Origin of the sequence: Brevibacillus ruminantium (genome assembly GCF_023746555.1) — a bacterium.
In the GTDB taxonomy this organism is placed as follows: domain Bacteria; phylum Bacillota; class Bacilli; order Brevibacillales; family Brevibacillaceae; genus Brevibacillus; species Brevibacillus ruminantium.
This window is the reverse complement of sequence record NZ_CP098755.1, coordinates 1,108,872-1,165,427: the sequence shown is the minus strand read 5'-3', so window position 1 is coordinate 1,165,427 and position 56,556 is coordinate 1,108,872. Positions and strand designations below refer to the sequence as shown.

At 49.9% G+C, this 56,556-nt stretch carries 60 protein-coding genes and 1 riboswitch (2 of these 61 running past the window's edge); of the genes, 11 read left to right on the top strand and 49 right to left on the bottom strand.

The genetic code is table 11. The annotated features are described in order from the left end of the window. Together NDK47_RS05660 and NDK47_RS05655 are read right to left on the bottom strand one after the other, a co-directional pair. Window positions 1-709, bottom strand: the 5' portion of a protein-coding gene (locus NDK47_RS05660; RefSeq protein WP_251873890.1) for a CaiB/BaiF CoA transferase family protein. The gene continues 494 nt to the left of window position 1, outside the view; 709 of the gene's 1,203 nt are visible here — the first part of the coding sequence; its start codon is at window positions 707-709; the stop codon falls past the left edge of the window. Window positions 710-719: 10 nt separating this feature from the next. Next, window positions 720-1,385, bottom strand: a complete 666-nt coding sequence (locus NDK47_RS05655; protein WP_251873889.1) for a GntR family transcriptional regulator — start codon at window positions 1,383-1,385, stop codon at window positions 720-722. A gap of 204 nt (window positions 1,386-1,589) precedes the next feature. Here NDK47_RS05655 and NDK47_RS05650 point away from each other — a divergent pair, with 204 nt between their 5' ends. Both NDK47_RS05650 and NDK47_RS05645 read left to right on the top strand, forming a co-directional pair. Then, complete coding sequence (locus NDK47_RS05650; protein ID WP_251873888.1) at window positions 1,590-2,087, top strand: cysteine dioxygenase; 498 nt, start codon at window positions 1,590-1,592, stop codon at window positions 2,085-2,087. A gap of 148 nt (window positions 2,088-2,235) precedes the next feature. Further along, window positions 2,236-2,733 carry a Crp/Fnr family transcriptional regulator gene (locus tag NDK47_RS05645; protein ID WP_251873887.1) on the top strand — a complete coding sequence of 166 codons (498 nt, stop codon included), beginning with the start codon at window positions 2,236-2,238 and terminating at the stop codon, window positions 2,731-2,733. Window positions 2,734-2,781: 48 nt separating this feature from the next. On the opposite strand, the gene NDK47_RS05640 is transcribed toward NDK47_RS05645, so the two are convergent. Then, window positions 2,782-4,095, bottom strand: a complete 1,314-nt coding sequence (locus NDK47_RS05640; RefSeq protein ID WP_251873886.1) for a globin-coupled sensor protein — start codon at window positions 4,093-4,095, stop codon at window positions 2,782-2,784. 215 nt (window positions 4,096-4,310) lie between these two features. Between NDK47_RS05640 and NDK47_RS05635 the strand changes: the two genes are divergently transcribed. Both NDK47_RS05635 and corA read left to right on the top strand, forming a co-directional pair. Further along, complete coding sequence (locus tag NDK47_RS05635) at window positions 4,311-4,475, top strand: hypothetical protein (RefSeq protein WP_251873885.1); 165 nt, start codon at window positions 4,311-4,313, stop codon at window positions 4,473-4,475. After that, window positions 4,472-5,407: a magnesium/cobalt transporter CorA gene (gene corA, locus NDK47_RS05630; protein WP_251873884.1), complete on the top strand. Its 936-nt coding sequence runs from the start codon at window positions 4,472-4,474 to the stop codon at window positions 5,405-5,407. The genes NDK47_RS05635 and corA overlap by 4 nt, the downstream gene beginning before the upstream one ends. Window positions 5,408-5,423: 16 nt before the next feature. Here corA and NDK47_RS05625 read toward each other — a convergent pair whose 3' ends face one another. The 6 genes from NDK47_RS05625 to NDK47_RS05600 form a co-directional block, all read right to left on the bottom strand. Further along, window positions 5,424-6,518 (bottom strand): HD-GYP domain-containing protein, encoded by a 1,095-nt coding sequence (locus tag NDK47_RS05625; RefSeq protein ID WP_251873883.1) that lies wholly within the window; start codon window positions 6,516-6,518, stop codon window positions 5,424-5,426. Between the two features lie 129 nt (window positions 6,519-6,647). Next, window positions 6,648-6,950: a YunC family protein gene (locus NDK47_RS05620; RefSeq protein ID WP_251873882.1), complete on the bottom strand. Its 303-nt coding sequence runs from the start codon at window positions 6,948-6,950 to the stop codon at window positions 6,648-6,650. Window positions 6,951-7,029: 79 nt separating this feature from the next. Beyond that, window positions 7,030-7,269: a DUF6154 family protein gene (locus tag NDK47_RS05615; RefSeq protein ID WP_251873881.1), complete on the bottom strand. Its 240-nt coding sequence runs from the start codon at window positions 7,267-7,269 to the stop codon at window positions 7,030-7,032. Window positions 7,270-7,322: 53 nt separating this feature from the next. Further along, a complete protein-coding gene (locus NDK47_RS05610) occupies window positions 7,323-8,759 on the bottom strand; it encodes a bifunctional metallophosphatase/5'-nucleotidase (RefSeq protein WP_251873880.1) in 1,437 nt (478 codons plus the stop codon). Window positions 8,760-8,829: 70 nt separating this feature from the next. Beyond that, on the bottom strand, window positions 8,830-9,654 hold the full coding sequence (locus NDK47_RS05605) for a sulfite exporter TauE/SafE family protein (protein ID WP_251873879.1): 825 nt from the start codon (window positions 9,652-9,654) through the stop codon (window positions 8,830-8,832). Window positions 9,655-9,702: 48 nt separating this feature from the next. Next, window positions 9,703-10,554: a DUF72 domain-containing protein gene (locus NDK47_RS05600; RefSeq protein ID WP_251873878.1), complete on the bottom strand. Its 852-nt coding sequence runs from the start codon at window positions 10,552-10,554 to the stop codon at window positions 9,703-9,705. Window positions 10,555-10,585: 31 nt separating this feature from the next. Here NDK47_RS05600 and NDK47_RS05595 point away from each other — a divergent pair, with 31 nt between their 5' ends. Continuing rightward, on the top strand, window positions 10,586-11,041 hold the full coding sequence (locus NDK47_RS05595) for a M67 family metallopeptidase (protein ID WP_251873877.1): 456 nt from the start codon (window positions 10,586-10,588) through the stop codon (window positions 11,039-11,041). A 67-nt stretch (window positions 11,042-11,108) separates the two neighbouring features. On the opposite strand, the gene NDK47_RS05590 is transcribed toward NDK47_RS05595, so the two are convergent. The 4 genes from NDK47_RS05590 to NDK47_RS05575 form a co-directional block, all read right to left on the bottom strand. Then, on the bottom strand, window positions 11,109-12,725 hold the full coding sequence (locus NDK47_RS05590; protein ID WP_251873876.1) for a flotillin lipid rafts scaffold protein FloT: 1,617 nt from the start codon (window positions 12,723-12,725) through the stop codon (window positions 11,109-11,111). Continuing rightward, window positions 12,725-13,261: an NfeD family membrane protein gene (locus NDK47_RS05585; protein WP_251873875.1), complete on the bottom strand. Its 537-nt coding sequence runs from the start codon at window positions 13,259-13,261 to the stop codon at window positions 12,725-12,727. The genes NDK47_RS05590 and NDK47_RS05585 overlap by 1 nt, the downstream gene beginning before the upstream one ends. A gap of 91 nt (window positions 13,262-13,352) precedes the next feature. Further along, window positions 13,353-13,916 (bottom strand): transposase, encoded by a 564-nt coding sequence (locus NDK47_RS05580; protein ID WP_171506468.1) that lies wholly within the window; start codon window positions 13,914-13,916, stop codon window positions 13,353-13,355. A 1-nt stretch (window position 13,917) separates the two neighbouring features. Continuing rightward, entirely contained in the window at window positions 13,918-14,712 is a 795-nt protein-coding gene (locus tag NDK47_RS05575; protein WP_251873633.1) for a transposase, read from the bottom strand. 452 nt (window positions 14,713-15,164) lie between these two features. On the opposite strand from NDK47_RS05575, the gene NDK47_RS05570 reads away from it, so the two are divergent. Both NDK47_RS05570 and NDK47_RS05565 read left to right on the top strand, forming a co-directional pair. Continuing rightward, the gene (locus NDK47_RS05570) at window positions 15,165-16,907 is read left to right on the top strand and encodes a SulP family inorganic anion transporter (RefSeq protein ID WP_251873874.1); all 1,743 of its coding nucleotides are present in this window, start codon (window positions 15,165-15,167) and stop codon (window positions 16,905-16,907) included. Between the two features lie 15 nt (window positions 16,908-16,922). Continuing rightward, on the top strand, window positions 16,923-17,249 hold the full coding sequence (locus NDK47_RS05565) for an ArsR/SmtB family transcription factor (protein WP_251873873.1): 327 nt from the start codon (window positions 16,923-16,925) through the stop codon (window positions 17,247-17,249). Window positions 17,250-17,363: 114 nt separating this feature from the next. Here the strand turns inward: NDK47_RS05565 and NDK47_RS05560 are convergent, their stop codons facing one another. Together NDK47_RS05560 and NDK47_RS05555 are read right to left on the bottom strand one after the other, a co-directional pair. After that, window positions 17,364-17,819 (bottom strand): NUDIX domain-containing protein, encoded by a 456-nt coding sequence (locus NDK47_RS05560; protein WP_251873872.1) that lies wholly within the window; start codon window positions 17,817-17,819, stop codon window positions 17,364-17,366. A gap of 14 nt (window positions 17,820-17,833) precedes the next feature. Then, entirely contained in the window at window positions 17,834-18,370 is a 537-nt protein-coding gene (locus NDK47_RS05555) for a suppressor of fused domain protein (protein WP_251873871.1), read from the bottom strand. Window positions 18,371-18,646: 276 nt separating this feature from the next. On the opposite strand from NDK47_RS05555, the gene NDK47_RS05550 reads away from it, so the two are divergent. After that, on the top strand, window positions 18,647-19,288 hold the full coding sequence (locus NDK47_RS05550) for a tropomyosin (protein WP_251873870.1): 642 nt from the start codon (window positions 18,647-18,649) through the stop codon (window positions 19,286-19,288). A gap of 131 nt (window positions 19,289-19,419) precedes the next feature. Here the strand turns inward: NDK47_RS05550 and NDK47_RS05545 are convergent, their stop codons facing one another. The 14 genes from NDK47_RS05545 to NDK47_RS05480 all read right to left on the bottom strand — a co-directional run bounded on the left by NDK47_RS05545 (window position 19,420) and on the right by NDK47_RS05480 (window position 34,110). Continuing rightward, window positions 19,420-20,787 carry an Nramp family divalent metal transporter gene (locus NDK47_RS05545; RefSeq protein ID WP_251873869.1) on the bottom strand — a complete coding sequence of 456 codons (1,368 nt, stop codon included), beginning with the start codon at window positions 20,785-20,787 and terminating at the stop codon, window positions 19,420-19,422. A gap of 105 nt (window positions 20,788-20,892) precedes the next feature. After that, window positions 20,893-21,084: a hypothetical protein gene (locus NDK47_RS05540; protein WP_251873868.1), complete on the bottom strand. Its 192-nt coding sequence runs from the start codon at window positions 21,082-21,084 to the stop codon at window positions 20,893-20,895. A 155-nt stretch (window positions 21,085-21,239) separates the two neighbouring features. After that, window positions 21,240-22,991, bottom strand: coding sequence for a hypothetical protein (locus tag NDK47_RS05535; RefSeq protein ID WP_251873867.1), 1,752 nt, complete (start codon window positions 22,989-22,991; stop codon window positions 21,240-21,242). Between the two features lie 602 nt (window positions 22,992-23,593). Next, complete coding sequence (gene sufB / locus NDK47_RS05530; RefSeq protein ID WP_251873866.1) at window positions 23,594-24,991, bottom strand: Fe-S cluster assembly protein SufB; 1,398 nt, start codon at window positions 24,989-24,991, stop codon at window positions 23,594-23,596. Window positions 24,992-25,013: 22 nt separating this feature from the next. Continuing rightward, window positions 25,014-25,448: a Fe-S cluster assembly sulfur transfer protein SufU gene (sufU, locus tag NDK47_RS05525; protein ID WP_251873865.1), complete on the bottom strand. Its 435-nt coding sequence runs from the start codon at window positions 25,446-25,448 to the stop codon at window positions 25,014-25,016. After that, the gene (locus tag NDK47_RS05520; RefSeq protein WP_251873864.1) at window positions 25,435-26,661 is read right to left on the bottom strand and encodes a cysteine desulfurase; all 1,227 of its coding nucleotides are present in this window, start codon (window positions 26,659-26,661) and stop codon (window positions 25,435-25,437) included. Before NDK47_RS05520 ends, sufU begins: the two co-directional genes overlap by 14 nt. A 1-nt stretch (window position 26,662) precedes the next feature. Then, window positions 26,663-27,961, bottom strand: a complete 1,299-nt coding sequence (sufD, locus tag NDK47_RS05515) for a Fe-S cluster assembly protein SufD (protein WP_251873863.1) — start codon at window positions 27,959-27,961, stop codon at window positions 26,663-26,665. A gap of 20 nt (window positions 27,962-27,981) precedes the next feature. Next, window positions 27,982-28,770 (bottom strand): Fe-S cluster assembly ATPase SufC, encoded by a 789-nt coding sequence (gene sufC, locus NDK47_RS05510; RefSeq protein WP_251873862.1) that lies wholly within the window; start codon window positions 28,768-28,770, stop codon window positions 27,982-27,984. Between the two features lie 273 nt (window positions 28,771-29,043). Then, the gene (gene pckA / locus NDK47_RS05505) at window positions 29,044-30,624 is read right to left on the bottom strand and encodes a phosphoenolpyruvate carboxykinase (ATP) (RefSeq protein ID WP_251873861.1); all 1,581 of its coding nucleotides are present in this window, start codon (window positions 30,622-30,624) and stop codon (window positions 29,044-29,046) included. Window positions 30,625-30,804: 180 nt separating this feature from the next. Further along, window positions 30,805-31,548 carry a metallophosphoesterase family protein gene (locus NDK47_RS05500; protein ID WP_251873860.1) on the bottom strand — a complete coding sequence of 248 codons (744 nt, stop codon included), beginning with the start codon at window positions 31,546-31,548 and terminating at the stop codon, window positions 30,805-30,807. A 14-nt stretch (window positions 31,549-31,562) separates the two neighbouring features. Next, window positions 31,563-32,582: an aldo/keto reductase gene (locus tag NDK47_RS05495; protein ID WP_251873859.1), complete on the bottom strand. Its 1,020-nt coding sequence runs from the start codon at window positions 32,580-32,582 to the stop codon at window positions 31,563-31,565. A gap of 101 nt (window positions 32,583-32,683) precedes the next feature. Beyond that, window positions 32,684-33,025, bottom strand: a complete 342-nt coding sequence (locus NDK47_RS05490; protein WP_251873858.1) for an SCP-2 sterol transfer family protein — start codon at window positions 33,023-33,025, stop codon at window positions 32,684-32,686. 224 nt (window positions 33,026-33,249) lie between these two features. Then, window positions 33,250-33,648, bottom strand: coding sequence for a VOC family protein (locus tag NDK47_RS05485; RefSeq protein WP_251873857.1), 399 nt, complete (start codon window positions 33,646-33,648; stop codon window positions 33,250-33,252). Window positions 33,649-33,675: 27 nt separating this feature from the next. Next, entirely contained in the window at window positions 33,676-34,110 is a 435-nt protein-coding gene (locus tag NDK47_RS05480) for a hypothetical protein (protein ID WP_251873856.1), read from the bottom strand. A 489-nt stretch (window positions 34,111-34,599) separates the two neighbouring features. Here NDK47_RS05480 and NDK47_RS05475 point away from each other — a divergent pair, with 489 nt between their 5' ends. Then, window positions 34,600-35,148 (top strand): hypothetical protein, encoded by a 549-nt coding sequence (locus NDK47_RS05475; protein WP_251873855.1) that lies wholly within the window; start codon window positions 34,600-34,602, stop codon window positions 35,146-35,148. Window positions 35,149-35,254: 106 nt separating this feature from the next. On the opposite strand, the gene gcvH is transcribed toward NDK47_RS05475, so the two are convergent. The 10 genes from gcvH to NDK47_RS05425 all read right to left on the bottom strand — a co-directional run bounded on the left by gcvH (window position 35,255) and on the right by NDK47_RS05425 (window position 42,394). After that, window positions 35,255-35,635, bottom strand: a complete 381-nt coding sequence (gcvH, locus tag NDK47_RS05470; protein WP_251873854.1) for a glycine cleavage system protein GcvH — start codon at window positions 35,633-35,635, stop codon at window positions 35,255-35,257. Between the two features lie 59 nt (window positions 35,636-35,694). Next, window positions 35,695-36,147: a redoxin domain-containing protein gene (locus NDK47_RS05465; RefSeq protein WP_251873853.1), complete on the bottom strand. Its 453-nt coding sequence runs from the start codon at window positions 36,145-36,147 to the stop codon at window positions 35,695-35,697. Window positions 36,148-36,265: 118 nt separating this feature from the next. Continuing rightward, window positions 36,266-36,814, bottom strand: a complete 549-nt coding sequence (locus NDK47_RS05460; protein ID WP_251873852.1) for a peroxiredoxin — start codon at window positions 36,812-36,814, stop codon at window positions 36,266-36,268. A 145-nt stretch (window positions 36,815-36,959) separates the two neighbouring features. Continuing rightward, complete coding sequence (locus NDK47_RS05455; RefSeq protein ID WP_251876007.1) at window positions 36,960-38,168, bottom strand: aminotransferase class I/II-fold pyridoxal phosphate-dependent enzyme; 1,209 nt, start codon at window positions 38,166-38,168, stop codon at window positions 36,960-36,962. 1 nt (window position 38,169) lies between these two features. Further along, complete coding sequence (locus tag NDK47_RS05450; protein WP_251873851.1) at window positions 38,170-38,532, bottom strand: arsenate reductase family protein; 363 nt, start codon at window positions 38,530-38,532, stop codon at window positions 38,170-38,172. Window positions 38,533-38,595: 63 nt separating this feature from the next. Beyond that, window positions 38,596-39,585, bottom strand: a complete 990-nt coding sequence (locus NDK47_RS05445; RefSeq protein WP_251873850.1) for a hypothetical protein — start codon at window positions 39,583-39,585, stop codon at window positions 38,596-38,598. 37 nt (window positions 39,586-39,622) lie between these two features. Then, window positions 39,623-40,168 carry a DUF4309 domain-containing protein gene (locus NDK47_RS05440; RefSeq protein ID WP_251873849.1) on the bottom strand — a complete coding sequence of 182 codons (546 nt, stop codon included), beginning with the start codon at window positions 40,166-40,168 and terminating at the stop codon, window positions 39,623-39,625. A 207-nt stretch (window positions 40,169-40,375) separates the two neighbouring features. Then, entirely contained in the window at window positions 40,376-40,849 is a 474-nt protein-coding gene (locus NDK47_RS05435; RefSeq protein ID WP_251873848.1) for a hypothetical protein, read from the bottom strand. 448 nt (window positions 40,850-41,297) lie between these two features. After that, window positions 41,298-41,525: a hypothetical protein gene (locus tag NDK47_RS05430; protein ID WP_251873847.1), complete on the bottom strand. Its 228-nt coding sequence runs from the start codon at window positions 41,523-41,525 to the stop codon at window positions 41,298-41,300. Window positions 41,526-41,587: 62 nt separating this feature from the next. Then, window positions 41,588-42,394 carry a DUF2797 domain-containing protein gene (locus tag NDK47_RS05425; RefSeq protein WP_251873846.1) on the bottom strand — a complete coding sequence of 269 codons (807 nt, stop codon included), beginning with the start codon at window positions 42,392-42,394 and terminating at the stop codon, window positions 41,588-41,590. Window positions 42,395-42,532: 138 nt separating this feature from the next. Between NDK47_RS05425 and NDK47_RS05420 the strand changes: the two genes are divergently transcribed. Further along, a complete protein-coding gene (locus tag NDK47_RS05420) occupies window positions 42,533-43,240 on the top strand; it encodes a polysaccharide deacetylase family protein (RefSeq protein ID WP_407653383.1) in 708 nt (235 codons plus the stop codon). Between the two features lie 52 nt (window positions 43,241-43,292). Here the strand turns inward: NDK47_RS05420 and NDK47_RS05415 are convergent, their stop codons facing one another. The 3 genes from NDK47_RS05415 to NDK47_RS05405 form a co-directional block, all read right to left on the bottom strand. Beyond that, window positions 43,293-44,177 (bottom strand): IS3 family transposase, encoded by an 885-nt coding sequence (locus NDK47_RS05415; protein WP_251873845.1) that lies wholly within the window; start codon window positions 44,175-44,177, stop codon window positions 43,293-43,295. Then, window positions 44,126-44,362: a hypothetical protein gene (locus NDK47_RS05410; protein WP_251873844.1), complete on the bottom strand. Its 237-nt coding sequence runs from the start codon at window positions 44,360-44,362 to the stop codon at window positions 44,126-44,128. The genes NDK47_RS05415 and NDK47_RS05410 overlap by 52 nt, the downstream gene beginning before the upstream one ends. Window positions 44,363-44,536: 174 nt before the next feature. Beyond that, window positions 44,537-45,265, bottom strand: a complete 729-nt coding sequence (locus NDK47_RS05405) for an amino acid ABC transporter ATP-binding protein (RefSeq protein WP_305883374.1) — start codon at window positions 45,263-45,265, stop codon at window positions 44,537-44,539. A gap of 764 nt (window positions 45,266-46,029) precedes the next feature. Here NDK47_RS05405 and NDK47_RS05400 point away from each other — a divergent pair. After that, entirely contained in the window at window positions 46,030-47,514 is a 1,485-nt protein-coding gene (locus NDK47_RS05400) for an Lsa family ABC-F type ribosomal protection protein (protein ID WP_251873843.1), read from the top strand. A gap of 320 nt (window positions 47,515-47,834) precedes the next feature. On the opposite strand, the gene NDK47_RS05395 is transcribed toward NDK47_RS05400, so the two are convergent. The 7 genes from NDK47_RS05395 to NDK47_RS05365 all read right to left on the bottom strand — a co-directional run. Beyond that, entirely contained in the window at window positions 47,835-49,007 is a 1,173-nt protein-coding gene (locus NDK47_RS05395; RefSeq protein WP_251873842.1) for an MFS transporter, read from the bottom strand. Between the two features lie 96 nt (window positions 49,008-49,103). Next, a complete protein-coding gene (locus tag NDK47_RS05390; protein WP_251873841.1) occupies window positions 49,104-51,194 on the bottom strand; it encodes an ABC transporter ATP-binding protein in 2,091 nt (696 codons plus the stop codon). Window positions 51,195-51,224: 30 nt separating this feature from the next. Then, window positions 51,225-52,967, bottom strand: coding sequence for an ABC transporter ATP-binding protein (locus tag NDK47_RS05385; RefSeq protein WP_251873840.1), 1,743 nt, complete (start codon window positions 52,965-52,967; stop codon window positions 51,225-51,227). A gap of 137 nt (window positions 52,968-53,104) precedes the next feature. Then, complete coding sequence (locus NDK47_RS05380) at window positions 53,105-53,647, bottom strand: GNAT family N-acetyltransferase (protein ID WP_251873839.1); 543 nt, start codon at window positions 53,645-53,647, stop codon at window positions 53,105-53,107. A gap of 186 nt (window positions 53,648-53,833) precedes the next feature. Then, window positions 53,834-54,877: an S-methyl-5-thioribose-1-phosphate isomerase gene (gene mtnA / locus NDK47_RS05375; RefSeq protein ID WP_251873838.1), complete on the bottom strand. Its 1,044-nt coding sequence runs from the start codon at window positions 54,875-54,877 to the stop codon at window positions 53,834-53,836. Continuing rightward, window positions 54,874-56,103: an S-methyl-5-thioribose kinase gene (mtnK, locus tag NDK47_RS05370; protein ID WP_251873837.1), complete on the bottom strand. Its 1,230-nt coding sequence runs from the start codon at window positions 56,101-56,103 to the stop codon at window positions 54,874-54,876. The genes mtnA and mtnK overlap by 4 nt, the downstream gene beginning before the upstream one ends. A 157-nt stretch (window positions 56,104-56,260) precedes the next feature. Continuing rightward, a riboswitch (SAM riboswitch) is annotated at window positions 56,261-56,406 on the bottom strand. 135 nt (window positions 56,407-56,541) lie between these two features. Continuing rightward, on the bottom strand, window positions 56,542-56,556 hold the 3' portion of the coding sequence (locus tag NDK47_RS05365; protein ID WP_251873836.1) for an anti-sigma factor. Its footprint extends 1,179 nt past the window's final position; the window shows 15 of its 1,194 coding nt (coding positions 1,180-1,194); the start codon falls outside the window, past its right edge; its stop codon occupies window positions 56,542-56,544.

Genomic DNA, 56,556 nt, shown 5'->3' with positions numbered 1-56,556 from the left:
GCGCGATACCCGGCAGTGTGCTGCCTGTCCGCTCACGCACCAACCCCTTCAGGTCGTACTCCGGCAGAACGCCCTCCAGCAGACTGAATACGGCTTCATACAGTGCGACATCGACCATTTGTCCTTTTTTCTCCGGTGACTTGTCACGCGCCTGCAAAGCCATCATACCGCCGATAACTGCATACAATCCGGCTGTCAGATCGCCGATGGCGACACCGACCCGGACTGGCGGCAGATCAGGATAACCCGTCAAATAGCGAAGTCCCCCGATCGCCTCGGCCACGCTGCCAAATCCCGGTTTATTGCGATAAGGACCCGTTTGTCCATAGCCCGAAATACGCACCATAATCAAGCCGGGATTCAGCTTGGAGAGCACATCATAGCCAATTCCCCACTTTTCCAGTGTGCCTGGACGGAAGTTCTCGATGACGATGTCCACTTCTTTTGCCAGAGAGCGGATCAGATCCTGCCCCTCTTCCTTCCGCATGTCAACGGTGATTGATTTTTTGTTGCGTGATTGTACATACCACCAAACGGATGTGTCATCATGCATAGCCCGCCAGTTGCGCAAGGGGTCACCAGTTTCCGGTGCTTCCACCTTGATAACCTCCGCACCAAATTCTGCAAAAATCTTGCCTGCAAACGGTGCTGCTACGAGCGTACCCAGCTCCAGCACGCGCACGCCTTGCAGCGGCTTTCTTGTCGTCATTGGCCCCTCCTTATTGGTCGTCTTGTTGTTTTCGATTGGCGTCCATACAAAGCTCAAAATCGCGCGAGATGTGTACTTCCATGCTCGCCTTTGCTTGGGCGCCATCCTGATTGCGGATGGCCTCCAGGATCGCCTCATGCTCCGAAATCACAGTCTCCGGCCGACGCGGATGAACCTCCAAAATGGCATTTCGGTAAAACGAAATCAACACTTTCAATTCATTCATGATCTTGGTCAGGTATGGATTGCGACTCGCTTCCGAAATTCGCTGATGAAACGTAAAATTCAGTTCATGGGTGCGGCGCGGATCACTCGGATACTGCAGCGTCTTCATTTGATGCAACAGTTCTTCCAACTCGCGCAGCTCGCCTTCAGACCTGCGTTCGGCAGCGAATTTGGCTGCGGCCGGCTCCAGGTTGAGACGGCATTCAAACAAATAGGTGAAATCTTCAAGAGTAGGCTGATAGACCGTCACACCACCCTGTGCCTGTACGACAACAAGACCGTCCTTTTCCAGACGGCGCAAAGCCTCGCGAATCGGGCTCCGGCTGACACCAGTCTCCTCAGAGATGCGTTCTTCAATAAGACGCTGACCTGGAGAAAGACCGCCAAACAGGATCTGTTCCCGAATGTATTCATACACCTGAGTTTGAAGTGTCTCGCTACGCTTGATCATTTTGGCCATAGCCTCATACCCTTCCAAGAATGAATACCGTATGCTGTATACAAAGCATTTTCCAAATAGTAACATAATTTTAAAAAGAGCGTCAACTATGTTCGCTCGTCATATGACTGCAGTTTTTAAGAATGAGATAGATAGGCACCCTCCCCCCTCCCCCTGCATACAGTTAGCGAAAGAACTATGCTTTGGAGGAGACCCATGATCCTAGAGGAACTTGAAAAAACGTTCACTAAGCTTTCTGCCCCCACCGCCTGTATGGTCAAAGAGGCACTGGCACACCTGTCCATTCATCCTGCTGATCTGGAATCCCACATTCCCGCTCCGGACGGCCTTCCCTATGGCAGGAAAGTCCTCTTTCGCACGGAAGCAATTGAAATCGTTCTTATCTGTTTACCCCCCTATCAAGAGTCAGCTCCGCACGACCACGGCGCTTCATGGGGTTTGGAGCTGGTTCTGCAAGGAGTTTTAACGAACGTCATCCACTGTGTCTTTCCCGATTCCCCTCATTCCTCCTGTCACGTTAAAGAGACGGCTGCTACGCACGTCCCGGCGGGTGATATCTTTTTTATCCCCTGCGGAGAGGTCCATTCCATCCGCAATCAAGGAGACATACCAGTCATCTCCTTAAATTTTTACTGTCCACCACTGTCCGGCTGTCGGGAGTACAGCTTGCCTCCTGTTCGCGATCACGCATGATGCCGGCTATGTCAAAGACTGCTCCCTTCCCTGAAAGGGGGCTGTTTGTTGTTAAGTTAACAGAAGAGGCCTGCGCACCGTACTGCTCTTGGGAAATCATTTGCACATCAGTCTTTTTTGATGGTATGGTGAAAAGGGAGGGATTCACGTGCGTCTGAACAAAGGGGATATTCTGTTTCGTCAAGGGGAGAGTGGTCCTCTTTACCATATCCGTACAGGCCTGTTGAAAGTGGTTCGCTTGCAGGAGGACGGCTCTCCGTTTTTGTTCAACCTGTTGCTTCCCGGTGAAATGATCCCACATCATTCTCTATTGACGGCCAAGGAATATCACGGTACGGCCATCGCCTTGATGAGCTGCGAGGTTGATGTGATTCCCTCCGCAGAATGGTACCGTTCGCTGGAGGAAAACCCTTACCGCTACCGGGAGATCGCTCTCTTGCTTCAGTCAAAATTGCGGTTTACCCAGCAGCGCATGGATCAGCTCACCGCTTCCTCGCCTTCGGAAAAGTGGACGCTGATGCAGGAATGGTTTGCGAAATACGTGGGGGACTACCCATTGACAGAGCTCTTGACTCAGGAGGAAATTGGACAATTCCTCGGGTTGCGCCGGGAAACGGTAAATCGATTGCTGCGAAAACAAATATAAGCACATTTCGTAAAAAGTCGAAATGTGCTTTTTCTATGAGTGCTTCGTTTATAAATTTTCTGTAATTTCCGATAGCTGATCTGCCGAAATGGCTACCTGCGATACCGCGTGATTCATCTCTCCCATGACATGGAAGAAGTTTTCCAGCTCCTTCTGAATGCGGCTGCTCTGATCCTGACTGTCCGTCACAGCACTGCGAATCTCGTCAAAAAACCGGTTGGTCTCACTGGTCATGGTAGAGCTGGACGAAACCAGTTTTTGTACTTCTGCCACAACGACAGAGAGGCTGGCCGTTTGCGTGTTCGTCTTTTCGATCAGCTCAGTGACACCCGCTACAGACTGCTTCGTCTGTTCTGCCAGCTTGCGCACCTCACCGGCTACCACTGCAAAGCCTCGTCCTTGCTCTCCCGCGCGTGCCGCCTCAATCGCCGCGTTCAGCGCCAGCAGATTGGTCTGCTCGGCGATCGCCGTCACCACATCCACGATCCCGCGAATCTTTTCAGAGATTTCCTCCAGCGTCCGCATCTCAAGCGCAATGCGATCTGCACTCCGCTCAATCAAGCCCATCTGCTGCTGCTGGTTCTCCAGCTTCTCCTTGCCTTCATCTGAAAGCGCCTGCGCTTTGTTCGTATACCCGGTCCCTTTCTCCACATACCGTAAAATCTCACGGGACTGCTCTGTCAACTGGTGGACAGAAGCACTCGTCTCTTCTGAAACCGCTGCCAATTCATGAGCCGAGTTGGAAAGGACCACACGCAGTTCATCCTTTTTCTTCTGTGCTTCCTGTCGGAGGCGTTCATGCTGGTTCTCATACTCCTCCAACACGATTTGCTGCTCGATGTTCAGGATTTTGGTCGTAACGGCAACGGCACGTTTGAACTCCTGCTTGTCGTCGATATGCCTGTCCAACAAGTCAATCAAGGAGATCAGCAGGTTTTGAAAGGCGCACATGTACCACTTTGGTTCCAGTCCGATTTTCAGATGTTTGATCGCAATTCGGCTTCGCTGTTCGATATATTGTCGGTCGATCCTCCCGCTAAACATCTCCGTAATATGGCCAGTCAACGTCTGCTTCAGTCTTACGATCGTACTGTTCTTGTCGATAATTTCCATCAAAGTCGCTTCTGTTTCGAGATTGGCATAAAAGAAATCAACAATTTCTGCAATATTTTGAACAACAAGCGGTTGAAGCATTTTGGCCACAGCCAAATCCTCTACGGTAAGGTTGATCAGGGATAATTGTTTCACAAGCTCGGACTTTTGTTCTACGACCATTTCTCCTCTTTCCGCTCTGTTGTGGAAATAGGATTCTTTCTGCTTGCTTTTAAGGCCAAACCAACTGGAAAACGGACACTTGCTCATGGATTGGTCTCCTTTTATTTATCTCGTTTTTCACCTTATTTACATTAACTATACAATAATCTTATCTGGTTGGGTATGCCTCTTCTAGATAAACTTGCCCAGGACCAAAGGGAAGGTAAAAATATGAAACAAATCGTGAAAATGAGGCACACTACTAAGGGACAAACAGTTCCTCATACCTTGGTGATAACGCTATGGTTGAGGAGGAGAACTGCTTGAAAGCCAATCCGAATGACACCACCCGCCGCTCTCCCAGTGAATCCGCCCTGCAAGCAGCCTGCGACTACATCATCCAGACCATTCTCCCCCGGGTGAGCGAGCAGGCACAAGCGGCCCCGGAGCGCACTGAAACAACCTCAAAGCAGGAGTATGAAAGATGAAGATTCGTCTGGTCCAAAATGGAATGATCACCCTGATTGATGATATTGAAGAGACACAGGTCCCGCCGGAGAATGGCTTTTACTGGATTGAAGCTTCTCTCTTTGATCTGGATGTACTGCAATCCCTTTTCGGGCTGGATGATTTAGCCATCGAGGACTGCATCGACGAAGAAGAGCAGCGACCCAAGCTGGAGCTTTATGAAGATCACTGCTTCATCGTCATCAACAGTATCGAATTTGACAACCAGGATATCTTTTTACGTGAAGTGAATCTTTTTCTCGGCAGCCATTATATCATCACAGTAACCAAGTACGACATTGGATTGTCTCCCCGCATGCTGCAACTGATCCGGGAAGAGGAAATCAACAATGCCGACTTTTTTCTTTATCATTTGATTGACATGATCGCTCACCGTTACTTTGTGGTCATCGAAAAAATAGAAGAGCTGATTGAACAGCTGGAAGAAGAAATCCTGATCCATACCCACAAATCACAGCTCCAACAGATTATCGGACTTCGGAGTGAAATCCTGTACGCGCGAAAAATGCTCATGCCGCAGCGTGATTTGATCGATGCTCTGCACAAAAAGGATCTCCCGCTTATCGACCGGCGTCTCCGCAAATATTTTGGCGACATCCTGGAGGATTCAGTAAAAATTGTGGAGAGCTTTGAAACCTTTCGCGAGTTAATCAGCAACCTGCGCGAGGCCTATCATTCTGCAGTAGCCGGCCGCACCAATGATATCATGCGAATCTTTACCGCATTGACCACAATTTTTATGCCGCTTACCATCGTAACCGGCATCTACGGTATGAACTTCGAGTTCATGCCCGAACTCAAAACCCGCTTTGGCTACTATTTCGTCCTGGCCTTTATGGCTTCTCTGGGATTCGGCATGTACCTGATATTCAAAAAAAAAGAGTGGCTGTAGCCTGGCAGCCAACCTCTTAGAATAACTCGTCACAGGAGACAATCATCAGATGAAGCCGCTTCGACAAATCATACTCATAGGGATGTTCCACAGGTTGTCCGTTTTCATCATACAGGATGCGGACAACAGGGCGGCTGGGCGTGCCTTTGTTGTAATCGACAACTACGCCTGACTCCTTCGTATTTAAAACCACGGACAGCCCCAGCGGATAAAGAGCGATCGTATCGCGAAAACGTTCTACATATTCTTTGTCGTACAAAATGTCTGCACCGGTGTACAGCAACTCCATCGCATCATGCGGCAGCATGGGCGGACGATAGACGCGATGTGTGGTCAAGGCGTCAAAAACATCACAAACCGCCATCAATTTGGCATACGGATGTATCTCATCGCCTTTCAAGCGTCGAGGATACCCTGTCCCGTCCAGCCGTTCATGATGCTGAAAAGCACAGTGGGCGGCCAGAAGCGGGATATCCTCCTGGCGCCGGAGCATTTCAAAACCGATTTCAGTATGCCTCTTCATTACAACAAATTCTTCATCAGTCAGTCGGCCGGGTTTTTTCAGGATCGTATCCGGGATCGACATTTTGCCAATGTCGTGGAGCATGGCGCCGATGCCAATCTCCAGCACTTCCTTCTCACCAAAGTCGGACTTGAGAGCAAGCGCAGTCGAATACAGCATCACATTAAAGGAATGAGCAAAAATATAATGGTCAAACGCACAGGCATCTGCCAGCAGATTCATAGCCGAGTGCTTTCCCTTCAGTTCATCGGCCACCGTTGACAGCACCTGTCTGATTTGCCGTCCAAACTGCTTGTCGGAAAACATCTGCTGCCATTTTTGCGGGCTTTGGCTGGAGGAGCGGAACGCCTCGTTAATCAAGCCCATCGCTTCTCGCCGCGTTGCTTCTGATACCGTCGCTTCCACCTGGATATCTTCTGTCCGGTTATCTTGTATGTATAGATTGGTCACGTTCATTCTGATCAATCGGTCAATCATGCGCTGCGTGAGTTCGACACCTGACCCTACCAGGATGGTGCCGTTCTCGGCGTAGACAGAGCGGGCAAGTGTTTGACCAGGCTTGCATTTTTGAATCGAGCGTAATCTCATTTCCGTTCTTCGCCTTTCATTCAGGTTGCCCTTATTATACCGTTATTCGTGTTTGTTCTACATTTCTTTTTCACGAACTGTAGATAAATGTCGAAAACGCCTCGTCACAAGGACGAAGGCGTTCTCCCTTTAAAACATTTTCCGAATGGCGTCTCTCCCGATTTCTCCCACCGTGATGCCCAGCGCCTCCGCCGTATGCGTGATCGACTCCAGGGGAGCATCCAGCAACTCCTCGATAGTTTTTACACCCACCGCCCGGCCGGCGACAATCTCCCGGCTGGCCAGCTTTTCATTTAACAGCCCTACATCCAGGGCTCCGCACATGATATATCCCTTATCGGTCGTGACCGCGAGCAGTGTCGTCTTCGGCAGGCGAACGGTTACGGCGATGGCAGTTCCTTCAGAAAAGTGGATTGGCTGTACCTCGATCATTTTGAGATTCCTCCTTCTTTTCAGCTATACATCGGCGCGCTACCATCGTATGTAATCCGCCCGCAAGTGGTGTCAGTTGTCAGTGTGTGAGTGTAGCAGGCGGACGCTCATCATCCATGGCGACCTTGCGCTTCATGACTTCAACCATGTACGTGGCCAACATGTGAAAAAGCTCTTCCTCATCCATCTCCGCCACCAGCTTCAGCAGATCTTGATGGGATTGCTCCTCCAGAATGCCAACGATAATCGCGACGATATCTTCCTCGTCCCCATTGAAGTGTCCTTTGTATAACCGGTAAATTTCGTCTACAAACCGCATGGCTGCCTCCTCCTTTTCCAGTTAGCATGCCCCAAATGGGCGGATGTGCTTCGTCAGGAGCGGGCGAGATTGAGCCAGCGCGGCTTTTGCGCCGCCGTCAGCAGCGCCTCGTCATTTAGCGTCTGGGCGAGGATTTCGCGCAGCAATTCGGGCAGGTAGTAATGGATCTGCGTCCCTTCCGCCAGATCAGGGAACAGTCGATTAAACATAAACATATCGATCGTGCCGACCCGGTAGCAGCGCTGACTGTCGATCAGCTCTCCATTTACTTCAATTCTGGCAATCCGCGGTTGCTCCCCCGCTTCGTACCATACCTGCAAACCATCAATACCCATCCAGCCTGTCACTTTGCCGCGGAATCCAAAACCGCGCAATTCACGCTGGATCACCTGGGGCTGGATGGATTGCATGAGCACCCGGGAGAGCTGTTCACCTGTCAACGAAACCGCGCAGGGATTGATCGGATGAGGCAGACAGCGAAGCAAATCCCCGTAGCTTACTTCTCCGCTCAGCGGCGTGAGCAGCAGTCCGTTATTGGCCAATCCCACCTCCGCCTGGGTCCACTGGCGCAGCGAAGCAGCCAATGCTGATCCAAAAGAGGTCTCCTCCGTCCAGGAATTGCTCAGCTCTACAGACAGGCGAACGGCAGTCCGCTCCAACAGCCTCTCTGTGTTTTTCTGCTCCTGGGCCAAATAGGCGGACAAATCCGGGTCAGCCGGATACTCCGTGGATGGAAATAATTCTGCGGATGCTTCTTGTACCTTGTGTGCCTCTCGATCCCAGACCAGGCGGATGTGGCCGACATTGGTGCCGAGCATGCCCGTCTGCGCGATGAGCGTTTCCTTTACCCGTTCCCCATGTGCCAGCTGATGGTGGGTGTGGGCGCCCAAAATGATGTCGACACCTTCTATTTCCTGGGCCAGTCGGCAATCCTCCGGGTAACCGAGATGCGACAACAGGATGACAAGATCGACGGAAGAACGAAGTGCGGCGATCTGCTCGCGCAGCAATTCAAAGGGGGCTTTCGTTTCCCAGCCCAGAAGCTGATAAAACTGGACAAAGGGGGCGGTTACCCCGAGAATCCCCACACGCAGATCCTCCCATTCGTGAATGGCCTGTGTCACTGCCCAGCGCGGCACCTTACCCGTATCAGCATCCACCATGTTTCCCAGAACAACGGTAAAGCCTGCCCGCTCGTACAGTGCATCCAATCTCGCTTTGGGAAGGGTGATGCCTTCGTTGTTGCCAATCGTGACATACTGATAACCGCTCCGATTGAGCACCTCGACGTTGAGCTGGCCCCAGGTCGCTTCTGTTCTTACGTCCATCCGGTCAGCATGATCGCCTATATCCACGGTCAATACATGCTCACCCAGCGCCTCCCAGCGATCGCGGTGCTGCCTGAGACATGAGGCGATATGCGGCATACTGCTAAAGCGGCTGTGCACATCATTGGTGTGCAAAATATGCAAGGTACAGGTGTCTGCCACGACTCTCCCTCCCTAATTCTCCCGAAACTCCCTGTTCCTCACGCCACTGCATGTCTCGGGTTCCTCTCCTTTATTTGACGACGGACTCGCCAATCATTTGGATGGCCATACCCAAAATCAATACCCGCAGGATGAGGACAACTGTCTGGCCTTTCATCCGGCTTGCGATCACCGCTCCCCATTTTCCGCCTAGCCACGCTCCTGGCGCCAGCATGGCTGCATAAAACCAGTTCACATGATCATGCCAAATATTCGTGACAGACCCGACCATAGCGGAGAAGAAAATGACCAGCATGGAGGTAGCCGCGGCGATGTGTGGCGGAAAGCGAAACAGGATCATCATCATCGGAACCATCAAGATTCCGCCGCCGACACCAAACAGCGAGGATGTAATGCCCACCAGAAAAGCGATCGCGATGGCGACTCCGCGATTGTATCCATATTCAAACGTGGTTCCCTCAGCGTCAACAAATTGGCGGCGTACGTCCCAGTTAATGCTGCGGGGCTTGATTTTGTCCTTCACCATCATCAATATAAACATGCACAACTGAAACAAGCCAAACAGCAGCGTAAATGCCTTTATTGGTAGTAATGTATTAAGGTACACACCCAAGATAGCACCGGGGGCACTGCCTAAAAAAAAGAGCAACGCGCTTTGGATATCGACTCTCTTCTGTTTCAGATAAGAGATGGAGGAAGATAAGGCGGTGACCCCAATGACGATCAATGACGTTCCCGCGGCAATTTGCGGGCTGACTGACCCCGGAGCATACACATTTCCCAAATACAGCAAGGCGGGGACAAAGAACATCCCTCCGCCCAATCCTGCGATACTGCCAACGACTCCTGCAAACATGCCGATGATCACAAACATGCCTGCCAATGCGTACACCATCTGCTACCCTTCTTTCTGCCGGTGATTGTGGACGCAAAGCTGCTCAGATCAGAACAGCTCCAATTGACGAGGATTCAGCCCCGTCGGATCAATTCCCAGCATCCTCATGAACTGCTTGGCGTTCCCGACTGCGTCTCCACCGGAGTTGTTGTTAAACAAAATACAAACTTCCTCGGCTTCCGCGGCTATTCGTTGAATACGCGGCAGCCACTCAACCAGCTCCTCCTTCGAATACCGGTACAGATAGCGGACATCTCGCCAGTTCTGCCCTTCGCCTGGGTCGCGCCATCCCGAAACATTGCGTCCATGAAAGCGAACGAGCGCTTGCGCAGAATGGGTGACCGCCTCGACTATCGGAACACAGCCCTTTCCCGCTTGAGGTTCATCACACAGGACATGAATGGCGCCAATTGTCTGCAGCAGCTCCAGTGTCTTTTCCCGATAACGGGGTTCGAACCAGCTCTGATGACGAAATTCCACCGCCAGCGGATACGCCTCCATGATCTGGCGGCAGGCACGGATGTATTGCACGTGCTCCCGTGTACAATCAAACCAAGGGGGAAACTGAAACAATAGCATCTTTAGTTTGCCCGCTTCGACCAGCGGCTGAATACTTTCCTCAAACTGGCGAAACAGCTCCCGCCGATCCGTTGGAGCATCACCTCTCTGATGCCCGGTCAGCGCCTGATACGGCTTGACAATAAAGCCAAAGCCCTGTGGCGTCTCGCGCACCCAGGTCTCATAATTGGATTGTGGTAAAATAGCGTAAAAAGAACTGTCTACCTCGACGATAGGAAAATGACTGGCGTAGACGGAGAGCTTGTCCCGATTGCGAACGCCGTGGGTATACAGATCGTAATGATCCCCCCAGCCGCACACACCGACGTGAATCGTATTCATGAATGAGTCAACCTCCAGGAGGAAAATTTCTATGTTTCCCGGTCTTCTCGGCGAACCCTTTGGGTTTAAGCATACCAAAACATGTTTGGACGGAAAAGTAGCGAAACGCCTCCTGGCCGAAGCCAATGAGGCGTTTCCTGTAGAATACTCTGCTCTTTTGGCGGGCCGACATGCGACCATTACGGCATTTGTCCCCATGCTCCACGCGCATTCCACACCCGACACTTTTCGTCTCAGCGGCCCCGATTTTCTGCAGGGGCTGCGACGCATCAACGAGCAGGGGCTGCAGTGGCTGGGGGTGCTCCACAGTCATCCATCCACTCCGGCGATCCCCTCCCTGGCGGATGCGCAGGGGTGGCACTATCCACAGCTTGGCTACTGGATCGTCAGTCTGGCAGACGACGAGCCTCAGCTCAAGCTGTACCAGTGGACCGATGGAGGTTTTGCAGAACGTCCCTATCTGCTAGATGACGCGGGTGCTGACTGACCTGACAGACAAGCAGCAGTCCGAACTTGGTCGTACACGAGCTGCCGGCTCGCCCAGTAGCCATTCCTTATTTCTTGTCGGCGTTCTCGTTACCTGCTTCTGCTGCTGCGGAAGCGGTAGATGCTGCTGCGGTAGAGGTTGCTGCTGCAGCGGCCTCTGAAATCGACGCACCGCTCAGCAGGCTGCTTGCTTGCTGCTTGATCGCTGCAGGATCATTCGGGTCTGCCTTCATAAAACTGGCAATGATTTTGTTCATGTCCACACCGGAAACGTCCTTGACCATTTCCGGCAGTTGGGCCATCAGCTTCGTCACATTGCCGCTCAACCGATTGACTCCGTCTCCTTGGCCGCCGCCTGCGTCCACGATCGTCACCTTGTCGATTGCCTTCATCGGCTCGGCAATCTTCTCTGCAAGCTCTGGCAGCATCTTCGCGATAATATCCAGAACTGCCGCATGACCAAATTTTTCGAATGCTTCGGCGAGCTTCTCTTTCCCCTCGGCTTCGGCTTCCAGCTTCAGGCGGGTAACCTCTGCTTCCGCTGTTCCTCGCGCTTTTTCCGCTTCTGCGATAGCCAAACCTTCGAGGCGCTTTTGCTCGGCCTGTGCTTTTGCCTCTGCCTCGATGCGGTATTTCAGTGCATCGGCTTCGCGGAGTTTCTTTGCCTTCTCCGCCTCTGCCGCTTGTTCCACGGCGTAGCGATCTGCGTCAGCCTTCTTTTTCACCTCTGCGTCGTATTGGCGCTCACGGCGCAGAATTTCTTTCTCTTCCAGTTCAATCTCTTTTTGCTTGCGAACGATTTCGATCTTCATTTCTTCTTCGGTAACCTGCTGCTTGGCCACAGCCTCTTGCAATTTATAGGCTTGGTCAGCAGAGGCCTTCGCTTTATCCTGTTCCTGTTTAAAGGCAGCGATTTTCAGTTCCTTTTCCTTTTCCGACTCGGCGATGTGGGTTTCTTTCAGCAGCTCCGCCTTCCGCGCTTCCTGCTCGGCCTGCGCTTGGCGAATTCGCGCTTCCTTGTCGGCTTCTGCCTGGGAAATCGTGGCGTCTCGCTTCACCGCAGCAATCTGCGGAATTCCCAGCGCGGCGAGATAACCGTTTTTATCCCGGACATCTTTAATCGTGAAGCTGACCACGGAAAGTCCCATCTTCTTCAGGTCCTTGGCAGCCACTGCCTGCACTTCCTGAGCAAAACGCTCCCGGTTTTTGTAGATTTCCTCTACCGTCATGCTGCCCAGTATGGCTCGCAAATACCCTTCCAAGACTTCTTGCGCTTCCTGCTTGAGGGCTTCGTCGGTTTTACCCATGAACTGTTCAGCGGCCGTCGCGATCTCATCGATAGAGCCCCCTACCTTGATAATCGCCGTGCCGTCTGCCATCACGGGCACGCCTTGTTCGGTGTACACCTCAGGCGTAGATACATCCAGCTTGTGGGACATCAGACTGATAAAATTAGCCTGCTGGAAAATCGGCAGGATAAACGTACCTCCGCCTCGGACGATTTTCATCTTACGGCCGGTTTCATCACTCAGTACGTTTTTATTTCCCAGAAAGCTACCCGTAACAATCATTGCCTCGTCTGCGCCTACGGTCTTGTAACGGGCCCAGAATGCGATTCCCAGTACGACAAAAACAGCGATGACAGCGATGACCGGTGCAAAAATAGTGGAGTCATTTAGAAACATCACATACTCTCCTTTTCCCCAGAATTGTGAAAGGGGGTAACGTACAGAACGTGGTCTCGGACATCGACAACAACGACTTTCGTTCCTTCTGGTATCACTTCTCGCTCAAGACTTGCCGCCATATGGTTGGTCCTTCCGCTTACCATCGTGACGATCACTTCTCCCAGACCCTCTGCCGGAACGGTCGTCAGCACTTCCCCGACCATGCCCGAGAGCTGCTGCATCGTGTATCCGATCGAATTTTCTGCATTCTCCATTGGCTTGATCCATGTAAAGTACGCTGTGACCGCAAGTACAAAGCCCACAATAACTGCAAAAGCAAATACCGTCCATGGAGAAAAGGAAGTAAATCGGGTAAACAGGTAGCCGCTCGCTCCGAAGGCTGTCAGCCCGCTGATCAGGAGAAGTGGTTGAAAAACCGGCAGTTCCGTCTGTGCCATCCACTCCGATACAGAGTCCCCGAAAAACAGCGTAAACAAGGTATACACAAGACCTGTAATCATGCACACAAGATAAATGATATCCCACACGCCCATAATGTCACCCCTTTCCAGATATGTCTCTATTTTTCATACGAATCAGAACGAAAAATGTTTCGCAAAAGGGGGCAAATCCTCCGAAAAAAAACTACGACTGACCAATTAACATACAGTAAGCATTTTCGGCCTGTTCCAGGTACACACTTGGATTCGTTCGGAATCGTCTGCGTTTGGTAGCTTCACTCAAACGAGCAGACCAACGCAGGCGTTCATTTTTAAAATCAAGGTAGTTTACAGACTGAAGTCTACTTAACACATTACTCTGGTGAAGTGCGTCATCGACAAATACGACCATTTCACCACTTCGGAGGATATATTCGTTCCAACTTCTCAGACCCGTCATCCGTCGATGCCGGGTCTTCGTCTGGCGGAAGAAACGCTCATGGTCGTTGTTCGTTCGTGGGACATGCGGATGGTCGTAACACGTAAACAGGCCTTTCCAAAACCCTCGGGAGTAGCTTTTCAGATTTGCAACCATTGGCAAGTCGTCTTTGCTGGTGTACGTCTGTTCAACCCAATCTAACAGATGCTGCATATGAAATCGAACCGTTTCACTTCGTTTATCTATGCTTGGATTCAAGATCCCGGCAACGTGGTGAATCGGTTTGGACCAGCGCATCACGGTAGCATATTGCTCTTCAAAATCATCCAATTTATCGAAAATTCTGATTAGGTTTTTGAGCAGAGAGGGCCCCTTTTTTACTCAGGCATCGTTCGAGGGAAGCCTGAATGGCTCTAGCATTTTCATAAACACGTATGCCCGGTAGATCGAGTGGGGGATTGCCGTCTTCGAGGAGCACAGAACGAATGGCCGCCACGTAATCTTTTGCCACCTCTGCTTCTGTAGAGGCATCGTTTTCGATTCGCTTCTCGACTTCGCGAATACCACGGAGGCTCTTCTTGATTCCTGTCTTGAGCTTGCGGTCTAAATCGACAACAGGCTTTGCAATGTCCTTTAGATAGTGGTATTGGCAGTATTGGTACGGCACGTCCGGCAGTAACGATTCCATGGCCATTCGGATGGATTGTTGACCATCCGTAACGATCCCGATGATGGGAAATCCCAGTTCGATAACAGGCAGGATGAGTTTCTTAAGTTCTTCTGCGGAGCTACTCTTTAGATTTTGTGCAGACAGGATCGTTCCGCTGAATACTTCTCGTATGACATAGAGCGTCTCATTGCCTTTCTCGGGCTGAACACCGTCCATGGAAATCATGATACCGCCACGGTCCTGAACAACTTGCTTGAGTGCTTGCTTGACGTGATCCGTCACGCTAGCGCGGAGCAAGGTAAGATAACGTTCGTACAACCGCTGAGAATTGCGTTCTGACGTGGTTACCCCGCGCTGATTCAACGTTTCCGTAATTTCGCCGATTGTCATATGTTGCTTAAACCGAAGCTGACCAACCAACGCTAGCACGTCAAAACCGTAGGAAGTGTGTTTCATGCTGAGAAGCTCAGCTTCAGCGGATTTGTAATAGGTTCTGGGGTATGAGCAATCTGCGTTGCTGCAAGCATAAGCCATACTCCAAGCTTGGATAACACCGGCAAGTGTGATGACATTCTTTTTCCATGCGGTATGATGTCGCCTGAGTTTCGTGCCACAGTGCGGGCAATGCTGTATCTCTGGCCGAAAGTATATTTTCTTTTCAGGAATGACACGATTCTTGGGTAAAGGCATGAGAAGACCTCCGTCAAATAGGCTAATGACTAACTTCGACAGAGGTCTTGGAAATCCTTGTTAGTTAATTGGTCAGTCGTAGAAAAAAAAACGGAATTTGTCGATTCCGGTTACCAGTAGCTTAAATCCGTTGGCCTCTTCGTTGACAGTGATGTACCTCGGTGATATAACTTATGTATATTCAGAAATTCAAATATACAAAATAAGAAGGGATACCAGTGGCACGCATCCTATTGGACAGATTTTCCGGTTACTCTGCCCGCCATTTTCAAAAAGATCTCACTGCGGGTGTGATTGTTGGAGTGATTGCGATTCCCCTAGGGATGGCTTTTTCCATCGCGTCGGGAGTGAAACCGGAGTACGGCATCTACACCACGATTATTGCAGGCATACTCCTCGCCTTTTTTGGCGGCTCCCGCTACCAGATATCCGGACCGACGGGTGCCTTTATCCCGATTCTGTTCGGAATCGTCATGACGTACGGGTATCAGAATCTGTTAATCGCTGGATTTTTGGCCGGTGTTATGTTATTTATAATGGGAATATTGCGGCTTGGATCTTTGATTACGTTTATCCCTCGTCCCGTTACCGTTGGCTTTACCAGCGGCATCGCGGTCGTCATCTTTACCGGTCAGATTGCCAATTTTCTCGGTCTGAGCGGAATACAGCGGCATGAAGATTTTCTGTCCAATGGCAAAGAAATCTTGCTTCATCTTTCTACGGTAAATCTCTACAGTGTGACAGTTGCACTCGTCTCTTTGGTTTCCATCTTGCTGATGCCAAGGCTTTCTTCCAAGCTTCCTGGTGCACTGGTTGGGCTGGTATTATCCAGTTTGCTGGCGGCTGTCCTGTTTCCGGAAAAAACAGCCACGATTGGCTCCACCTTTGGCGAGATTTCCAACTCCCTGCCGAGCCTGAGCCTTCCTGCGCTCAATTGGGAAACCATCTCCCACATGCTCGCCCCCGCCTTTGTCATCGCCATGCTGGGCGGGATTGAATCCCTACTGTCAGCTGTGGTAGCAGACGGCATGACGGGCACAAAGCATAACAGCAATCGAGAATTGATCGGCCAGGGATTGACGAATATGGTCGTTCCTCTGTTTGGCGGAATCCCGGCCACAGGCGCAATCGCTCGTACGGCGACCAACATTCGTAACGGAGCCGCCTCCCCTTTGTCCAGCTTAATTCACGCCTTAGTGGTTCTACTGGTCCTGGTGCTGTTCGCACCATATGCTTCTGCAATACCCTTGGCCAGCATGGCTCCCATCCTGATGGTAGTTGCCTGGAACATGAGCGAACGACATGTTTTTGTCCACATCCTGAAAAGCCGGACCAGCGACTCTCTGGTCATGATCATTACCTTTTTGCTGACGATCTTTGTCAATCTGATGGTAGCGGTTGAGGTGGGGCTGCTTTTGGCGGCCATTCTGTTCATCAAACGGATGAGCGATGTGCACGCTGTGACCAAGGTACTTCCCGACTTTTCCGACAAGCATCAGAAGGTACGCCAGCACGTCGTCACCGAGTGGCGGGATTGTCCGCAAATTAGTCTGTTTACAGTGGAAGGACCGCTCTTCTTTGGTGCCGCCCAATTATTCGAAAAAACCATAATGAGTACCGTGCAAAAAAAACCGCGCGTTCTCATTTTGCGGATGGCCAAGGTTCCCTATCTGGACATTACGGGTGAATACTATCTGCGAAGCATTTCCCATCAGCTTCGGAACCACGGCGGCCTGCTCCTGATCTCAGGACTTCAGGATCAGCCCAAACGCGTCTTGAAGAAGACGGGGCTGGATCAGATAATCGGGGAAGCGCAGTTGTACGTCCGTACTGGTGACGCTATTTCTGCCGCCATCTCCCTGCTCGATGTGGACAAATGTCGGGGTTGCAAGCATTTCGCTTTTCACGAATGTAAAATGCTGTCCGCCTTACCGGAGAAAGAGGTCGCCCATTCCAACTAACAAGGGAGGACTCTCATGAATTTGGAGCTGCAGCGCTTCAAAGCTGATTTTTTTAAAGCACTTGCACACCCACTGCGAATTCGTATTCTAGAATTGCTCGCGGAGGGGGATAAAAACGTAAACGAGCTGCAGACGCTGATCGGTGCAGAAGGCTCTTCTGTATCCCAGCAGCTCAGCATCCTGCGGGCCAAAAATATCGTCTACGGTACCAAAGAGGGCAACCGTGTCCTCTATTCCCTCCGCGATCCCATGATTATCGATCTTTTGCAAATCGCCCGGCAGATTTTTAACAACCATTTGATCGATGCCATTTCGATGTTGGACAAGTTCAACGGCGATTAGGTCCAGGGCCTATTCGTCTATGCAATATAAGCTGACCGCCTGTGGGCGCTCGTTCCCACCTTCGTTTAAAGCCGGCAAAAAAGCGGCCCTGTCTTAGCCACAGGACCGCTTTCGCTATGCGAGTATATTTCCCAGATATCGCGGCATATAGCCGTTTTCTGTTACAGCCTCCAGTACATGCTTACGCCGAGCGGAATTAAACAAGTCCATGCCTCGGAACTCCTCCAGCGGCACCCAGCCCGCCCACTCGATCTCTTCATCCTCCAAACCACCCGGAATCGGCGTCGTCTCTTCGCCCATCAAGCGGGCCAACACGCCAATCCCAATCGTGTGTTTCCCTTTTCCGTTTCCATCGATCCGTTCATCGAGCCACAGCATCCGCTCGAACTCAACCAATAGCCCCGTCTCTTCCCACACTTCTCTGCGCGTAGCATCGGGAATCGTCTCCAAATAATCCACATTACCGCCAGGCAAGTTGTAGCAGGGCTTTCCTGAACATTTCTCCTTGATCACCAGGATCGCTCCTTGATGCTCAACAACGACGGTGACACGCATTCGTATTTCGTCCATTCTCTTCGCTCCCTTTATCTGACAGGGGGACGCGAGACATCCAGAGAATTTACCCCGGCATCCGCAAACTTTTGCTCCAAAGCCTCTAATCCCTCATGCTGTAAAAAATCTGCTTCCGATGCTGAGATGGCATGCAGCATTTTAAACCAGACCGCATCTTGGCCATTGGTATACAAATCAAAGCCTTCTGCTTCAAAATCTGCCGGCATCGCCATCAGCATGCTGAGGCACGAACCTTTGGCGATCGGCTTGGCCAGTGCATACACATCACCGTTCGCCATCCTTCTGCCCTGCTCTTTCCAGCGATGCTTCACCTGCTCCGCGACCTCGCTTAGATGCCGGACAAAGGTACCCTCAAACTGGTAAGAGTAGAGGACACATTCCACTCCTCCACTGCGATGAAGCTCCAGTGTGACATACGTCCACCAGCCCCGTTCACGCGTCGGCGGAAACACAGCCAGCAAACCGTCAGCTGCATCTGTATGATAGAGCTGACCCTCACAGCCAAACAAACGGGCGCAGTGCTCATACAGTTGTTTGATCATGATCATCTATATGTGCGTCCCCGATCTTTACATGGTTACCCATCTGTTCGATTTATGGGTTCGTTGAAACAGCTTATTTCAACTCGTGATACGCTTTGAAAGCCCTGTTCCTGTCCTTTTTCATTGTACACTACCTGGCAACCCCGAGCAAAATGGGACAAAAAGTAAGGAGCATCTGGGTTTCCTGCGACACTGTTGAACGATATAATAGACTCATCTATCATGATCGGCGCAAAATCACTCTATTATGCGAAATATTTATGGAGGGGAGGTTCGAAAACGGTGAGTGAAAAGCTTCTCGAACATATCCTGAGTGAATTACAGAATATGAATGGACGTTTTGATCGCATTGAGTCTCGCTTGGACAGCATCGAATCTCGTATGACGGGTCTTGAAACGCGCATGGATGGCATCGAGACGCGTATGGCCGGACTCGAAACGCGCATGGATGGTCTTGAAACACGCATGACAGGTCTTGAAACGCGCATGGACGGCATGGAAACACGCATGACCGGAATCGAAACGCGCATGGATTGTCTTGAAACGCGCATGACCGGAATCGAAACACGCATGGATGGTCTTGAAACGCGCATGACCGGAATTGAAACGCGCATGGACGGCATTGATTCTCGTGTGAATGGCATGGAATCTCTATTGCAAACCACCCGCTCCGAAATGAACTCTCGTTTCGATACGCTAGAGGCCCGCGTATCCATTCTCGACGACAAAATGTCTGAAACTCAGCAAAACATTGTGGAAATAAAAAGCGGCATCGCCCGTTGGGAGGAAAACGAGCCCTCCGATATTACCGCCATCCTCCAAACACTTTCAAGCAAAATGGATGACCGCGATTCGGAAATCCAGGTATTGAATCGCCGGGTTTTTAAGGTGGAGGCCGTAACTGAGCGTTTAGCCAGTCCATAGGAGAGCAGATCATTTCATAAGGCTGTGCCTGCTGCAACAACAAAGGCGGTCTCCCAAGGGTTATCAACTCCCTGGGGAGACCGCCTTCTTCATTGTGATTTTCGAGATGATCCGGCACCTGCTGACTCCGGTTAGCCTAAATCATGACCCGTTACAATAATGTAAGCAACCAGGAAAACGTTCAGCGCCAGAATGACGATCGTGGACAGCCAGGACAAGACTTTGACCCAGGTTCGGTTTGCAAATTCCCCCATCTTCCTCTTGTCACTGGTGAACAAGACGAGCGGAATCACAGCAAAGGGCAGCTGCAAGCTCAGTACCACTTGACTCCACAGAAGCAAGTCACCCGTTCCCCTCGATCCAGCTATCCACGTAACGATAAAGGCTGGTACGACAGCTATTAAACGCGTGATCAGGCGACGAAGCCACGGAGAAATGCGTAACTGCAAAAATCCTTCCATGACAATTTGCCCCGTTAGCGTACCCGTGATCGTCGAGTTTTGACCGGAGGCAAGCAAAGCAACTGCAAATAATGTGCTTGCGATCCCTACTCCTACTGTTGGACTCAACAACTCATAGGCCGCTTCAATTTCAGAAACATCCAAGCCAGTTCCGTGGAAAGCGGCTGCCCCCAGGATCAAAATGGCAGAATTGATCAGGAAGGCAATCGTCAATGAAATGTTTGAATCCAGAACCGAAAACTTGATCGCTTCCTTACGTCCTTCTCTCGTTCGTTCATATCGTCTGGTTTGCACGATCGAGGAATGCAAATAAAGATTATGCGGCATTACCGTTGCCCCTAAGATTCCTAAGGAAATGAACAACATCTCCGGGTTCGTGACAATTTCCATTTTAGGGACATACCCGCCCAGGAGTGCCGAGACTTCCGGCTTGGAAATGATCACCTCAAAGGCAAACACGAAAAATATCGTAGCCATCAAAACGATGATGATGGATTCGATAATACGGAACCCTTTTTTCTGCAAAAGCAGGAGAAGCAGCACATCAATGGTTGTGATCAAAATCCCCATCAATAACGGGATTCCAAATAAGAGGTTCAGTGCGATGGCGGAACCGATGACCTCGGCCAAATCCGTCGCCACGATGGCAAGCTCTGTCAAAATCCAAAGCACAAAAGCCGTTTTCTTGCCAACAGCATCTCTGGTCGCTTGGGCTAAATCCCGTCCCGTCACAATTCCCAATTTTGCGGCCAAAGACTGAAGAAGCATGGCAATTAAATTAGAAATTAAAATAACGGATAAAAGAGTATAGCCAAAACGCGCTCCCCCCGCGATTGATGTTGCCCAGTTGCCCGGGTCAACATAGCCTACTGCTACCAATGATCCTGGTCCAGCAAAGGCGAAAAATTTCCTCCAAAACTTGGCTTTGCTTGGAATATGAATCGAATTATTTACTTCCTCCAAGCTTACCGTAGAACTGGGGCGCAGCCATGCCGATTCTTCCCTCTCTCGATCCAATTTCTTCGCTTGGGAACTCATTATGTCACCACTCTCTATAAATTGTAAAAATTTGGTTTATTTGTTTCGTCAGGTAAACTCTTTTTGTTATACACAAATTTTATTCTCTTAGGCAATCAATTGCAATCATTTTTTTGTTCCAGCAATCCCTAGTCGGTCCATTTCTGAAGATTCCCAACCAGAAAAACTTTTTGGAGTATCCTTAGTTTCATTTATACTATTTCCCTTTACCGTATTAGCGAAATGCTTTCTGAAAGTAAAACGAATAACCAGACGGCCACTGTCTGGGTTATTATCTACGTAAAATGGCATGCTCATGCCGTCCACTTACGAAGCTTACACACATTTCTTCGGGTGGAAAAGAAATGTTATTGCCTTCGATCCTCATTTTCTCACTTATCGCATTGTCTAAATATCTTTAACGCTAAAGGGAAAAGCCCCACTAAGATGTGGGGCTGTATAATGGGTATTTCTTAATAGTAAATTGTATTCTGATGCAAACAAACAATAAAACTTGGATCATACCCAAGTGATACCCATTTTTTCCAAAATTGTGAAAATGTATTTATCTGGGTACTCACCATTACTTTGTATATGTCTGAGAAAGGCCCACTCATTGTATCCAATCCATCATTTTGGGTATCTATCATATCCCAGAGAGCACCAGCTACTCTACCTTCAACTATGTCACCATGATCCCAATTTGCTGTATAGGCATTTGGAACCTCGAGATCTACTGAACTTCCAGATGCCCAAGTAAATACGGGATTATTATTCACTGCAAGTGCCATGAAATCTGCCCATCCTTCTACCCATCCACATCCTGCATCGTACCCTTTATTTATAGAATGTGGTCTCCCACATTTTGTATCAGGTATACGTTTATATAAATTATCCATATGTGCATGGGCTATTTCATGTACTGGAATATCTTCTGACAAGGGAGAATCCGCATTTAGAAAAATCTCACCCGTATTAGGATCATAAAAGGCTCCAGGATTCTCCCCAATGTTCCATATTATAGTTACCTTCCCAGGGTCTTCTACAGCAACGAGCTTTTCTCTAGTTCTGTACATATCATCTAAAAGCCACGCAGCGTAAAGTTTTGCATCGTTTTTCTGAATAATAGTAGTACCTATAGAGCCACCGTTGGCAATATCGCTAAAATTGATCTCTTCAGAAAAAAATTCATAATATGATTGTCTGCTTTTCATTCTTACAGTTCCCGCTCTATTAATTGATGCAGCTTCGACCCTCAACTTCGTATACTGTCTACTGGTCGGATCAAACGACAATGACCATTTTCCATTTGCGTCTGTTTCCATCGAACCAAGAGTATTCCAATATGTACTTGATTGTGACTGATATCTTACCGTTACATCTGTATATTTAAGTGGAGTTAGCTTTCCATATCGATCATAGAATTTCCAGTAACCAGATATGGTAATTTTATTGGCAGCTAATTTACGGACGGTTGCCTGTTCGTCTTGCTCATCTTCAGTTACCTGCTCATCTTCAGTTACCTGCTCGTCTTCACTTACTAGTTCATCCTCAGTTTCCTGTCTGTCTTCAGGTACCTGCTCGTCTTCACTTACTTGTTCGTCCTCTGTTACCTGCTTGTCCTTAGTTTCCTTCTCGTCTTCGGTTACGTGCTCCTCCTCGTTTACTTGTTCAGATTGATTTTCTTTAGTGTTTCCATCTTTTTCGAATTGGTCAACAATTTCCGCGGTAGGTTGTTCTACCCATCCCTCTATTACTTTATCCTCTCTTACTGTAAAATAAACATTTTGACGTGCACCCCAGGTTTCACCACTATTTATAATTGATGTAGCTTGTAAATCTAATTTATATTGGCCCGCTTTTAAAGAATCGAACAAAAGATTCAGCTTTTTCTCATTCTGAAATTGGCCACGGTAAATCTCTTCTTTTGCAACTTCGTCTATTGTCCCATCGTTATTTAAGATGGATAATAAGTAAGCCAATTTAACATCGCTATTAATTTCTTTATTAAGATTCATTTTTACATTTAGCTCAATATTTCCCTTCTTATTCTTCATTTTCAGTTTTCCAAAATCAGAAGAAATAAATAATTTACTCGGATCGTTGTGAGATTTTATTTCATTATTCTTGACAAATAAACCATTTGCCTTAACGAAACCATCAGTTGAAGAAAGTGGGGATAATGCTAAGAATAAAGCTAGACAACCTGTAAGATATTTTTTCATTTTTACCTCCTGTTTTACAAAATTAGGCAACCTATCATAAAATTATATCAATTTCCCATTTTTGTAAATAAAGAAACGGAGATTTCGAAATAAAAAAGTATTTCGTTAAATTTCGAAATTTATCTAACTAAAGCTAAAGCTGATCTGACTATTTACTTTGGCTTAATTTATACCATCGCTCTCCCTAATACATCTGTTCTCGACTGTCTCGCAGGATCAAAATTATGTGATAAGGGCCGTTTATAGTGATTGGTAATTTCCCCCTAATGGTGAATCAACTGTATTAAAATCCATTCAGTTGAACCTTTTTGTCGATAAATCGTGTAAATACCTATCTTCAGACGGCTGTTTCCTCGGCTTCAGTTGGAACAAAAAGGGTAAACAAGCCGCTAAACAAAGCTCCCAAAAAAATCGAAACCGGTCTAACAGGTATTGTTAGACCGGCTTTTTTAACTGTAATGACATTCCACCCCATGGGATTTCTTCACTTGTACCTTTCGACAAATAAAAATACGTGTCCAAGCGACCAGGCACACATACCTGAGAGTCGCTGCGGACACGTATCTTCATGTTACAAATAGGTTAAGGACGATGCGTTTATCCTATCCAATAGAACCTTCCATCTCAAACTTGATCAGGCGGTTCATTTCTACCGCATATTCCATCGGCAGTTCTTTGGTAAATGGCTCGATAAAGCCCATGACGATCATCTCGGTAGCTTCCGCTTCAGAGAGACCGCGGCTCATCAGGTAGAAGAGCTGGTCTTCCGATACCTTGGAGACAGTTGCTTCGTGCTCCAGCGTGATGTTGTCGTTCATGATCTCGTTGTACGGGATCGTGTCAGACGTAGACAGTTTATCCAGAATCAGCGTATCGCACTTGATGTTGGACTTGGAGCCTTCCGACTTGCGGCCGAATTGGGCCAGTCCGCGGTAGGTTACTTTTCCGCCATCGCGCGAGATCGACTTGGAAATAATGGTCGAGGTGCAATCTGGCGCCAGGTGAATCATTTTTGCACCCGCATCCTGATGCTGGCCTTTCCCTGCTACAGCAATCGAAAGAACGGTACCTTTGGCACGCGGGCCTTTCATAATGACTGCCGGGTATTTCATGGTCAGCTTGGAACCGATGTTGCCATCGATCCACTCCATGTTGGCATCAGCATAGGCAACAGCGCGCTTCGTCACCAGGTTATACACGTTGTTGGACCAGTTTTGGATCGTCGTATAGCGGCAGCGTGCACGCTCCTTGACGATGATTTCCACAACTGCGGAGTGGAGGGAGTCTGTGCTGTAGATCGGCGCTGTACAGCCTTCTACATAGTGTACGAATGCGTCCTCATCCACGATGATCAGCGTACGCTCGAACTGACCCATGTTCTCCGAGTTGATGCGGAAATATGCTTGCAGCGGGGTTTCCACCTTTACGCCTTTTGGCACGTAGATGAAGGAACCGCCCGACCATACGGCCGAGTTCAACGCTGCGAACTTGTTGTCTGCCGGCGGTATTACCGTTGCAAAGTATTCCTTCACGATATCTGGATACAGCTTCACAGCAGAATCCATGTCACAGAAAAGAACACCCAGTTCTTCCAGATCTTCCTGCATGTTGTGATATACCACTTCAGATTCGTACTGAGCGGATACACCCGCGAGGAATTTCTGTTCAGCTTCCGGAATCCCCAGCTTGTCGAAAGTGGCCTTGATCTCTTCCGGCACTTCATCCCAGCTGCGGCCTGCTTTTTCGGACGGCTTCACATAGTAGGTGATATCGTCAAAGTTGAGATCATCCAGATCGCCGCCCCATTTTGGCATCGGCAGCTTTTCAAAGATCTCCAGAGATTTCAGGCGGAATTCCAGCATCCATGCCGGTTCATCCTTGATGCGGGAGATTTCCTCGACGATCTCGCGGGTCAAGCCCTTTTTCGTGCGGAAAATCGAGACGTCCTTGTCGTGGAAACCGTATTGGTATTCCTGTATTTCAGGGGCCTTTTTCGCCATGTCCGTTCACTCCTTACGTTATTTATTGTCCTGCCTGTTTAACACCTTGCTCCAGCGCTTTCCAAGCCAAGGTGGCGCATTTGATGCGTGCGGGAAATTTCGCTACACCAGAGAGCGCTTCGATATCTCCCAAGTCAATCGAATCATCGATTTCTTTTCCTTGCATCAGATCGGAGAAGATTTGAGACAGCTTGAGCGCTTCCTCTACTGGCTTGCCTTTGACCGCTTCCGTCATCATCGAAGCAGATGACATGCTGATCGAGCAGCCCTCTCCGAGAAATTTAGCATCGGTGACCATGCCGTTCTCCACCTTCAAGGAAAGCGAAATGCTGTCCCCGCAAGTCGGGTTGTTCAAATTGACGATGAGTCCTTCTGATTCTTCCAGCTTGCCGCGGTTGCGCGGTTTCTGGTAGTGGTCCATAATCACGCGGCGATACAGATCATCAAGAGAAGACATTGCCGAAATACTCCTTCGTCTTTTTCAACCCTGCCAGAAAGACATCCACTTCTTCTTCTGTGTTGTACAGATAGAAGCTGGCGCGAGCAGTGGCGGACACATTGAGCCAGCGCATCAGCGGCTGCGCGCAGTGATGGCCGGCACGGATGGCAATCCCGTGGCTGTCCAGCACTGTCGCCAGGTCATGTGGATGGACCTGCGCCAGGTTGAAAGTGATTAAACTGCTTCGGTCTTGCTTCGGGCCGTAAATCGTGACCCCTTCCATTTCAAGCATTTGCTCCATGGCGTAAGCGATCAGCTTTTTCTCGTGGCGCTCGATCTCGTCCATGCCGATCTCCTCCAGGAAGTCGATCGCGGCTCCAAGACCGATCGCACCCGCGATGATCGGCGTGCCACCCTCGAATTTCCACGGCAGCTCCTTCCAAGTAGAGTCATACAGCTCCACGAAGTCGATCATTTCGCCGCCGAATTCTACCGGCTCCGTCTTTTCCAGAAGCTCACGCTTGCCGTACAGCACGCCGATACCGGTCGGGCCGCACATTTTATGGCTGGAAAATGTGTAAAAGTCACAATCCAGGTCCTGTACGTCAATCTTTGTGTGCGGAGCGCCTTGTGCCCCGTCCACGAACAGGATGGCCCCGTGCTCATGGGCGATTTTTGCAATCTCCTTGATCGGTGTCGTATCGCCCAGCACATTGGAAATATGGTGAATCGCTACGATTTTGGTATTCGGGGTAATCGTTTCTCTGACAGCGTCCAGTGTGATCGTACCGTCTTCTGCCAGGGGAATGAATTTGAAGGTAGCTCCGGTTGCTTTTGCCGCCTGCTGCCAAGGGATGAAGTTGCTGTGATGCTCCACCAGGGTCGTCACAATTTCATCGCCCGGTTTGAGAAAAGCACGGGCATAGCCATACGCCACTGTATTTACAGCCGTAGTCGTTCCCCGGGTAAATACGATCTCTGCCGCCTCACGGGCATTGATGAAGGCGCGTACCTTTTCGCGTGCCCCTTCGTAACCGTCCGTGGCCTTGCTGCCCAGCGTATGAACACCGCGATGCACGTTGGAGTTGTACTCCTTGTAGTACGCATCCATTGCCTCAATGACTTGAATCGGCTTTTGAGAGGTGGCCCCATTGTCTAGATACACCAGCGGGTGGCCATTTACCTCTTGGTGAAGAATGGGAAAGTATTGCCGAAGCTCCTTAGCATTCATCTTAACCCAACTTCCTTTCGAGCGCCTGGCGCAGCCGGTTGCGAACCTCTTCCACCGGAATCTCGGCAACAACAGGGTCCAGGAAGCCAAGGATGATCAGTCGCTCTGCCTGCTGACGGGAAATTCCGCGGGACATCAGGTAGTAGATGCTTTCTTCGCTGAAACGACCGACAGAAGCGGCGTGGCCAGCTTTTACGTCATCCTCGTCAATCAAGAGGATCGGGTTGGCATCCCCGCGCGCTTTTTCGCTCAGCATCAGAATATTTTCTGCCTGCTCACCGTTTGCCTTTTCGGCGCCTTTTTCGATTTTGGTAATTCCGTTCAAAATGCTGACGGCTTCATCGGTCATCACAGCTTTGCTCACCATTTCCGACTCGGAGTGAGTTCCGATGTGCTGTACCTGAGAAGTCAGGTTTTGACGCTGCGAGCCCGTACCTACCGAGATGCTTTTGGTTTCGGCCAGGGAAGCGGTCCCCTTCAGGATCGTTGTGTTGTTGGCAACGGTATTCCCGTCGTTCATCTCGCCGAGAATCCACTCCATTTTCCCATCGCGATCAACCGTCGCGCGGCGGAACGAATAGTCGTGAACCTCTTCGGACAGAGAGCGGACGGACGCCACCTGCACAGAAGCGCCAGCGCCTACATATACTTCAACAACGCTGTTTGCCACCATGTTCTTGCCTTCGCCAGATACATAGGTGTCCACGTAGGTTACCTTGCTGTTTGTCTCCGCCACGATCAATACATGCGGGCAGACCAGCGCATGCTCACCGGCCACTTCATAGACAGCTTGCAGAGGCACCTTTACTTCTACATTTTTGGGAACGTAGAGGAACAGGCCGCCGTTCACCACCGCAGAATGAAGCGCCGTCAGCTTGTGCTCCTTATAGTCTACGACTGTGTTCAGATATTTTTGCACCAACTCGCCATGTTCTTTCAGAGCGGTTGCCAGATCGGTGAAAATCACACCTTGCTTGGTCAGTTCTTCATCGAGCGACAGAAAAACGGTCGTGGCATTTTTTTGGACCAGCAAAGTCTTTACGCTGTCCACATCCACTTGGGACTTGACCAAATCGTCCAGATCCTGAACCGATGCCACTTTATCTGCGGAGTGGAACGGCTCGAACTGGTCGAAATTCCATTTATCTATTTTCGTTTTCTCCAAAACGGGGAGTTGCAGCTCGCCCGCTGCCTTCAGGCCGGCCAAACGTTTTTCCAGGAACCATGCCGGCTCCGAATGAGCCTTGGAGAACTCGGTGATCGCTTCGGAATTGAAGCGGAGCTGTATATCGACACTCATCTCACTGCTGCCTCCTTCTCTTACACGTTTGCGTTGACGGTTTCATCGACGATGCCCAGTTCTTCCTTGATCCAGTCGTAGCCTTCTGCTTCCAGGCGTTCAGCCAGCTCAGGACCGCCGGATTTCACAATGCGTCCTTGCATCATCACGTGTACGAAGTCAGGCTTCACGTAGTTCAGGAGACGCTGATAGTGGGTAATGATCAGGAAGCCGCGATCAGCAGCGCGCATTTCGTTCACGCCGTTTGCTACCACTTTCAGTGCGTCAATGTCGAGACCGGAGTCGATTTCGTCGAGAATACAGATCCCCGGCTCCAGCATCATCATTTGCAGGATCTCGTTGCGTTTTTTCTCACCGCCGGAGAAGCCCTCGTTCAGATAGCGATGGGCAAAGGATTCGTCCATTTCCAAAGCGCCCATCTTCTTGTCCATCTCGCGGATGAATTTCATCAGGGAGATTTCGTTGCCTTCGCCGCGGCGGGCATTGATCGCCGAACGCAAAAAGTCAGAGTTGGTCACTCCGCTGATTTCGGATGGATATTGCATAGCCAGAAACAGACCAGCACGTGCGCGCTCATCTACAGCCATCTCCAACAGGTCTTCACCGTTCAGGATTACTTCCCCGTCGGTTACTTCGTATTTTGGGTGACCCATCAAGGTAGAAGCCAGGGTGGATTTCCCTGTTCCGTTTGGTCCCATGATCGCGTGAATTTCCCCGCCCTTGATTTCCAGGTTGAGTCCTTTGAGGATTTCCTTGTCCTCAATCTTGGCGCGAAGATTTTTTATCTGCAAATGCGGTGATGCTGTCATTTTCTTTTCCCTCCAGTAACACTCAAAAATGAGTTGACTTATTCTCAATCCATTCTCAATAACCATCTTATAATAAGAATTATTATAAAGCAAGGTATGAAACATATCTGTAATTTTTAAATCATTATATTTAAAAAGTCTCCTTTCAGACCGTAGGCATTTGCTTATTTTGCCTGATTTTCGGGGAAAACATGCCTTTGGCAAACCAAAAAGGGCTGTCTCCAAATCGTCATTGGAGGAACAGCCCCATCTTTTTAGGTGTGAAACGGTTGGTTACTGCACCTTCGGACCTGCCGCAGCGATGTCAGCCGCAGACGGAAACTTCTTCTGGAAATTGTCGATAAAGCGGTTTGCCAGATCGCGTGCCTGAGCGTCGTAGGCAGCCTGATCCACCCACGTATTGCGCGGCAGCAGCACTTCAGACGGGACATTCGGGCAAGAGGTCGGCACCTGCACGCCGAAGATCGGGTCAGCCACATATTCAGCCTTGGCCAGCTCTCCGTTTAAAGCTGCGGTTACCATCGCACGCGTATAGGAGAGCTTCATGCGATTGCCCACCCCTACAGGGCCACCTGTCCATCCGGTGTTGACCAGATACACCTGGACATCGCGCTCATCAATCTTTTTGCCAAGCATTTCGGCATAGACCACTGGATGAAGCGGCAGGAACGGCGAACCGAAGCAGGTCGAGAATTCGGTTTGCGGCGCTGTTACCCCGCGCTCTGTACCGGCCATTTTGCTGGTGTAGCCGGACAGGAAGTGGTACATCGCTTGCTCTTTGGTCAGTTTGGAGATCGGCGGGAGCACTCCAAACGAGTCTGCTGTCAGGAAAATGATCACATTCGGATGGCCGCCCACACCTGGAATCACGGCTCCGGAAATGGCTTCGACCGGATAAGCGGCACGCGTATTTTCCGTGTACTTCTCGCTGTCGTAATCAGCGACACGGCTCTCTGGATCGATGTCTACGTTCTCCAGCACGGTGCCAAACTGAATCGCCTTCCAGATCTGCGGCTCGCCTTCCTCGGAAAGTCGGATGCACTTGGCGTAGCAGCCGCCCTCGATGTTGAATACGCCGTTGTCGGACCAGCCATGCTCATCATCGCCAATCAGGAAGCGATCCGGGTCAGCCGACAAAGTCGTTTTCCCAGTACCGGACAATCCGAAGAAAAGAGCGACATCTCCTTCTTTTCCCACGTTTGCAGAGCAGTGCATGGAAAGCACGTTTTGCTGCGGCAAGAGCATGTTCATGACGCTGAAAATGGATTTCTTCATTTCACCGGCATACTCGGTTCCGCCGATCAGCACGGTTTTTTGCTCAAAGCTGGTGATGATAAAGGTCTCCGAGTTGGTTCCGTGCACTTCGGGATTGGCTTTGAAGGTAGGCGCGTAAACAACGGTGAACTCAGCTTGATGAGCAGCCAGTTCTTCAGCCGACGGACGAATGAAAAGCTGACGTGCAAACAGATTGTGCCACGCATATTCATTCACCACACGGATTGGCAGCCGGTAGGTTTCGTCCGCTCCGGCAAAACCGTCAAAGACAAACAGTTCCTTCGTTTGCAGATATTCCATGACATCCTGATACAAAAGCTGGAACTTTTCCGCTGTAATTGGCTGGTTCACAGGACCCCAGTTCACTTGATCGTGTACAGAAGCTTCGTCCACTACGAATTTATCTTTGGGGGAACGGCCCGTAAACTTACCTGTTAACGCGTTGAGCGCCCCTTTGTCCGTCATGATGCCTTCTCCGCGCTTTACTGCCATCTCAACGAGCTTTGCAACAGGCAGATTGAAGTGTACCTGTTCAGTCGCCAGTACGTCAGTAAGTTTGTGAACCGTTTTGGTTTCCATTTGTGAACGATCTCCTTCCCAATATCTATCCATTAATGTGATTGTAATTATCGGTTGATTTGCAATTAGTATATCACATTTGATCAAATAAGCTACAAGATTTTAATTTTTAGGTGTGAAGAAAATGTGAATGCTCGTCTTTCCGTTTTTCTTGTCTTATAGTATGTAACATTTGCTTGTTTACACACTCACATCGGACAACGCCGGTTTGTTTTTGGTTTGGACGGCATACACCTGGTATCCATCCGGCAGAATTTCCAAGCAATTCAATTGAGAGCCAAAGGTACATCCCCCGTCGATCCCGATTTTCCCCTCGCCAAACCAGATCTCCGGCTTTTCATGCAGGGTGCTGCACGTCGTATGGCCAAACACGACCGTGCGCTTTTCCCTGGTCGGGTGGTGGTAGAAGGGGTCCCGTATCCAGATCATTTCGTAGGGAGGCGTATCCTTCCAGTTCTCGTAGGCCGGATTGACGCCCGCATGCACAAAGATATGTGTCTCCGTTTCATAATAGTAAGGAAGCTGTTGCAAAAATGAGATATCTTCTGCATAATGCTCCCGAATATAGCCCTTCGCACGCTGGATGCTTTCGTCAGTGATTCCTTCAGAAAACCAGTCTTGCCCGCAGTATGCTTCGATCGTCGCCCGGCCCCCGTTGCGAAGGTAACGGTCTGTCTTCTCCTGATCGCTTTGAAGCAAGAAGTCCAGAAACATCTCATCGTGATTTCCTCTGATGGCGACCGCATTATACTGGGTGACCAGCTGCTTCACCTTCTGCACCACTTCCTTGCTCTTGGGACCGCGATCGATGTAGTCCCCGAGCAGAATCAAACGGTCGGTATCCGGTGAAAAAGAAATGAACGCCAGCAGTTCACAAAACTCGTCGTACATTCCGTGAATGTCACTGATGGCCAAAACCCTCATGTGGCAAATCCCCTTTACATCACTTTCTCGTCTATGGCTCTCCTGATTTCTTGCTGTATCGGCAAATGGTACGGACAAGCTTGCTGACACAACGGCTTTTCCCTGCAGGGCTCATAGGTCATACACGCGGCAAAATGATCCGCAGACTTTTGCCAGAGCTCTTCTCCTACCTCTAACAAGCCGAATTTTTCACGATATCTGGAAGGGATCAACGTATCCGGAATCCGTATTCCCAGTGGGCAAGAGCAGTAATTGCAGCGTCTGCAGCCGTGCTCGTCCAGCCCCACTGCCATTTCCTCCAAAGCCATGCGTTCCTCTGCTGCCACTTCCTGTGCCAGTGCTTCTATATTGAAGTCTACTTCTGCGATGCTTTGCATGCCGGAGAGAACGACATGCGCCGATGAAGCAGCGGAATAGCGAAGCGATTCTTTGACCTTTGATAAAAACGGGCCGGAAATCGGCTTCATCGCAATCATGCCGACATCCAGCGATTCAGCCATCGGCATCAGCTCCTGCTTCGCAAAGGGCTGCACCATACTGAGATGAAACAGCACGGTGGCAAACGGATAGTCCTGCAGCCAGCGAGTCAAAAGCTCAGGACGATGGCCGGTGATCCCGATGTGTCCCACATATCCTTTTGCCCTCATCTCTTCGGCTGCGCGCAAGGCGCCATCTGCCTTTTTCACATCTCGATATTCATGCGGATAGTTGACGTAGTGAATTTGCAGGATATCCAAGTAATCTGTCTGCAACCGCCGTAAGCTTTGCTCGATTTCCTGCATGGCTTCCTGATACGTCCGCTTTTGTGTTTTCGTTGCCAGCACGTATTCAGAGCGGCGATGGCTGATGGCCTTCCCCAGCTTCTCTTCACTGTCTCCGTATTCCGCCGCCGTATCCACGTAGGTTATCCCGCGATCCAGCGCATGATTGACCACCCGGTCCGCCTCCGCCTGATCCAAGCCGCGCAATCGCATGGCGCCAAAACCCAGTGCCGAGACAGACAATCCTGTTTTCCCCAGTATTTTTGTTCTCACACTCCCTTACCTCCTGCGGATATTATAACATGACCCTGTCCAGGTCCGCGCATCGGGCAACTCCCCCTGATTGACCGAAAAATGAAAAACGCCGCTTTTCCTCACTGACACGTGAGTCGAAGCAGCGCATCCAGTTTTAGTTGATCGCGTAGAGGGCCTTTAATCGAAACCGACTGTCTGGCGCCCAGGTAAACCAGCTCGTCGCCGCCAAACATGCGCTCTAGATCCTGTCTTTGACCGGATACCAGCACATGAATCGGCTCCAGCCATTCCCTGCAAGCCACCTCTTCTGAGGAAAAGTGCAGGCAGTAGCGCAAACCTTCATCTACTGCTTCGATTCCCACCCGCCTCTCCCATCCTGCCATGATTCCTTTCAAATGGCGTTTGCTGCCCACCTGAACCACCACGCGGTTCAACATGGAATCAAGATGTCCGCTTCCCATACGCCGCCCCCCTTTCCGCTCTTCCAAAGAAGTTCCCGGCCCTCTTGGTCGAATCCTTTGGCGAGACGTAGCAAGGGTTGTCGGGCTCTGTCAAAGCGCCCGTTTTCTTCTCGACATTTCCTGCAAAAAAAAGACATCCTTTATCCGTACGCCCCGAAGCGCTCCAAAAAGATGTCAGGATGATCTATCTGTTCATCAAATTCATTTTATTTGTCCGATTGGTCTTATTCGTCTACATCCAGCTCGTCTTTGTCTAACCGCACTTCCAGATGGTGTCCATCCGGTGTTTCAAAATAAAGATTAAAGCTGGTCGGGCGGGTAATGGGCCCGCGATAACAGATATTTTCCGCTTCCAGCTTGTCGACGAGATAATCAAGTTCAGCACGGCTGGTCAGCGAAAACGCAAGATGATCCACTTGTCCGACGCCATTTTTCCCTTCATCGCCCGTATATGGATGGAGACCAATCCTCGTGTAAGTGCCAATTTGAAAGTAGATAGGCGCCCCTTCTTCGATGTCTTCCTCAGGAATGGATACTTCCAAGATGTCCTTAAAAAAACGAGCGACCTTCACCACATCCCGGCAATTTAATGCGATATGATGCACGCCTTTCAAATGAAACATTTACACTGCCTCCTACGTCAACTCAGGTCAAGCGCTGCGCTTCGACATTTCCTTGCGTCGATTGTAATGCTTTAAGCGTTCACTTAAACGCTTCAGTCTAAACAACAGCGCTTCACGCCATTCATGATCCTTCAGTTCTTTTGCAATCCCCAGCAAATCCAACGAGATGTCAATCTGCTGCTTCAAAACTTCGGAGAAGCTTCCCGCTTCATCCGTCATTGTACAATTCTCAAATAACTCCGATGTATTGTCAACACTTACGAAGTCAGCAAAATCAACTTCAGGTGCTTGATCCCCTTGTGCGTATTCTACAAGAATCTCGTACTCTCCCTCAATGCCAGGATGTACTTCGATTCGATCACAAACCGGACAGAACATGATAGGCACGTTGTGCACCAACGTCTTATAGTGACGAACCGTTCCTATCGACCCGATCATTCCGGCACCACAGCAAAAACTCATGTCTCCCCCTCCTTTTTACCAAACAAAAACACGGATAAAAGTCGTTTTCCTCTCTCTCAAACAAGGACAAAAGTCCCGGATAGAAAGAAATTGCCCTCAGATAGATCCAGCTTTTTGTCTGTACTAGCATTGTAGCTTACGAGATACTGTCGACTCTAGTCGAAAATCATACCAGTTCGCAAAGGATGGAATATATTTTCTATTGTATCGAAAAAAAAATGAAAAGACCATCGTTTTCTGACTACTTGGAACGTTTTACTAGCAATAGGCCATTGATACCATTTTGATTAGGACTAAGGTTTCTATTTTCGCTTGCGAATTTTCACATTCGGCTCGGGGAATATTTCCAGTCTAAACAGAGAACGCCAAGCATGTTTTTTTTGCTACTGATCATGAGGGATGTAACCAGAGTATTGTTGCACGTACCCATTAAATAGCCTATCATGGATAGTAAATATTTGGAAAATGGATTGAATGGAGGACAGTCTATTGAACAAGAATGGAGCCTATACTCTATTCGCACTGGTCGGGTTATGCCTCACTTTATATGGATGCAGCATGACGAGTATAGAGGCTGCGGGGGCGGACGGAGAAAAACAAGCGTTGCTGGAAGAAATCGCACAATTAAAAGACAAAGAAGTTGGCTTACAAAACATGATCAAACAATATGTTGAAGAGACAAATTTCATACTAGACGAGGTATCCCCGTTACTGCCTGTATTTTCGTTCAAAACCGAAGAGGAGAAAATCATTCTGGAGCGAGCCAAAAGCTGGTTACAAGCAACCGACAAACAACGGAAGCCAGACGCCCCCCCTCTCGACAAAAACCTTGTCATTCTCAGCCTGAACGCAAACGGAGTAGGAGATAATGACATGTACATCATCGATGTCATTTTTTATGAAAAGCAAGACCCTGACGAGATTGGCAAAAGCGAATGGCCAAGACCAATCGGAAAAAGTTTCATCGGCTACGGTCAAATCAGACTAAAACAGAAACAAGGAAATTGGGAGGTGGCCGAGTTCATAGACAAGTTCTAGCGCCCCAAATAAAAAACAGCCTTAGTCTAGTTCATTCCTAGACCAAGGCTTTGCCTACAGGACCTGGGATCTCACCCCGGTCTTTTGTTATGCATTCTGGAAAAAACTACTCTTTTACCATCGCTTCGTATTTGTCCGCGTCCATCAGCTTGTCGAGCTCACTTTCATCAGACAGCTCTACCACGATCATCCAGGCTTGCTCGTACGGAGAGGAGTTTACCAGCTCAGGTGCGCTCTCCAGCTCGCCATTTACTTCCACTACTTTTCCGCTGACAGGAGCGTACAGCTCAGAAACCGTTTTTACGGATTCCACGCTGCCAAAAGGTTCGTCTTGTGTAATTGTAGAGCCTACTTCAGGCAATTCAACAAAGACGATGTCGCCCAGCTCGGATTGAGCAAAAGAAGTAATACCAATATGGACCTTGTTTCCATCGACACGAACCCACTCGTGTTCTTCACTGTAACGAAGATGTTTCGGGAATTCCATCGTTCTCGTATCCTCCTATCAGGTTCAATCATGTACCTCATATTAATTGGACATAAGGCCTAGGATTCCTCTTCAATCCCCAAAATTCGGTGAAGACGTTTTTTCACCAGGTTCAGTCCCTTTTCGCCGGCCTGGAAGTGGCGAAGCTGAAGGTTTTCATCGAAGAGATAGAAAGCCGGCACGTATTCGTTCTGGAAAGCGTCTACCGTCTTCATTTCATTATCAATCGCGATGGGATGGGTCAGATTGTGTTCGACGATTGTTTCCTTAATCTTTTGGATATCCGTATCGGATTCAGAGCGAGGCATGTGGATTCCAATGACTTTCAAACCGTTGGCTGCGTATTTGTCACGCCATTCGAGGATTTGCGGCATGGATTCTTTGCACATGTAACAGCTTACGGACCAGAAATGGATCAGAACAGGACTTCCGGCCAAATCAGCCTTGGAGACCTGCCCGTTCACCCACTCGGTAATCCCCGGGAAATCAGGCAATTCTTCACGCAAACGCATCAAGGACAACTCCTTTCAAAACGTCTTGGATTTTTAAAAAAAGGGCCTAACCTCTGTTAGACCCTTTGTAAAACCGGCAAGCCTTTATGGCTGCTCTATCTTGCGTGTTGGTTTATGCTTACTTCGCAGTCAGATGGCCTTGGCCTGGACGCCAGTTGGCTGGGCAGAGACCGCCGGATTGCAGAGCTTGCAGAACACGCAGAGTTTCTTCTACGGAACGGCCGATGTTCAGGTCAGTTACCACTTGGTAACGCAGAACGCCTTCTGGATCGATGATGAACAGACCGCGGAATGCAACGCCGCCCTCTTCATCCAGTACGCCGTAGTCGCGAGCAGTTGTTTTCAGGAAGTCGGAAGCGAGCGGGTAATTCAGGCCGCCCAGACCGTTTTGATCGCGAGAAGTGTTGATCCACGCGCGGTGGGAATGCTTGGAGTCTACGGATACGCCGAGAACTTCTGCATCCAGGTCTTTGAAATCTTCGATGGAATCGCTCATTGCGATGATTTCAGTTGGGCATACGAACGTGAAATCGAGTGGATAGAAGAAAAGTACCAGCCATTTGCCGCGGTAGTCGGAGAGAGATACCTTTCCGAACTCTTGACCGTTGCCCAGTGCTGTTTCCATTGTAAAATCAGGAGCTGGAAGACCTACAAGACGTTGTGCCATATGTAAAACCTCCTTGGAATAAGTTTTTTGCCTACATGTTCCATGATATCAACCATGTTCTTTATAGTCAATACAATATAGGAATTATTTCAACTAATTGTCGTTTTTGCCGCACCAGCTATATCCTTGCCGCTGGGAAAGCCTGTTATTCATCTTTTTTATCGGTTTCGCTTCCGTTCTTGGCAAATAGCAAACCGCATTCCCCGATGCGTTTCGCTGCCTCCCGCAAGAGCCCCGGAGATTGAACCAGAGCGATGCGTACATATCCTTCCCCTTGCTTGCCAAACGCGCTGCCAGGCACCACGACGACGCCCGCCTCCTCCAGGAGGGCAAAGGCAAACTCTCGCGAAGTCCAGCCAGCCGGTATTCTCGCCCAGACAAACATCGTCGCTTTGGGCGGCTCAATGGTCCAGCCGACATCATGCAGCGCTTCGATCAATACGTCACGCCGCTCTTGGTAGATGGTAGCTACGGTGCTCTCTTCCCCCGATTCGCGATCATGGCGCAGGGCAGCGATGGCCATCCTCTGTGTCGGCAGGAACACCCCGTAGTCCACATTGGATTTGACCACGGCCAGCGGTTTGATAATCTCGGCATTTCCGACGACGTAGGCAATCCGGCAGCCCGCCATGTTGAAGCTTTTGGAGAAGGAATTGAATTCAATCCCCACCTCTTTCGCCCCGGCTGCCTGCAGGAAGCTGGGTGGACGGTAGCCGTCAAAAGCCATTTCCGAGTATGCCAGATCGTGGACGACGATCACATCGTACTTTTTGGCAAAAGCCACGACCTCTTCGAAAAAGGAGAGCGTCGCAACGGCAGAAACGGGATTATTGGGATAGTTCAGAATCATAAAGCGGGCACGCTGGGCCACCTCTGCGGGAATCGCCGCAAGATCAGGCAAGAATCCGTTCTCCGCGAGCAACGGCATCGGATAAGGCTCTGCTCCGGCCAAATGGACACCTCCCGCATAAATCGGGTATCCGGGATCGGGAACCAATACCATGTCACCCGGATCGGACCAGGCCAAAGCAAAATGCGCCAGACCATCCTGGGAGCCCATCAGAGAATGGACTTCCTCGCGCGGGTCAAGCTCTACACCAAATCGGTAGTGATACCAGCGGGCCACTTCCTCGCGAAACGCCTGAATTCCTTCGCTCATCGGGTATCCAAAGGCGTCCGGCTCGCGGACCGCCGAGGCCAGTACCTCTACGAGCTCGGGGGAGGGCGGCTGATCTGGACTGCCGATACTCAGGTCGATAACCGGACGCCGCTCGGCCACGATTTTCTTGCGCTGCGCCATCTCTGAAAATATCGCCGATGCCAGATGCTCCAGACGACGGGAGGGGATGCGCATCTCAGCGGTTCCCCCAGGCTTTTTCGTACTCATCTTCCTTAAATCCAACGGTCACGGTTTGACCATCGGAGACAAGCGGCCTTTTGATCAGCTTGCCGTTGGAGGCGAGCAGCTTCAGCATCTCATCTTCGGACATCGCAGGCAGTTTGTCTTTCAAACCCAGCTCGCGGTAAAACTGGCCGCTGGTATTAAAAAATTTATTCAGCGGCAGCCCGCTCGCCCTCCACATGCTGTGCAGCTCGTCTGCTGCAGGCGGTGCATCCACGATTAGAATCTCTTCAAACGAAACACCATTTTGCTGCAGCCATTGCTTCGCTTTTCGGCAGGTGCCGCATTTGTCATAGAGGTAGGCTTTGATTGTCATGCTTGGATTTCCTCACTTTCATCCACTTTTCCATTGTTTGCTTTTATTGTAAAAGAGACAGGCTCAATACACAATTGACAGCGTTTCGTGAAAGGTGACATGCTTTGCGGCTGTACGGGGAATTTCCAGCAGGATATACGGATTCACCAGGGAGTGGTCCCTGCTTTTCGCGTAATCATACGTTTGATAGGAAACGGTAATCTCGTCAATCCACACGCTGACATCTTCAATTTCTACCGAATCCGTCGGAGAGAAATGCGTTTTGATCAGTACATAGGTAGTCTCATTATCTACCAGATACTCCTGCTTCCAGTCCTTGCTCGCCAGCAGCGGCTTCAGCCACTCCTGTACCTTTTCGGGTACCTCTTCATATTTGACAACCTCATATCGCTTTCCTGTCTCCGGCGCCGTTTTGACAAACAGGTCGTTTACTCGCTCCACTGTCCAGATTTGATTGTAGCCCGGCCATTTTTTCATCTCAATTTCATAGGCGGTGTTGTCGGTCGTGGTGACCAGCAAAGTCCGCGGATTCACTGTGCGGCTGGTGGTCTGGAAACTCTCCAATTGCTTGTTCAGGCGATCCTTTACAAAGCGGCGCAGCACCCACTTGTAGTCCCGGCTGCGCGGGTCCGCCATCATTTCCCGTTTCTCCTCTTCCGTGATCAAATAACTTCCGCCTTTATCATCCATGCTTTGGAAGGTATTGATGATGGCATCGCGGTCTGCGAGCAGCGGCTCCTGTGCCTGATGCTGAAGATCCGCTGACTTTTCCCCATGCGCTATTGATTCTCCTGATGGCTCATCCAAAACGGACGAGGGCTGCTGTTGCTCCCCATTTGTTGGAATCCCCCCAATGCTTTTCTCTTCAGTGAGCCTTTTTGCATATTGGCGTTGCTCTTCCATTCTTGTGCGAAGTGATTCATTTTCAGACTGCAGCCTGTTCACCTCAGCTCTTTGCTGCTTGAGCTGAACATCACTTCCCACAATGTACCCTGCCCAGGCACTGGCGCAAATCGTTACTGCACTTGCTGCGGAAATGACCCAGATACGCATGGGTGACCCCTCCTTTCTGGTTCAAAGGAATACACTCTTATCTATCTGCCAGCGCAATACTTACTCTAGTTATCTCTCGATTAACCGAATCTTCCCAGATAACAAAAATCAATTGATAATCTCCTGTCCGATACTTCAGATAATAACCGCCGTACGCTTCATTTTCGTATTCGTCAGATGGCTGACCCAACGCCTTGCGGATATCCTTCTCATGTACCGTGATTTGAAAGAATGAGGGCGAGACCGTTATTTTGTTCATTTGTATATCGTCCGTTATTTGTTCATTTTCCTGACTGCAGGCATCATGCTGGTAAAAAAAGACCGCATCCGTATCTGGATGATCGAAAGAGTATGTCCAGCATTCGTCATTCGAAAAGCTTTTGGGCTTTCCGTAGCGTTCTTGAACCTCCCCGAGAGTTGCCCCTAGCGGAAGATCAATTCCTTTCATCCTTCCGTTCTCCGCTTCGCTCTTCATTTCCTTCAACAATTGATGCAGCGGCTCCAATTCCTCCGATTCAGCAGCCATACACCCAGTTAGCACAGAAAAGATCATAAACACGATTGCAAAGAATCGAAACTTCATTCCGATACCACAGCTCCTTTCCTTTCCCAATAAAAAAGCAGCCGATTCCCTCTGGCTACTCTTTATCAAGACGTATGTGATTTGGATTTTGTTTCCATACCTTCTCCGGGTTCTTTTTCACCCGGAAAACCCGGAACAGCTTCCGTTCCGGGATTGACCTGCCACATCCGGGCAAGCGACGAATATGGAGTGATTGATGGAGCCATGCTAATTGATCGTAGATAGGTCCAAACCAATGATCACATATACAGGAAATTTTTCTTCATTTAGAAATTGAAGTTGGTAATTCTCAGGCGATAAAAGCTCCTTCTCTTCTTCACTTGATAGTTCCTTCTTAAATTTGATTTCTTGGGAAAGAATATACGTTTCTTCTATCATGCTGGACTTAAATTGAATAACAGGTGGAGATTCTATAAGTAGATTCCCTATTTTGTCACTTCCTATCACATCACCAAAAGTATAATAGATGGGACTTTCCGTATTCAGCATTTTTTCTCTCAGCTCAGTAGACAACCATATTTCAATATTAAGATTGGCCGAATTACCGTCCCTGGATATTTCAAGTACGGAATTCTTCATATGTTGCCCCGTGATCTCAGTAGAATATTCCGCAAAAGATTTGTAAGATTTGCTTTCCTTGATCGGTTCCGGTAACGTTTGAATCGAAGTCTCATTGTTCACTGTTAAATTCTCTGTTTGACAGCCACTTAGAATCAATAGCAAAATAAAGCAGGTTTTCCAGATGGTTCGACTTATTCTATTACAAAGGCTTCGCATCCTTCTCAGAGTATTCATCATAAGAGTAGTCAGCATAGACACGAGTTGAACTTACCGCCCTTCCATCTACGTATTTAGTTATATATCCTTTTGTATCAACAGCTCTTGACCCGAACTCAATTGTGGTTACTCTCTTGGCGGGTATGTTCCAAGTGTAGGTTGTAGTTATGGTTGTTTCTGTTCCCAATGAAACTTCTGCGCTAAATCCTACCTTTGCATTTAAGACATTTAACCACATATCCATGATTTTGTAAATATTTGGTTTCGTTTTAATTCATATACTCATTATGCATTTTTTTTCAAAATAAAAAAGCAGCCGATTCACTGGCTGCTCTCTTTTCATAAGACGTATTTATTTGGATTTTGTTACCATACCTTCTCCAGGTTCTGTTTCATCCGAAAAAGCTGGAACCGCTTCCGCACCGGGATTGACCTGCCACATCCGGGCAAGCGGCTCGTAACCAATGCCTAACGGATCAAGCTCGGCAGCTTCCGCCAACGTTCCCGTCAAAGGCTCTGTATATTCGATGCTCTCTTCCATACTTTCTTCCATACTCATTTCCATGCTTTCCTCAGTCATATCGCCCAACCTCCTCCCTGATCACACCTGTGCTTCTTTAGTGTGAAGGGAAAAAAGCAGCTTTATGCGGAGGCCGTCACCTGTACCTGATAACCGGCGTGCTTTCTGGTTTGGAACACACCATTTTCAAAAATCAGGTATTGCGCCTTGGCGCCGATCAGCTTGCCGCTGATACTCTCCTGCTTGTCCAACGACAGGGAGTTGATTTTGTCCAGCGACTCCAGGATGGGGTAGGTGATATCCACCCACTCGTCTTCCCGATAGCGAAACGGCTTGAACTCGTCGGGAAAATGGGCGTACACCTCGTCTCGCAGGCTGAGCAAATCCACCTCGCGGACGTCACCTTTCAGCATTTTGCGCCAATTGGTTTTGTCCGGGAGAAACTGACTGAGATGAAACTCCAGCTCGCCTGCCATGCGGCGCGTTGGCACTTCGGCAATCGGGATTGCACGAATCGCTCCCTGATCGACCCAGCGTTTCAGTTGGTTGTTTTTTCGCGTCAACCCTACCTTGACGTCGCTGGAAACGGCCAAATACACGTAATGGGGAATCATGCAATGGGTTTCTCCGAAGCTGGTATCCCGGCACGTCCCCTGGTCAAAATGGCATTCATGCGGCTTTACGATACAGAGGTCGTTTTCAGGAAGCTTGGTAAAGCAAGGGTAACAATACCCGCTGTTAAAGGTTTTGTTGGTTTTTCGTCCACAGGCGATGCAGTTTTTTTGTCCCAAAAATGAGATCGTCAGCTCACTGCCCAGCCACTCATTTAAAGGCAGTCTTTCTTCGCCCAATTGCAGATAGTAGTCTACAGGCTGCTCCTTCCCATGGTACTCATGGGTCAGCCCGTGCAAAATACCGCGGAGTTCCACGATTTCCTCTCCTCTCCTATGTACGGTGCCTCCATTTTACCATATCCCGCACGCGGGAAGATTCTTGTTTTCTTTTGGCAGCATGTTTTCAATTCCCTGGGCCAAGCTAACAGATAGTAAACGGAAGGAGGGGGAAATTTGCGCTACTCGGCTATCATCCTGACTCTCTTCGCCTGTCTCCTCTTCAGCAGTACGACGACAGGCGCGACCAGCCCGCCTCTCCCCGCCTATGAGCCGATACACCGGATCGATACGACCAACAAAGTAGTCGCCCTGACCTTTGATGACGGTCCCGATCCCAAATACACCCCGATCATCCTGGAGGTTCTTCACCGAAACAAAGTACCCGCTACGTTTTTTGTCCTCGGCTCCCAGGCCGACAAATTCCCCACCATCATGCAATGGATCAAAAAGGCGGGACATGAGATCGGCAATCACGGCTATCATCATGATGACCTGCACAAGCTGACCGAACAGGAGATATACGACGAAATCAAGCTGGGTGAAAAATCGATTCTTCGGACAACCGGCGTGCTCGCCCAGTATTACCGTCCTCCCGGCGGCGTGATGACCCATGATGTCATGAGTGCTGTTCAGTCCAGCGGCTACGATATCATCCACTGGTCGATTGATCCCAGGGACTGGTCGCTTTCCCGCACAGCCTCCCACATCGCCAAAAGCGTAAAGAGCAATGTCGCTCCCGGAGACATCATCCTGTTTCACGACGGGGGATTAAATCAGCGGCAGACCATCGCCGCGCTGCAGGAGCTGATTACGGACTTGCGGGCTCAGGGGTATCGTTTTGTCACCGTCAGTCAATTGCTGGATGTTCAAGGCAAAAAGTAAAACCCCCCTTTTCCTGGTCAAGACCCTATTTAGTAGACAGTTAAAAAAACACCTAAGCTGCAAGCTGGCGTCGGTACTGAACCGGCGTCAGCTTGTTTAATTTCCTTTGTGGTCGATCGTTATTGTAAAAATGGATGAATTCCTCAATTCGTCTTTGTACCTCTTCCATAGTTCGTATATCATATGGATAGAGAGCTTCTGTCTTGAGATGAGAGAAGAAGCTTTCCATAGAGGCGTTGTCATGACAATTGCCTCGACGGGACATGCTGATTTGGGCGCCAACCTTTGGCAGCATGTCGTGATAAGCGTAGGACGTGTATTGGAATCCTTGGTCGCTGTGAACGATCAATCCAGTCACGTCCTTATGTTTTTCAAACGCCTTAAGAAAAGTTTGTATAACGAGATCATTATCGTTACGAAGACTTGTGTGGTATGCCACAATTTCATTGTTAAACAGATCTTTTACAGCTGAAAGGTACAGCCATTTGTCACCTACTCGATACTGCGTCACATCTGTTACCCATTTTTGATTTGGTTGATTTGCATGGAAATATCGTTGCAACCGATTTTCAGCGACACGGTAACTAACAGTTGATTCAGCCATATGCCTTCTCTTCCGACGTATCCGAGAACGAATTCCCATTTCTTGCATCAAACGGAGTACCTTTTTGTGATTCATCAAGACCTGATGGTCTTGGTACAAATGCATTTGAATCTGACGGTAGCCATAAATACCATCATATTTCTTGTAAAGGGAGAGAATGAGTTGCTTCGCTGTCTCATCCTTTTTATTGTTCTTCCGTTTCAAATAGGCGTAGAATCCGCTTCTCGATATCCCAAGCTCCTTACACAAAGCCTGGACGGAGTAACGATCTCTCAGTTCGTTTATGAGTTGATACTTGATTTGTACACCTCCTTCTTCGTAATTTCTAACCACTTTTTTAGGACAGCATTCTCCATCTCTAAACGCTTCATGTAACGATCCTTATCAACGTACTCCTTCCGTCGTCCACGGTGATCCATAAGGCCAAAATCGCCATACAACCGGAATTGCCTCATCCATACTTTCAGACGTTGCACATCCGCTATCCCTAATTCATCGGCCACCTGCTGCTTAGTCATTCCCTGTAACCGCATCTCAATCGCTTTCTTCTTTAACTCAAAACTAAATGATTGGAATTTTTCCCTTTTTAGCCATGAAAAAAGCACCCCCTAAAATAATCATCGGTTTTAACACCAGGGTGTTTTTCCAATGTCTACTTTAAGGGGTGCACTTCATCCAGAGGGGGGCTTTCCCTATGCGGATGTCTTGCGCAAAAACGAACGCAGCCGATCGTTTTTCGGGTCGGTCAGCAGTTCTTCCGGAGGACCTTCCTCCATAATCACTCCCTGATCCATAAAGATGACGCGATCGCTTACCTCCCGGGCAAAGCCCATCTCATGCGTCACGACGATCATCGTCATCCCTTCGCTCGCCAGATTTTTCATGACGGCCAGCACCTCGCCCACCAATTCCGGGTCGAGTGCAGAGGTAGGTTCGTCAAACAGCATCACTTTGGGATTCATGGCCAAAGCCCGGGCAATCGCAACACGCTGCATCTGACCGCCGGAGAGCCGTTCGGGATAGACATCCGCTTTATCCTCCAGCCCAACCTTTCGCAGCAAGGCCAAGCCTTTTGCTCGCGCTTCCTCCTGTGCCATTTTCTTTACCTTGATCGGAGCCAGCGTCACATTATCCAGGACCGTTTTATGCGGGAACAGATTAAAGCGTTGGAATACCATACCCACCTCTTCGCGCACCTTGTTGATATCTACCTTGGGATCGGTCAGATCATGCCCGTCGATCACGATGCGTCCGCCTGACATTTCCTCCAACTGGTTCAGACAGCGCAGAAACGTGCTTTTCCCTGACCCGGAAGGACCGATGACACAGACCACTTCTCTTTCCGCTACCTGAGTGGTAATCCCTTTGAGAACCTGCAGCTTCCCGTAGTTTTTTTTCAAGTCCGTCACTTGGATGATCACGATTCTACCCCCTGTGTATATTCTCTGCATGGATAGCCGTCTTTATTGTATCGCAATTATTAGAAAATTTCTATTACTTAAGTCATGCGATCCTTGAAGCGCTGTGGGGCATGGGGAGCGACCTGACGAACTTTATAGGATGTTGAAAAAGCGGATATGGTGAACTACTCTCCACTTAGGCTAACGCCTTGAAGTGGGAGCTTCTCAAATCCACGACGAAAGTAACCTTTCGTCTCCTCGAGCGTTACTTCGGGTAGTCCCTACCCTAGATGTCCGACGTTTCGGAGTTCTTTTGTTACCTTGGATATTTTACGCATGGAAGGATAAGCTTGGTTTTCGCATTTTGTTTCTCCATGCAACCCCATATATCCAGTTATCAAAGAACATCATAAGTAGATTTTACCAAAGTGTCGGACAACTGAACAGGCAAAAGCCTGTCCTTGTCCAAAGTCGATTGATCCCCCACTTACAACCAAACGCTGTAAGGTTTTAGAAGTGGGAGACTTCTCGACCTATAAGTTAAAATTCCGCTAACACGTAACGATAGGAGATGAAGAGGATAATGTAATATTTCTTGCCCTCGTTTAAAGAATAAACAGTGTTTGTTTTATTCTTTCATGGCAAGAAAGTTACCTTATTCTTTTCACTCAGAAAATATACCCTTTTCATCCCCTGCAATGGGTTTGATTTGCCGTATTTTTTGAGCTACAGGAAAGGTAACTTTCTTGTAGCTCTTTTTTATTTTGACAAAGGAGGTTACCGGCATGTCATTGATCAAGGTAACGAACCTGACGTTTGCCTATGACGGCAGTTACGACAACATCTTTGAGAATGTAAGCTTTCAACTTGATACCGACTGGAAATTGGGCTTTACGGGGAGAAACGGCCGGGGCAAGACCACGTTTCTCAATCTGCTGCTCGGCAAGTACGAATACAGCGGAACGATTTCGGCCAACGTCAGCTTCGAATATTTCCCCTTCCACGTTGAACACAAAGAGAACAATACCGTCGACGTCGTCGCGGACATCTATCCGGACTATGAGCACTGGCAGCTTCTGCGCGAGCTTTCACTGCTAAAGGTGTCGGAGGACGTGTTATACCGACCGTTCGAATCGTTGTCCAACGGAGAACAAACGAAGGTGCTGCTGGCGGCCCTGTTTTTGAAGGAAAACAGTTTTTTGCTCATTGATGAGCCGACCAACCATCTGGACCTGCATGCTCGGAAGCTGGTCAGCGATTATTTGAACGAAAAGAGCGGCTTTATTTTGGTGTCGCACGACCGGGCATTTCTCGACAACTGCGTGGACCACATTCTTTCGATCAACAAGACCAATATCGACATCCAAAAAGGAAATTTTTCCGACTGGTGGGAGAACAAACAACGACAGGACAACTTTGAGATGGCCGAGAACGAAAAGCTGAGGAAGGACATCAAGCGGCTGTCCGAAGCGTCCAAGCGAACGAGCAACTGGTCGCACGAAGTGGAAAAAACCAAAAACGGCACCCGCAACTCCGGCTCCAAGGTCGATAAAGGGTACATCGGTCACAAGGCCGCCAAAATGATGAAGAGGTCCAAGTCGATCGAGCAAAGACAACAATCCGCAATCGAGGAAAGGTCCCAGCTGCTAAAAAACGTCGAAAGCTCGGAAAGCCTGAAAATAACGCAGATGTCGTATCACAAACATCAATTAGTCGAGCTTGACCGCGTTTCGATTCACTATGGCGAGAAGATCGTTTGCCGCGACGTCAGCTTTGCGATCGAGCAAGGGGACCGTATTGCGCTCACCGGTCCGAACGGCTCAGGAAAATCCAGCTTGCTCAAACTGATTTGCGGCGAGGACATTCCTTATGCCGGCGTGCTTCGAAGCGGGAGCCAACTGAAAATTTCCTACGTTTCGCAAGACACCTCGCACTTGCGGGGCGATTTGTCGGAATTCGCCAGAAGCAGCGGGATTGACGAAAGTCTGTTCAAGTCGATTTTACGAAAACTCGATTTCTCGCGATTGCAATTTGAAAAGGACATCGCTTCTTTTAGCGGCGGTCAGAAGAAAAAGGTGCTGATCGCGAAAAGCCTCAGTGAGCGGGTTCATTTGCATGTTTGGGACGAACCGCTCAATTTTGTCGACGTCATTTCCCGGATGCAAATCGAAGAGCTGCTGCTGGAGCATTCTCCGACCATCCTGTTTGTGGAGCATGACAGTGAGTTTTGCAAGCATATCGCGACAAAGATTGTGGAACTGAAAGACTAACCGTGAACCCTTGGCTCCGCACTTTTCTGGCGGAGCCAAGGGTTCACTGCAAAAAAAACCGCCGGTACCTTTCGGACAACGGCGGGATGTGTGGAACAGTACTTTCTATTCATCTTGATTTTGCTGCACGGCTGGCGTCGGCACAGACGGTGTTTCCTCCTGAAAAAAAGGCAAAATGATCAGGCTGAAGACAAAAAACAGAATCCAGATCATTCCCCTTTTAAAAATACAGGGTGTCAGCATGGGACAAGCCCCTTTCTGGAAGATGACTTATCTATACCCTTCCCCTTTTATTCACCATCTTATGCCGAATACAAGCATTATGCTGCTGCTGTTTCCCGCGAGGTACTGGTCGTTCGAAAAAGCAGACAGGCTACCGAAAAACCGACCAGCAACAGACCCATCAGCCAGAAAATGCTCCTTGGGTCCCACACCTGCATCAAGAGGCCATTGACATTGGGGGCGAGTATACTGGCCACTCCAAAATTCATGCTGGCGACAATCCCGGCGGTAGGAACCATCGATGCTGGCAAAATATCGGTCGCAAAAGCCAGCCCCAACGAGTAAAAAGAGCCGACAGCAGCACCGGCGATGCCCAGCAGAAGCATCATCAGCCAGACATTTTCACCGCTCATCGGGAACAGCATGAACGCAATCGCCCCGACCAGCGCACAGCCAAACATGACCCGCTTTCGACCAATCCGGTCGCTCCAGGCACCGAGGGGGATCTGCAAAATGATGCTACCCACGACAAACGAGGGCAATATAACAGATACCCATTCGATGGAAAGGCCAGTTCGCAAGGCATAGACCGGGAAGCTTCCGTTCAAAGAGGTTTCCATATATCCGTACAAAAACGAGGGTATTAACGCCAGCCAGCTCAAACGAAAGACAGTGGCATAACGATTCTGCTGCTTCACAGCGGGAGCTTTTTGGATCGCTTCCGGAAATTCATTGCGAATCCGCGACAGCAAGAGAAAGGCGGCTACATACAAAACAGTTAATGAAGCGAAAGGCACCCAGAAGCCCAGCGGGAGCAGGTTGATCCCGAGCGGCCCCAAGCTGAATCCGATCCCGTATGCAAGTCCGTAGATGGATAAGTCTCGCCCGCGCCTCTTGGGAGCAGCAATTTTGGTTACCCACATTTGGCTGGAGTAGTGAAGGCTCGAGTCACCGATTCCCATCAGCATCCGCAGGGCAAACCAGACGGCCAAATTGGAGAAAAGCGGGATCAGGACCGTCGCTATCGTGACCAAGAGCAGACCCCAAAGAATCGTCGAGCGGTAGCCAATCCGGCGCAGTGGGATTTCCAGCCAGGGCGATATCAGCAATACACCGATATACAAGGCGGCAGCATTCAGTCCATTGGAGACCGATGAAACCCCTTGCTGTTCCAGCATGACGGCCAAAAGAGGAATCGTCATGCCCTGACTGGCACCGGCAATCACTACGACCAATATGAGCACCCAAAACGTAAAACGCGTAGAAGACATGATGTATGTGTACTCCTCTCCTGCTGAAAAACTTACTTTCTCTCTTGTATTGAACCATGAAATTTCAACGCACGCTATTGTGCACGGGTATATCGATTACTGTTCTACTGTAGCAGAAAGATGCCTCTGCTGGAGCTGGTACATTTTTTGATAGAGTCCTTTTTGCTCCATCAGCTCATCATGTGTGCCCCTCTCCACCACTTCTCCGCGCGAGAGGACGAGAATCAGGTCAGCATGCTGAATGGTCGAAAGGCGGTGGGCAATGATAAAGGTTGTGCGTCCCTCGGAAAGAACGTGGAGCGCCTCCTGGATAGACGATTCTGTTTCACTGTCGATACTGGCTGTCGCTTCGTCCAGGATCAGAATCGCCGGATCGGCTGCCAGCGCCCGCGAAAAAGAGAGCAGCTGCCGCTGTCCTGCCGACAACGTCATTCCCCGTTCCACGACAGGCTCATCATAGCCTTGGGGCAGCCCGCTAATAAAGTCGTCTGCCTTCACTGCACGGGCTGCCCGCTGTACTTCCTCAGCGGTAATCTCATCCTTGTACAGCCGGATATTAAAACCGATGCTCCCCGTAAAGAGAAACGGGTCCTGCAGCACCAGGCCGACATGCTTGCGAAGCATCCTGGTGTCCATCTCGCGCATATCCTGGCCATCGATCAGGATGCGCCCTCGAGTCACCGGGTAAAAACCGAGGAGCAGGTTCATCAGCGAGCTTTTGCCTGAACCCGTATGCCCCACCAACGCCACCGTCTGGCCAGGTTTTGCGGTAAAGGAGACGTCCTTCAACACGTATTGCTCGTTTTGATAAGCAAAAGAGACATGCTCAAAAACCACTTCTCCGCGCGGACGCTGCATGTCCTGCCCGTCCCTCTTCTCTTCGGCAGGCGTATCCAGAATATCAAAAACCCTTTGAGAGGAGATTGCTGCCTGTTGCAGCTGGGAGAGACGGTTCATGATCATGTTGATCGGCTCAAAAAAACGACCGATGTAATCGACGAAGGCAAACAGCGCTCCAAACGAAATGACGCTGTGAAAAGAAGCGGAACCAAAATACCAGATGATGACTGTCAAAGCGATCTTCCAGATCAGGTCCACTGCGGGTCTGAGCAGAAGCGACTCCAGGTTGTTTTCTTTGATGCGCGTCTGGAAATACTCCTCGTTTACCTTCTCAAATTCTGCCCGGACGCCAGCCTCCCTGCGAAGCGCCTGAACGATGGTCATATTCTGGATCATTTCATTGATCGTCGCATTCAGATCGCTCAGCCGGCTGCGGATAATCGTATAGTAGCGAGAACTGTAATAGCGATAGGTAATGACCAAACCTATGAGCAGCGGTACACTCAGAAAGCAGAACAGCGCCAGCTGCGGCTGCAGGATAAACAGAGCGATCAAAATCCCGATGAGGTACACGCCGTTCTGCACAAAGGTGGCCAGAACGCTGACGTACAGCTCCCGGATTGCTTCGGTATCATTGCTGACCCGGGAGACGATTTGCCCGACCGGCGTCTTGTCAAAATAGGAGACCGGCAATTTCTGCAGATGGGTAAACAAAATCATCCGCATGCGCTGAATGATGCGCTGCGCGGTTGTTTGCAGTGTTAAGATCTGGATGTAATTGCAAAGAGCACTGAGCAAAATCAGGGCAGCGTAGCCTCCCGCCAGCAGCAGTATCGGAGGAATTTCACTGCTGTACAGAGATTTTACCTCATCTGCTGTCAACCGAATTCCCTGGACCCGGTCAATAACCTGCCCAGAGCGAACCAGCGTCGCCTCCACCCGATCTCTGCCCTCGCTCGCCGACAACGGCTCGATTCGGGGTTCTCCCTCCTCTGTCAGCTCTCGATCCAGCATGTAGTAGCTCGTTCCCTCGGTCACGATCTGGGCCCTGCTGCCCTTTTTCTCCTGGTCAGCAGGCAAAGAGCCCAGCCAGTCCTCCCTGATGTAATAGCGGTCCGCCAGCTGCACGCCGAGCTCGCTTCCTTCGGCAGTAAGCGGTTGTTGTTCAAAGCGATACCAGGTTTTATGAATCGCCAGAATATGATTGTCAATCATGACTTTGGCCAAAAAGGGGCCGGCCAGCTCCGCAGCCGTTCCGAGCAGGAGCAGAAGCAGAGCCCCGACGATCTGTTTGCGAAAAGGCAGCGCATACTCTGCCAGTCGCTTCCATACATTTTGCCCGTTCATTTCACCTTTCACCTTTCCCCTCTCTGCCCTCTAGCCTGCTGCGTCTTGTTCCATCTGCTGGCGGCGGTACTGCTGCGCATACCAGCCGTTTTCCGCCATTAACTGGTCGTGCGTTCCTCGCTCCACCACTTGACCTTCGTCCAGCACCAGAATCAACTGCGCATGCTGGACAGCAGAAAGCCGGTGGGCAGTAATGATCGTTGTTTTTCCATGCCGTTCCTCTCGCAGGTGGCGCAGGATGCTTTCCTCCGTCCGGGCATCCACTGCGGACAGGCAATCGTCCAAAATCAGGATGTCTGGTTCCATGAGAAGCGCCCGGGCAATCGAGATTCGCTGTTTTTGTCCCCCGGAGAGGGTGACGCCTTTTTCTCCCACCATCGTATCAAGACCGGCAGGGAACTGAGTCAGATCTTCTCTCATCTCGGCCAAAGAAAGCGCATGCCATACCTCTTCATTCGTTGCGTCCGGCTTACCGAATGCGACATTGGACGCAATCGTCCGGGAAAACAGCAGATGTTCTTGCGGAACGTAGGCCATTTTTCCACGCAGGGCAGACAGCGATATTTGTTCCAGGGGGTAGCCGCCTACAAGCATGGAGTCTGGAGGAATCGGAAACTGATGCAAGAGAGCGCGGCACAGTGTTGACTTCCCGCTTCCTGTCCGTCCCACGATTCCCAGCGTCTCTCCTTCCCGAAGCAAGAAGCTGATATCGGAGAGGGCGGCCTTCTCTGAACCGGGATAGTGGAAGGTGAAAGACCGTGCCTCTATCGTACTGCTCGACACTGCGTCGATCACTTGTTTCTCCTCTTTCACTTCCGGCTGCTCGGCAAAGAATTCGGACAACCGTTTGAGAGAGGCACTACCGCGCTGGAGAATGTTCATCAGCCAGCCGAAAGCAAACATCGGCCAAATCAACAGTCCGAGATACAGGTTAAAGGCAACCAGATCGCCGAGAGAAATCGCACTGGAGAAGACCAGATAGGTGCCGTATCCCAGCCCGATGAGAAAGCTGAAGCCGATAATAATCCCGATCGTCGGTTCAAACAGAGCGTCGATCCGGGAAACGCTGATATTTCGCTCCATGGTTTTTTCACTGACCCGTCGGAAGGATTCTACATCCTGCTCCTCCTGCACGAAGGCTCGCAGCACACGGACGCCGGATACCGACTGCTGAACATGATCGTTCATTTCGCCGAATGCCTCTTGTGCCAGGTAAAAGCGATCGTGGAGGAGCTTGCCGTAATACGCCGTTGACCACGCCAAAAACGGCATCGGCAAAAGCGCTGCCAGCGTCAGCTTCCAGTCGATGGCGACCATCATCACGGTAAGTGTCAGCACTGTCGCAAACAGGGAATCGACAAGCGTAAGCACGCCCATTCCGGCTGTCTGTTCAATAGCAGGGATATCATTGGTAGCCAGCGCCATGAGATCACCGGAGCGGCGCCGTGAGTAAAACGAAGGGGAGAGGATGGTCAAATGGCCAAACAGACGCTCGCGGAGTGACCGCTCCAGCATCAAGGAGCCGCCAAACAGCAGGTAGCGCCAGAAATAGCGGAGGGCATACAGCGCAAGCCCGATCAGGAGCAAGATAACAACGGTTGTAGTCAAAGCGGACATCGTGAGGGAGCCGTTGCGGATTTGATCGACCGTTTGTCCGATCAGGCGCGGCGGCCAGAGTACAAGCAAATCGATAAGAAAGAGAATAGCAATCCCGACCGCATACCTTTTCCAATATTTTCTGAAAAACCAGGACAATTGTCGCCATATTTTCACGTCGTCTGTCCCTCTCTTCCTTCATAATCGTCCTTTGGAGAAAACATGGCTCCGCCATTCCGATTGGCGGAGCCTGAGACTTCTTGCTTTAGTTTACCCAAATTTTCTTTTCAATCCAAGTTTTTCTTATTGGAGATTTAGCGCCATTCGTTGGACAGCATGCTGTAGACAGCATGGTCCACAAAATGATCGTAGAGAAACTCATTGCTTCTCATGATTCCCTCCAGAGTAAAGCCAAGCCGCTCGGGAATCGCCCTGCTTTTAGCGTTCTCCGTCGCTGCCTGGATGGTTACTCTATGCAGATTCCAGACACCGAAGACGAGGTGATCGAGATAGGCCGATACAGCCTCCGTCATCAATCCGTGACCGGAATACTGCGCGCCCAGCCAATATCCAAGAGAGGTTTTCCGGTTATTCCAGTCAATGTTATGTGCCCCCACAGTCCCAGCCAAGCGTCCGTTGTACCAGATGCCAAAGTGGGTTCCCTGGTTGCGCATATCCTGATCCAATGTGGCGGAAATAAAGCGCCCCGTATCCGCTACCGTTTTGATATGATCCAGCCACGGCAGCCACTGACGCAAATGTGCCCGGTTCGTATCCGTCAGCCAAAACATCTCCTCTGCATCTGTCAGCTCCAGACGTCTCAGAACGGCATACTCTGTCATCGGTATGACCCTCATACTTCGCTTCCCCCTCTTTCTTCATCCTCGCTGCCCTTGCCTTCACCAACTGTCAGCTATCAGCCAGGTAAGGCCTTCGCTGCCTTGTCATAAAATCCTCTTGACATGAAAAATGTTCACCAAAAGCTCCCTATGCTGAAAGTGAAATAGCGCCCCGGTGCAGGGCGCTTCTCTCTCGAACAGATCCTATGGTTTGGCTTTGCCGATTTCCTCTGGTTTGAAAATACCGGTCTCCGTTACAATCGCGGTAATATAGGCCGCTGGCGTCACGTCAAAGGCAGGATTGTACACCTGGATACCATCCGGCGCTACCTGTTTGCCGAGGCCATGTGTAATCTCTTCGGCCGGACGCTCTTCGATCGGAATCTCCGCTCCCGTCGCGGTCTCCAGATCAATCGAAGAAAGCGGAGCGGCTACGTAAAACGGAATCCCGTGAGCCTTGGCTAAAACGGCTACTCCGTAGGTGCCGATTTTATTGGCGACATCTCCGTTTGCCGCTACGCGGTCCGTTCCAACGATGACCGCCTGTACCTTGCCCTGGGCCATGACCATGGCAGCCATGTTGTCGCAAATCAGCGTAACATCAATGCCCGCCTGCTGCAGCTCATAAGCCGTCAGTCTTGCTCCCTGCAGCACCGGTCTTGTTTCATCGGCGTAAACTTTAAGATTCCAGCCGCGTTCTTTGGCCAGATAAAAAGGGGCGGTTGCCGTTCCGTAGGCTGCCGTTGCCAGCGCCCCCGGATTGCAATGCGTCAGGATGCCCATGCCGTCATTGAGCAGAGTGAGCAAATTCTCCCCGATCGTCCGGCAAACCTCTGCATCCTCGCGCTGGATGGCCAGTGCTTCGTCCAGAACTGCCGCTTTCAGGACATCTACCGGCTTTTCGCCTTCTTGGTCAATCCGGGCTTTTACGCGGTCCAGCGCCCAGAACAGATTCACTGCAGTGGGGCGCGCAGTCGCCAGGTAATCTGCTCGCTGGTGCAGCAGCTCCCGAAAGGCTCCTGCATCTGCCGCTTCAAGCTGACGTATACCCAGGTAAAGGCCATATGCTGCCGCCATGCCGATGGCCGGAGCTCCGCGCACTTGCAAATGACGGATCGCCGCCCATACTTCCTCTGCCGTTTCGATGGTAAGCACTATCGTTTCAACAGGTAAACGCGTCTGGTCGAGCAGAAGGAGTGCGTCTCCCTCCCACTTTACCGGTGCAAATACTTCACTTGATGTAGTCATGCCGTTGCTGCCTCCTGATCAAATCGTGTGGTAACATTCCGGACGATATCGGTGATATCGGTCGACTCTTCAATACTGCTGCGCTTCAGAATCAGTTCCTGTCCGATGCGCAGCGCCAGACGCTCGGCTTCCGCACGGGTCTGATCATCCTGAATGCTGTTTAGGTCTGCCACTCCCGCAAGTCCGATCACACGGCGAAGAATTTTACAGCCAGCGAACCCGGCGGTGTCCTGAATCAGCCGGTTTACATAGCTTTGCCAAAGCCCCTCTACGTGGGCGCTGCGCTCCTTCGCCTGCTTATGCCACAGCTGGACAAACTGGGAGACAAATTCATTCCAGACATCCTCCACCGTCGTCAACAGGTATTCGCGGTACTCCTCCCGTTTTCCTCTGTCAGACTGAAGTCCATGCTGACCCGCATAGTTCAGAATCAGGTTGGCGACGACAGCGCCGATATCAAAGCCGATCGGACCATAGTAGGCAAATTCCGGATCGATCACCTTGGTAGATTGCTCGGTGACAAAAATGCTGCCCGTATGAAGATCGCCATGCAGCAGCGCTTCGGCCCGGGTCAGGAAGTCCAGCTTCAGCTTGGCGATTTCCAGCTTAAGCGGCTTATTCTTCCAGATCTCCTCCACTTCTTTTTTGATCAGCGGATTGAAATTGTTGGTCGATGCATTTTCGTACGGATCGGTAAATACCAAGTCTTCCGTAATTTTGCACAATTCCGGATTCACAAATGTTTTGACAAGCGCTTTTTTCTCGTAGGGATGTGCGCCCAAGTCTGAGGTGAAGAAGAGCGTATGTGCGAGAAAGCGGCCGATTTGCTTGGCAAAATAAGGGTAGCGGTTTCCTTCGATCAAGCCTTTGCGCATCAGGATGTGATCGCTCAAATCCTCCATGACCGTCAAGGCCAGCTCCTGATCAAAGTGATATACCTGCGGGACCAGGTCAGGTACGAATTTATACTGGGTGCGCAGGGCCTCGCTTTCGATGCGGGCACGATCCAGCGTCAACGGCCACGATTCACCAACGACGCGCGCATAGGGCAGAGCCTGCTTGACAATCACGCTTTTGCCTGTGGCTTCCTCCTTGATATGGAATACCAGATTGAGGTTGCCGTCGCCGATCTCATGGGAAGTCAGGGTGGCTCCCTTTTCAAACAGCCCGGGCAATTCTTTCACATACTCTACTGCTTCTTGTTCAGTCAACGCACGATACGCCATGACTTATTCTCCTCTCCCATTATCATTTTATATATGTCCAGCGATGCCTCTTTCAACGAATCCAGACAAAACGGTCATGAGGGCGTTTTTTACATAAAAAAGACCTCTTATCCCGAAGAAAAGAGGTCGTATCGTACGCGCTATGCGTGTCGTCTCCCCCTTATCTTCCAGAATACTTTTGCTTCTGCAGGAATTAGCACCGTGCACATCGCTTTGTTTCGCTGTCAAACATGCTGACAAGCAAGCGCTGTGTCGGTTGCCGGGTATCATCGGGCCAGTCCCTCCACCTTCTCTGGATAAGGTATCCAACGTATGCAGTTTTGATTTAGTTTGAATCATACACGCGCCAATGCACGCTGTCAACACTCTTTTTTGGAAGCCGCACCGCTTTCGCCTTCGTCATCGACTTGGCTCTGCGTGTACGCGTGGCAGTTCGTTTCACCAGCTGTTTTG

What these genes read in the sequence shown, in the direction of transcription:
- sufD (WP_251873863.1), bottom strand. Translation starts at nt 27,961, where the DNA reads ATGAGTGTCGATATACAGCTCCGCTTCAATTCCGAAGCGATCACCGAG.
- NDK47_RS05650 (WP_251873888.1), top strand. Translation starts at nt 1,590, where the DNA reads ATGATCCTAGAGGAACTTGAAAAAACGTTCACTAAGCTTTCTGCCCCC.
- sufC (WP_251873862.1), bottom strand. Translation starts at nt 28,770, where the DNA reads ATGACAGCATCACCGCATTTGCAGATAAAAAATCTTCGCGCCAAGATT.
- mtnA (WP_251873838.1), bottom strand. Translation starts at nt 54,877, where the DNA reads ATGACTACATCAAGTGAAGTATTTGCACCGGTAAAGTGGGAGGGAGAC.
- NDK47_RS05555 (WP_251873871.1), bottom strand. Translation starts at nt 18,370, where the DNA reads ATGATCATGATCAAACAACTGTATGAGCACTGCGCCCGTTTGTTTGGC.
- NDK47_RS05615 (WP_251873881.1), bottom strand. Translation starts at nt 7,269, where the DNA reads ATGCGGTTTGTAGACGAAATTTACCGGTTATACAAAGGACACTTCAAT.
- NDK47_RS05455 (WP_251876007.1), bottom strand. Translation starts at nt 38,168, where the DNA reads ATGCGCATCCCCTCCCGTCGTCTGGAGCATCTGGCATCGGCGATATTT.
- NDK47_RS05625 (WP_251873883.1), bottom strand. Translation starts at nt 6,518, where the DNA reads ATGAGATTACGCTCGATTCAAAAATGCAAGCCTGGTCAAACACTTGCC.
- NDK47_RS05640 (WP_251873886.1), bottom strand. Translation starts at nt 4,095, where the DNA reads ATGAGCAAGTGTCCGTTTTCCAGTTGGTTTGGCCTTAAAAGCAAGCAG.
- NDK47_RS05395 (WP_251873842.1), bottom strand. Translation starts at nt 49,007, where the DNA reads ATGTCTTCTACGCGTTTTACGTTTTGGGTGCTCATATTGGTCGTAGTG.
- NDK47_RS05560 (WP_251873872.1), bottom strand. Translation starts at nt 17,819, where the DNA reads ATGGACGAAATACGAATGCGTGTCACCGTCGTTGTTGAGCATCAAGGA.
- NDK47_RS05480 (WP_251873856.1), bottom strand. Translation starts at nt 34,110, where the DNA reads ATGAGTTTTTGCTGTGGTGCCGGAATGATCGGGTCGATAGGAACGGTT.
- NDK47_RS05410 (WP_251873844.1), bottom strand. Translation starts at nt 44,362, where the DNA reads ATGACTAAGCAGCAGGTGGCCGATGAATTAGGGATAGCGGATGTGCAA.
- NDK47_RS05535 (WP_251873867.1), bottom strand. Translation starts at nt 22,991, where the DNA reads ATGAAAAAATATCTTACAGGTTGTCTAGCTTTATTCTTAGCATTATCC.
- NDK47_RS05600 (WP_251873878.1), bottom strand. Translation starts at nt 10,554, where the DNA reads ATGAATACGATTCACGTCGGTGTGTGCGGCTGGGGGGATCATTACGAT.
- NDK47_RS05540 (WP_251873868.1), bottom strand. Translation starts at nt 21,084, where the DNA reads ATGAGCATGCCATTTTACGTAGATAATAACCCAGACAGTGGCCGTCTG.
- sufB (WP_251873866.1), bottom strand. Translation starts at nt 24,991, where the DNA reads ATGGCGAAAAAGGCCCCTGAAATACAGGAATACCAATACGGTTTCCAC.
- NDK47_RS05565 (WP_251873873.1), top strand. Translation starts at nt 16,923, where the DNA reads ATGAATTTGGAGCTGCAGCGCTTCAAAGCTGATTTTTTTAAAGCACTT.
- NDK47_RS05595 (WP_251873877.1), top strand. Translation starts at nt 10,586, where the DNA reads ATGTTTCCCGGTCTTCTCGGCGAACCCTTTGGGTTTAAGCATACCAAA.
- NDK47_RS05450 (WP_251873851.1), bottom strand. Translation starts at nt 38,532, where the DNA reads ATGACAATCAAAGCCTACCTCTATGACAAATGCGGCACCTGCCGAAAA.
- pckA (WP_251873861.1), bottom strand. Translation starts at nt 30,624, where the DNA reads ATGGAAACCAAAACGGTTCACAAACTTACTGACGTACTGGCGACTGAA.
- sufU (WP_251873865.1), bottom strand. Translation starts at nt 25,448, where the DNA reads ATGTCTTCTCTTGATGATCTGTATCGCCGCGTGATTATGGACCACTAC.
- gcvH (WP_251873854.1), bottom strand. Translation starts at nt 35,635, where the DNA reads ATGGAATTCCCGAAACATCTTCGTTACAGTGAAGAACACGAGTGGGTT.
- NDK47_RS05465 (WP_251873853.1), bottom strand. Translation starts at nt 36,147, where the DNA reads ATGCGTTTGCGTGAAGAATTGCCTGATTTCCCGGGGATTACCGAGTGG.
- mtnK (WP_251873837.1), bottom strand. Translation starts at nt 56,103, where the DNA reads ATGGCGTATCGTGCGTTGACTGAACAAGAAGCAGTAGAGTATGTGAAA.
- NDK47_RS05605 (WP_251873879.1), bottom strand. Translation starts at nt 9,654, where the DNA reads ATGGTGTACGCATTGGCAGGCATGTTTGTGATCATCGGCATGTTTGCA.
- NDK47_RS05500 (WP_251873860.1), bottom strand. Translation starts at nt 31,548, where the DNA reads ATGAGGGTTTTGGCCATCAGTGACATTCACGGAATGTACGACGAGTTT.
- NDK47_RS05440 (WP_251873849.1), bottom strand. Translation starts at nt 40,168, where the DNA reads ATGAAGTTTCGATTCTTTGCAATCGTGTTTATGATCTTTTCTGTGCTA.
- NDK47_RS05390 (WP_251873841.1), bottom strand. Translation starts at nt 51,194, where the DNA reads ATGAACGGGCAAAATGTATGGAAGCGACTGGCAGAGTATGCGCTGCCT.
- NDK47_RS05445 (WP_251873850.1), bottom strand. Translation starts at nt 39,585, where the DNA reads ATGCGTATCTGGGTCATTTCCGCAGCAAGTGCAGTAACGATTTGCGCC.
- NDK47_RS05490 (WP_251873858.1), bottom strand. Translation starts at nt 33,025, where the DNA reads ATGGGAAGCGGACATCTTGATTCCATGTTGAACCGCGTGGTGGTTCAG.
- NDK47_RS05585 (WP_251873875.1), bottom strand. Translation starts at nt 13,261, where the DNA reads ATGGGCGTGTGGGATATCATTTATCTTGTGTGCATGATTACAGGTCTT.
- NDK47_RS05380 (WP_251873839.1), bottom strand. Translation starts at nt 53,647, where the DNA reads ATGAGGGTCATACCGATGACAGAGTATGCCGTTCTGAGACGTCTGGAG.
- NDK47_RS05400 (WP_251873843.1), top strand. Translation starts at nt 46,030, where the DNA reads ATGTCATTGATCAAGGTAACGAACCTGACGTTTGCCTATGACGGCAGT.
- corA (WP_251873884.1), top strand. Translation starts at nt 4,472, where the DNA reads ATGAAGATTCGTCTGGTCCAAAATGGAATGATCACCCTGATTGATGAT.
- NDK47_RS05485 (WP_251873857.1), bottom strand. Translation starts at nt 33,648, where the DNA reads ATGTTTCATTTGAAAGGCGTGCATCATATCGCATTAAATTGCCGGGAT.
- NDK47_RS05620 (WP_251873882.1), bottom strand. Translation starts at nt 6,950, where the DNA reads ATGATCGAGGTACAGCCAATCCACTTTTCTGAAGGAACTGCCATCGCC.
- NDK47_RS05545 (WP_251873869.1), bottom strand. Translation starts at nt 20,787, where the DNA reads ATGAGTTCCCAAGCGAAGAAATTGGATCGAGAGAGGGAAGAATCGGCA.
- NDK47_RS05590 (WP_251873876.1), bottom strand. Translation starts at nt 12,725, where the DNA reads ATGTTTCTAAATGACTCCACTATTTTTGCACCGGTCATCGCTGTCATC.
- NDK47_RS05575 (WP_251873633.1), bottom strand. Translation starts at nt 14,712, where the DNA reads ATGAAACACACTTCCTACGGTTTTGACGTGCTAGCGTTGGTTGGTCAG.
- NDK47_RS05430 (WP_251873847.1), bottom strand. Translation starts at nt 41,525, where the DNA reads ATGACTGAGGAAAGCATGGAAATGAGTATGGAAGAAAGTATGGAAGAG.
- NDK47_RS05520 (WP_251873864.1), bottom strand. Translation starts at nt 26,661, where the DNA reads ATGAATGCTAAGGAGCTTCGGCAATACTTTCCCATTCTTCACCAAGAG.
- NDK47_RS05655 (WP_251873889.1), bottom strand. Translation starts at nt 1,385, where the DNA reads ATGATCAAGCGTAGCGAGACACTTCAAACTCAGGTGTATGAATACATT.
- NDK47_RS05460 (WP_251873852.1), bottom strand. Translation starts at nt 36,814, where the DNA reads ATGGCACAACGTCTTGTAGGTCTTCCAGCTCCTGATTTTACAATGGAA.